Below are 56,814 nucleotides of genomic sequence, written 5' to 3'. Positions count from 1 at the left end.
GCACCTCCGGATCGGAGAGCCGGTGGGGGTCGACGGATTCGCCGGAGGAGATCAGCGCGCGGATGTCGTCACCCGCGTCCCAGATGTTGACGTTCATCCCGGCGCAGACCCGCCCGGCCGCGTCGAGCCAGAACGCGAGGAACTGCCGGGAGTCGACGTCGCCGCGCGTGATCACCCGCGCGTCGCCGGGTGCGTGCCCGACGTACTCCATGCCGAGGTCGTACTGGTCGGTGAAGAAGTACGGCAGACGGTCGTAGGAGGCGGGCCGGCCCAGCATGGTGGCGGCCGCGACGTCGGGCTGGTGGAGCGCGTTCGCCCAGTGCTCGACCCGGATCCGGGTCCGGAGCAGCGGATGCTCGGCGGCGGCGATGTCACCGACCGCGACGATGTCCGGATCGCTGGTGGCCAGGGACGCATCGACCAGCACTCCGCCGTCCTCCGTCGCCAGTCCGGCGTCGCGGGCCAGTTCGACGTTGGGCGCTGCGCCCACCGCGAGGAGGACCGCGTCGGCCCGGATCTCGGTGCCGTCGCCGAGACGAAGCCCGCTCGCGCGGTTCTCGGCGGTGAGGATCTCCGACACCGTCGTCGAGGTGCGCAGGTCCACGCCGTGATCGCGGTGCAGCTTCGCGAAGACGGCTCCCATCTGCTCACCGAGCGCGGCGGACAGGGGCTGGGGGGCTGCCTCGACGACGGTGACGTCCGCGCCGTGCCCGCGCGCGCCGGCGGCGATCTCGAGACCGATCCAGCCGGCACCGACGATCGCCAGGTGCGCCGCCGGCCCCGCCTCGCGGCGGACGGCGGCAAGCAGCGCGTCGGACTGCTCGACGGTGCGCAACATGTGCACGCCCGCGGCGTCGACGCCCGGCAGCGGGATGCGCCGCGAGCGCGAACCGGTCGCGAGGGCGAGCTTGTCGTAGCGCACGGTGGAACCGTCGGGCAGCGTGACCGTGTGGGCGGCAGGATCGAGCGCGGTGACGGTGACGCCGAGTTCGACCTCGACCCGGTGGTCGCGGTACCAGTCACCGTGCTGCACGGTGAACTCCGCAAGCTGCTTCTTGCCGGCGAAGTAGTCCTTCGACAGCGGTGGTCGCTCGTAGGGAAGGTGTTCCTCCTCGCACAGGAGGAGGATCCGGCCGGGGAAGTCGCGGGCGCGCAACTGCTCGGCCGTCTTGGCCCCGGCGAGCCCGCCGCCGACGATGACGAAGAGTTTCTCGTTGGACATCGCGCATCCCCGTTCCGTGCGGCACCGGTTCCTCGACGGTACGTCGGCGACGGCGCGGGAACCGGCGGTTCGGGAAGAATTGGGCGACGGCCGACGTTGAATCGGACCGTAGTCCGATTTTCTGCAGCGAGGAGACCCCGTGAGCGACCCGATTTCGAAGGACACCGCCGACTTCTGGTTCGACCCGTTGTGCCCGTGGTGCTGGATCACCTCGCGCTGGATTCTGGAGGTGGCGCAGGTCCGCGACATCGAGGCGAAGTTCCACGTCATGAGCCTGGCCGTGCTCAACGAGGGCAAGGACGACCTGCCCGAGGTCTACCGCGAACTGATGACGCGGGCGTGGGGTCCGGTGCGGGTGGCGATCGCCGCGGCGCAGAAGTACGGCGACGAGATCCTCGAGCCGCTGTACACGGCAATGGGCACCCAGATCCACAACGAGGGCAACAAGGACTTCCCGGCGGTGATCGCCAAGTCCCTCGCGGACCTGGGCCTGGATCCGCACCTGGCGCAGGCCGCCGACACCGACGCCTACGACGAGGCGCTGCGCGCCAGCCACGCCGCCGGCATGGATGCGGTCGGCCCGGACGTCGGCACGCCGACCATCCACGTCAACGGCGTGGCGTTCTTCGGTCCGGTGCTCTCACGGATCCCGCGCGGCGAGGACGCCGGCCGGATCTGGGACGGGGTGGTGGCCATGGCGTCCTATCCCCACTTCTTCGAACTCAAGCGCACGCGCACCGAGGACCCGAGCTTCGAGTAGGCGCCTGCGGCGCCGGTGCGTCCTTTGGGCGGTTGCTGCCGCCCAAAGGACGCACCGGCAGCAGCGCTGCCTACTATCTGACGCATGCGCGTTTACCTGGGTGCCGACCACGCCGGCTTCGAACGTAAGAACCAGATCATCGAACATCTCACTGCCAACGGCCACGAGGCCGTCGACTGCGGCGCGTACGAGTACGACGCCCTCGACGACTACCCGGCATTCTGCATCGAGGCCGCTCGCCGCGTCGTCGCGGACGAGGGCAGTCTCGGCATCGTCCTCGGCGGCAGCGGCAACGGTGAGCAGATCGCCGCGAACAAGGTGCCGGGCGCCCGCTGTGCCCTCGCCTGGAGCGTGGAGACCGCCAAGCTGGCCCGTGAGCACAACAACGCGCAGCTCATCGGCATCGGTGGTCGCATGCACAGCCTGGAGGAGGCCCTCGCCATCGTCGATGCGTTCGTCGCCACCCCGTGGTCGGGGGAGGAACGGCATCAGCGGCGCATCGACATCCTGAGCGAGTACGAGAAGACCGGCGTGGCCCCGGAAGTTCCCGGCGCGCCGGCCTGACGAACGGAGCCTGATCCACCGTGCCGGAGGGACCAGCCCTGCACCGGCTCGCCCGGCTGCACCAGCGACGTTTCGCGGGTGCCTCGGTGCGGGTGTCGAGCCCGCAGGGCCGCTTCGCCGACGACGCGGCGCTCGTCGACGGCCGGGTGCTGCTCCGCGCCGAGGCGCTGGGCAAGCACCTGTGGCACCACTACGACAACGGCCTGACGGTGCACGTGCACCTGGGTCTGTACGGCTCGTTCACCGAGGCGCCGGTTCCGCTGACGGATCCGGTCGGTCAGGTACGGATGCGCATGGTCGGCGCCGAGTTCGGCACCGACCTGCGCGGTCCGACCGCGTGCGAGGTCCTCACCCCGGGCGAGGTGCAGGCGATCGCCGCGCGGATCGGTCCCGACCCGCTGCGGCGGGACGCCGAACCCGAACGGGCGTGGACGCGAATCACCAAGTCCCGCAGCGCCATCGGCTCGTTGCTCATGGACCAGTCCGTGATCTCGGGGGTGGGCAACATCTACCGCGCGGAGGTCCTGTTCCGGCACGGCATCCATCCGCAGCGCCCCGGCCGTGATCTCACCAGAGCCGAGTTCGACGCCGTCTGGGACGATCTCGTCGTTCTGATGCGGACGGGGGTGCGACGCGGCGCGATCCACGTCGTGCGGCGCGAACATGACCACGGCGCACCGGCTTACGCCAAGGGCCGTCCCCGGACCTACGTCTACCGGCGTGCGGGTGAGCCGTGCCGGTTGTGCACCACGCCGGTGCTGCACTCGGTCATGCAGGGCCGCAACCTGTTCTGGTGCCCCGCCTGCCAGGTGGGCTAGAAGTCGAACCCGCCGAAGTCCCCGCCGGCCCCGAAATCGCTCCCGCCGTAGTCACCACCGCCGTAGTCACCACCGCCGTAATCGCCGCCGGCGTCGCCGTAGTCCCCGCCGTCCTGGCCGGCCTCGAGACCCTGGTCGTATCCGGAGTCGAAGCCCTGCTCGAAGGCCTGCGCGTCGTACGGCACCCCGGCCATGCCGGAGAACATAGCCGAGAACAGCAGCATCGATCCGACGCCCCACGCCCCGGCGACGAGGGCGGGCTTCCACCACGGCTCCGAGTACCAGCCCGCCGGCACGGGCCGGCCCGCGACGCGCCCGCCCGGGAAGTAGTTCGGGGTGCGCGACGAGGGGGCCGGTGAGGCTGCCACCGTGCGTCCCTCGAAGTCGATCTCGCGGTTCTCGGTCACGCGGCCGGCCGTCTGCTGGCCCTCGAGCGTGGGGATATCGGGACCGGGGTCCATGCCCATCGCGAGGCGGGCCGCCCGGATGTAGTACAGCCCCTCGAGAGCGGTCTGCTTGGCCAGCCGTGCCTGCACCGGTGTGCGGGCCTGCTCGATCTGTGACCCGGCGGCGTTGTAGCGCTCGGACGCATCGGCGAGGGCCTGCTTGGAGGCGGTGTCGGTGCCGGTGAGGTTGTAGATCTGGCCGCCGAGCCGCTCGATGGCCTGCCGGGCGTCGGCCTTCGCGTCGTCGAGTTCGTGGGCGCCACGCCCCGACTTCTTCCGCTGCGCCGCGGACACCAGGAACACGACGGCGACGAGGACGGCGACGATCAGCAGGAGTTCCACGGCGGTCCCTTCCGGCGGACTGGACGGTCACCGTCCAGCCTACCGGCGGGTCAGGCTTCGAGGACGGCGTGGAATCCGTCGCGCATGCAGTCGTCGAACACCTCGAGGTCGGGGATCGCCCCCGTGTCGAGGGTGAACCCGACGCAGCACGTGTGCAGATACGACATCAGGGTGACGTTGAACGCCGAGCCGAGGGTGGGGCCGAAGGCGTAGTACCGTTCCACCTTCGCGCCGGCGACGTACAGCGCCACCGGGGAACCCGGCACGTTGGAGGCGAGGAAGTCGACGTGCTTGAGCATCTCGCCGACGACGGCCGGGGGGAGCAGATTGAGGGGGGTGGCGAGGGTCTGCGCCATCGGCACCGCCGGCTCGTGGCGCCAGCCTTCGACGATCCTGTTCACCTCCTGCATGAGCGTGAGGGGGTCGTCGGAGCGCACGGGAAGCGGGAAACGCGCGAGGTTGATCCGGTTGCCGCCGAGGGTGTCCTGATCGGTGCGGATGCTCAGCGGCATCGTGACCCGCAGCTCGTCGACGTCGGATCCGTGGCGGTGGTGGTATTCGGCCAGGCCGACGAGGACGGCGGTCAGGAAGGCGCTGTTGAGGGTGGCGCCGCCGCGGTGGGCGGCGTCGCGCAGCCGGTCGAGCGGGACGTCGATCACGTGGAGCCGGCGGCTGAGGGTGCGTTCCGTCATGACCGGGGATTCGAGCCGCAGGATCGGGCGCAGGTAGCGGGCGACGGACGCCGCAACCCCCGCGGCGTTGCGGGCGGAACCGATCGGGTTGGTGACCACCGCCCGGGTGGTCGGCCAGATCGAGGCCAGCCCGCGGCCCGCGAGTCCGCGGAGCTGGGACCAGTCCCAGCCGATCGCCTCGGCGGCCAGGTCGAGGCTGTCCGGTGATTCCGGGGCGGGCGGTTCCGGGGCCGGATCGCGGGGCGTGCCGTCGCGGTCGAAGTCGACCAGCCGCGCGGTGATCTGCATACCGCCGATTCCGTCGGTGAGGGCGTGGTGCACTTTGATCAGCAGCGCGGCCTGGCCGCCGGCGAGTCCGTCGACCACCGTCATCTCCCACAGCGGCCGGTCCTTGTCGAACGCGGCCATGGCCGTGGTCCGGGCGAACTCGAGGACGTCGTCGAAGTTCGCCGGCCCGGGAAGGGAGACCCGGCGCATGTGCCAGGACAGGTCGAAGTTCGCATCCGCGACCCATCGCGGCGGCGCGAGACCGAACGGCACCTCGACCACGCGATGCCGGAAGCTGGGCACCTCCCGGGTGCCGCGGTCCATCATCTCGCACAGACGGTCCCAGTCGGGTGAGGCGTCGAGCAGGACGACGGCCACGATCGTCGACCGGAGCGCGGGATCCTTCTCCATGCTCCAGGTGAGGTAGTCCGTCTGCTGCATGTGGCGGTCGGATGCGTTGCTCATCTCGGTAACTTCTCACACGGGCCGCCGCGACAGTCGGGTTTCGCTCCGGCCGCACCTCGAACCGGGACGGCATCACGGCCCGGTGCGGGAATCCGGAGCGGATACTCCGAACTCTAGGCGCCGGGCCGTGATGCCGATAGTGACTTTCGTCCGGGTTGTGAGTCCGTCAGGCGGCCGAGGTGGCGGCTTCCGTCCGTCGTCCGAGCCGCTGCAGGGGGCAGCGGTCGCTGCGGCTGCAGGTGTAGGTGGTGCCGGCGGCGAGGAGGGTGAGTGCCGCCGCGGTGATGCCGACGAGGGGGTGGATCTCCTGGGCGAGGATGACCGAGGACATGATCAGGACGAACCAGCCGAAGCCCTTGCGCAGCGCGTCCGGGTCGACCATGGCGGTCAGGCGGCCCCCGATGAGGCTGCCGACGACGGCGGCGCCGGTGACCATTGCCGCCAGGCGCCAGTCGATCTGCACCGTGGACAGGTAGCCGCCGAGGCCGGCGAACGACTTCATGGCGATCACGATCAGCGAGGTGCCGACGGCGATGGGCATGGGCAGGCCGCCGAGCAGGGCCAGGGCCGGCACGACCAGGAAGCCGCCCCCGGCGCCGACGAGGCCGGTGACCAGGCCGACGACCACGCCGTCGAGCAGGATCTTGCCGACCGGCATGGAGTGGGTGCCGTCCGGGCCCGTGGTCTTGTTCTTGCGGCCGCGGAGCATGGCGATGGCGGTGGCGATCATCATCGCGGCGAAGGCGAGCAGCAGGATGCTGCCGGGGATGAAACGCGAGAGCAGGCCGCCGGCGTAGGCACCGGCCATGCCGGCCAGGCCGAACAGGATGCCGGTGCGCCACTGGACGCGGCCTGCCCGCGCGTGGGAGATCGCGCCGACCGCGCTGGTGACGCCGACGACGAGCAGCGAGGTGGCGATGGCTTCCTTGGCATCCATGCCCGCGACGTACGCCAGCAGCGGGACGGTGAGGATCGAACCTCCGCCGCCGAGCAATCCGAGGGTGACGCCGACGAGGACCGCCAGCGCAACGGTCAGCGCGATCATGATCAGTTCCTTTCGGCCGTAGCGGTCTTCGAGTCGACCAGCTGGGCGACGATGGTCTGCGGATCACACGAGGCGCCGCGGTTGTAGGGCAGCTTGGAGAGCACCATGCCCATCGCGCAGGTGTTGGAGAGCGCGGCGAAGCTCAGGCCGCCGCCGACGCCGGCGGCGAGCCACTTGAGCTTGGGTACCGCGATGCTGCCGAGGACGGAGGTCAGCACGATGGAGCCGGCGACGAGGCGGACCTGGCGTTCGAGGTCCCAGCGCTCGGTGCCGCGGTTGACGGTGAAGCCCTTGGCTTCCCAGCCCATCATGCCGCCCTCGAGGATGTGCACGTTGAACAGCCCGGCGGTGCGGAGAGTCTCCTCGGCCTGGGTGGCGCGCTGGCCCGACCGGCACACGAGGACGACGTTCTCGTCGAGGTGGGCGAGGAACTCGTCGCGGTGCTCGCGCAGCAGGTCCAGGGGGACGTTGTAGGCGCCGGGAATGTGCACGGACTCGAACTCGCCGGGCGTGCGGACGTCCACGACGCGGACGTTCTTGCCGGAGTCGAGGAGCTCGCGCAGGGCGGTGGGATCGAGGGTGGCGGGACTCGGCTCGGTCATGGGGGCCTTTCGGATCGGTGGTCGTGATCGCGGGGTGTGCGATCGGGCTTCGTGCATAAACCCCGGGGGGTATGTCCGCAGCAATGATAAGCATACGGGAGGGGGTATGTGCAAGGCGTGCCGGCGGGGTCGTGGCGGCGGTGCGACGTGCTTCGCCGGTATACCCCAGGGGGTACTTGACATACCCAGGGGGGTATATGTCAGGATGGGTCAACGCAGAACGCCACCGGTCTTGGTGACCGAGGAGAGGGAGATCCGAATGATTCTCGAGCAGTACTACATCGAGTGCCTGTCGCACGCGTCGTACCTGATCGGTGACGAGGGCACCGGCCGGGCGGTGGTGGTCGATCCGCGCCGCGATGTCACCGAGTACCTCGACGACGCCGCGCGGCACGGGCTGCGCATCGAGGGTGTGATCAACACGCATTTCCACGCGGATTTCGTCTCCGGGCATCTGGAGCTGCTCGAGGCGACCGGGGCGTGGATCGGGTTCGGGGAGGCCGCCGAGGCGGACTACCCGATCCGGCGGCTGCGCGACGGTGAGCACCTGTCCCTCGGGGAGGTGGACCTCGAGATCCTGGCCACCCCGGGGCACACCTGGGAGTCGATCTCGGTGCTGGTGCGCGAGCATCCGGGGGCGACCCCGGCCGCGGTGCTGACCGGGGATTCGTTGTTCATCGGTGATGTGGGCCGTCCGGACCTGGTGAATCTGGGGGATTCGTCGACCGAGGATCTGGCGCGGGCGATGTACCACACGGTGCACGAGAAGCTGCTGACCCTGCCCGATGCGGTCACGGTGCTGCCCGCGCACGGTGCCGGCTCGTCGTGCGGGAAGAACCTGTCGACGGAGCTGACCTCGACGATCGGGGAGCAGCGGGTGAGCAATCCGTCGGTGCAGCCGATGAGCGAGGAGGCGTTCGTGGCGTTGGTCACCGAGGGGCAGCCGGCCGCGCCGGCCTACTTCTCGGTCGATGCCGGGTTGAACAAGAGCGTGCATCCGCTGCTCGATCGGGGGCGCACCATCCCGGAGCTGAGCCCGGCGCGGGTGCGGGCCGAGCTGGCCGCCGGGACCCGGGTGCTCGATGCGCGCGGTGTGGACGATTTCGCGGCGGGGCATCTGCGCGGGTCGGTCAACGTCGGGTTCGACGGCCGGTTCGCCGAGACCGGCGGGATGGTCGCCGAGGTGGGGGAGAAGATCGTGTTGATCACCTATCCGGGGGAGGAGCAGGACGCGGCGGTGCGGCTGGCCCGGATCGGGTCGGACAACGCGGCCGGTTATCTCACCGTCGATCACGACGGGGTGTTCCCGGCGGAGCTGGCGGATCTGGTGCAGACCGCGCCGCGGACCACCGTCGCGCAGCTCGACGAGTTGCTCGCCGCCGATGCGGTGACGCTGGTCGACATCCGTAATCCCGGTGAACGCGAGTTCGGGGTGATTCCGGGGGCGGTGCCGATCCCGTTGGCGCAGCTGCGGACCCGGCTCGGGCAGGTGCCGACCGGCAAGCCGATCGTGGTGCACTGCGCCGGTGGGTGGCGTTCGAGTGTGGCCGCGTCGCTGCTGCGGGCGCAGGGCTTCGACAACGTCTCGGACCTGCTCGGCGGTTACAACGCCTGGGCCGAGGCCCACGTCCCCGCCTGATCCCGCACCCGAGGAAAACGAAAGGAACCCCCGATGGCAACGACGAATCTCACCCTCGCGGACTTCGAGTCCACGATCACCGACAACGACATCGTCCTGGTCGACTTCTGGGCCTCGTGGTGCGGTCCGTGCCGGGCGTTCGCCCCCGTGTTCGACAAGTCCTCGGCCGCGCACCCGGACGTCGTGCACGCCAAGGTCGACACCGAGGCCGAGCAGCAGCTCGCCGCCATGGCCGACATCCGCTCGATCCCCACGATCATGGCGTTCCGCGAGGGCGTGCTGGTCTACGCCCAGCCCGGCGCCCTGCCGGCGGCCGCCCTCGAAGACCTCATCGGGCAGATCAAGGCCCTGAACATGGCCGAGGTCCACGCCCAGGTCGCCGAACACAAGGCCGCCGCCGGCGCCTGACCCGCCACCCCCGTTACCCGTCCCGAGGAGGACCCCTATGTGTTACCCCGTCACCTGCCCGAACTGCGGAAAGACCGGCTGGGGCGGCTGCGGCCAGCACGTCGACGCCGTCATGCGCTCCGTGCCCGCACCCGACCGCTGCGCGTGCGGCCAGGACACCGCCGCGGGGGCGCAGGCACGCACCCTCGGCGCGCTCTTCCGACGCTGACCGCACCTCGAGGAGACTGCGCCTCCACCGCACTCTCCGCCGCGGCAACACCCCGCCCTGCTCGAGCAGGGCGGGGTGTTCGCGTAGCAGGCCGAGGGCCAATTACCCTTCCGCGGTCGGCCGACCGGTGAAAAACTCGTAAACGCCCACTCGAGAAGGGACGGCCACGGTGAACAGAGCGATGGGGCCGGTGGACACCATCTGGCTCAACATGGACCGACCCGAGAACCTCATGATCATCGACTCGCTGATGTTCTTCGAGGGCCCCGTCGACTGGTCGCGCGTGGTGTCCCTCGTGCAGCGACGATTCGTCGACACCTACCCGTCGTTCCGGCAGCGGCCGGTGCAACCGCGCACGCATGTCGGGTCGCCGCATTGGGAGGACGACCCGGAGTTCGACCTCGACGACCACCTGATCCGGACGACCCTGCCCCGCAGCGACGACGCGACGCTGCAGCGGTACATCGAACGGCGGATGCCGGTGCCGTTCGATCGTCGCCGCCCGCTGTGGGAGATGCACCTCATCGACGGATACCGGCACGGAGCCGTGATCTACACCCGGCTCCACCACTGCATCGGTGACGGCATCGCCCTCAACCAGGTGATGCTCTCGATGACGGGGGAGACCCCGGACAGCGACCTCGACGACGCCCCGACCGCCGTGCCCGAGCACCATGCCGGTCTCCTCGAGGGGGCCGCCAAGTTCGCGGGGGCCGCGGTGTCGAACACCGCCAGTGCGGCGTCCGGCGCTGCGCACATGCTGCTCGACCTGCCCAAGCTGCTCGATCCGCATGTCCTCGGCGACGCCTTCACCCAGGCCGAACGCACCGGCGAGATCGCGAACAAGCTCGTGCTCGGCCCCAAACCGCACACTCCGCTCAGTGGCGAACCAGGAACGGCCAAACGGGCGGTGTGGTGTGAGCCCTTTCCGCTCGACGACATCAAGCACATCGGTCACCGGACCGGCACCACCGTCAACGACGTGCTCATGGGAGCCGTCGCCGGGGCGCTCGCGACGTACATCCGCGAGCACGGCGGCAAGCCGCAGGACGTGCCCACGATGGTGCCGGTCAACGTTCGCCCCCTCGACAAGCCCCTGCCGAAGGAACTCGGGAATCAGTTCGCTCTGGTGCTCTTCAAGTACCCGTCGGCACTGGAGACCCCGCTCGAACGCATCGTCGAGACCCACCGGCGGATGGAGGTCATCAAGCACTCTCCCGAGGTGACGCTCACGTTCGGCCTGATCAAGGCGATCGGACGGACCGGTCCGGAGCTGGAACGGTTCTTCGTGGACTTCTTCTCCGGCAAGGCGATCGGGGTGACCACCAATGTTCCCGGTCCCACGAGCGACCGGTACATGGCGGGGGCGAAGATCCGCGGTGTGCTCGCCTGGGTGCCGGGCGCCGGCGATCAGACCCTCGGCGTCTCGATCTTCAGCTACAGCGGCAAGGTCCGGGTGGGGTTCAAGGCGGACGCGGACCGGGTGCCCGATCCCGAGAATCTCGTCCGCGCCTTCACCGAGGAGATCGACGGGCTGCTCCGCCTCTCGCACGCCGTGTGACGGCGACGTGAATCCGCCGATTCGGTGTCCGTTCCGGGTGAGGATGTCTACGGTCGGCTCATGAGCGAGCACGGGCACTACCAGGAAGTCCTGAACGCACTGAATCCGCAGCACCGGGCGCTGCGCGCGGCGATTCCCGAGGTGTATCAGGGTTTCAATGCCCTCAGCAAGGCCGCCTTCGCCCCCGGGGCCCTGGATACCAGGACCAAGGAACTGATCGCGCTCGCGATCGGCGTCGTCGACGAATGCGACGGCTGCATCGCCTCCCATGCGCGCAGCGCCGTCCGGGCCGGGGCGAGCAGGCAGGAGGCGGCCGAGGCGATCGGGGTCGCATTTCTGATGCAGGGCGGCCCGGCGACGATCTACGGGTCGCGGGCCTACACCGCGTTCTGCGAATTCGCCGACGCCGAGGAACAGCGGGACCGGTGACGGTCCGGTGGAGGGGATGACGGGAATCGAACCCGCGTAGCCAGTTTGGAAGACTGGGGCTCTACCATTGAGCTACATCCCCATGCATGCGATCGACCCGGGATCGCCGGGTCTGCCGCGTGCAGGAACAGACTGTACCGAACCTCGCTTTGGATTTCATAATCGGGGGGCCGTAGGATTCTCCCTCGGGTCCCCGGAAGGTTCCGGGTGCCGGTGTTGACGGGATGTGGCGCAGCTTGGTAGCGCATCCGCTTTGGGAGCGGAGGGTCGCAGGTTCAAATCCTGTCATCCCGACCAGGAAGAACCGGGTGGACGACCGAGCACCCGGTGACAGCTTGATCGAACGACCAACGAGCACGACAGAAGGAGCATGTCCGTGAAGAGCACCGTCGAGCAGCTCAGCCCGACGCGAGTCCGTATCAACGTTGAGGTGCCCTTCGAGGAGCTCCAGCCTGATTTCGACCGCGCGTTCAAGGCCCTCGCCAGCCAGATCCGCCTTCCCGGCTTCCGGCCCGGCAAGGCCCCGCGCAAGCTGCTCGAGGCCCGCGTCGGACGTGGCGCCGTGCTCGAGCAGGTCGTCAACGACGCCATCCCGGCCCGCTACAGCGAGGCCGTGACCGCCAACGAGGTCAAGGTCATCGGCCAGCCCGAGGTCGACATCACCAAGCTCGAGGACAACGTCGAGCTCGTCTTCACCGCCGAGGTCGACGTCCGGCCGGAGATCACCCTCCCCGACTTCTCCGCCATCGCGGTCACCGTCGATCCCGTCGAGGTCACCGACGAGGCGGTCGAGGAGCAGCTGCTGTCGCTGCGTCAGCGCTTCGGCACCCTCACCGGTGTCGAGCGGCCGGTGCAGGACGGCGACTTCGTGTCCATCGACCTGTCCGCCACCGTCGGCGGCGAGGAGGTCCCCGAGGCCTCCACCACCGGTCTGTCCCACGAGGTCGGTTCGGGCCAGCTCATCGACGGCCTCGACGAGGCGCTCGTCGGCCTGTCCGCGGGCGAGTCGAAGGAGTTCACCACCACGCTCGTCGCCGGTGAGCATGCCGGCGAGGAGGCCGTGGTCACCGTCACGGTGAACAGCGTCAAGGAGCGCGAGCTGCCCGCCGAGGACGACGAATTCGCGCAGCTCGCGAGCGAGTTCGACACCCTCGAGGAGCTCAAGGCCGACCTGCGCGAGCGGGTCTCCCGCGTCAAGAAGGTCGAGCAGGCCGGTCAGATCCGCGACAAGGTTCTCGACGCCCTGCTCGAGGCCGTGGAGGTGCCGCTGCCCGAGGCCGTCGTCCAGGCCGAGATCGACGGCGCCCTGCACGATGCCATCCACGCGCTCGACCACGACGAGACCAAGCTCAACCAGCTCCTCGAGGAGCAGGGCTCGAGCCGCGAGGAATTCGACAACGACACCCGCGAGTCGGCCGAGCGCGCCGTGAAGGTGCAGCTGCTGCTCGACGCGATCGCCGAGGCCGAGGGCACCACCGTCGAGCAGGAGGAGCTCACCGAGCGCATCTTCTTCCAGGCGCAGCGCTACGGCATCCCGCCGGAGCAGTTCATCCAGCAGATCGGCCAGGCGAACCAGCTCGGCGCCGTCTACGCGGACGTCCGGCGCGGCAAGGCCCTCGGCAACGTCGTGGACCGGGCCACGGTCACCGACACCAGTGGCGCCACGATCGACACCTCCGAGCTGTTCGGCACGAAGAGCGACGCCGAGTCCGAGGACGCCGAGGCTCCGGCCGGCGAGGGCGACTCCGAGTAGTAGAGCGAGACCCGTTGCCGCGCCGCGCGATTGCATGTGCGACGTCGCAACGGTTCTGCGCAGGGAACGCAGAGCGGAAATTTCCGCTTTGAGCGAAGTGGGGCGGCACCGGGCATCCGGTGCCGCCCCACTTCGTTACTGTCAGTGTCAGCAATCCACGATTGACGAGAAGGCAGGTACCGTGACTCCTCAGAATCCGGCGACATCCATCGGTCCCACGATGACCTCGGCCACCGCTGGGCTCAACCTCAGCGACTCGGTCTACGAGCGGCTGCTGCGCGAGCGGATCATCTTCCTCGGTACCCAGGTCGACGACGACATCGCGAACAAGCTCTGCGCGCAGATCCTGCTGCTGTCCGCGGAGGACCCGACGCGCGACATCTCCCTCTACATCAACTCCCCGGGTGGATCCGTCACCGCCGGTATGGCGATCTACGACACCATGAAGTTCGTCGAGTGCGACGTGGCGACCTTCGCGATGGGCCTGGCCGCCTCCATGGGGCAGTTCCTGCTCTCGGCCGGCACGCGGGGCAAGCGGTACGCCCTGCCGCACGCGCGGATCATGATGCACCAGCCGTCCGCCGGTATCGGCGGCACGGCCAGCGACATCGCGATCATGGCGGAACAGTTCGCGCACACCAAGCGGGAGATGGCGGAACTGATCGCCGAGCACACCGGCCAGACCGTCGAGCAGATCACGAAGGACTCGGACCGCGACCGCTGGTTCACCGCCAAGGAAGCACTCGAGTACGGCTTCGTCGACCATGTCGTCTCGCGGGCGCAGCAGGCCGGCGGCACCGGCAACTAGTTCCGAGCCCTCCGATCCGCTCTACGCCCCACGAATTCCTGGAGAAGCGATGACCAACCTGTTCGATCCGCGCCAGCTCGGCGGCCAAGCTCCGGCTTCCCCCGCGAGCCGCTACATCCTGCCCTCGTTCATCGAGCACTCGAGCTACGGGGTCAAGGAGTCCAACCCGTACAACAAGCTGTTCGAGGAACGCATCATCTTCCTCGGCGTGCAAGTGGACGACGCCTCGGCCAACGACGTCATGGCGCAGCTGCTGGTGCTCGAGTCGCTGGACCCGGACCGCGACATCACGATGTACATCAACTCGCCCGGCGGCTCGTTCACGTCGCTGATGGCGATCTACGACACCATGCAGTACGTGCGTGCCGACATCACGACCGTGTGCCTCGGCCAGGCCGCCTCGGCCGCGGCGGTGCTGCTCGCCGCCGGTACCCCCGGCAAGCGGCTCGCCCTGCCCAATGCGCGCGTGCTCATCCACCAGCCCGCCACCGGCGGCATCCAGGGCCAGGTGTCCGACCTCGAGATCCAGGCCGCGGAGATCGAGCGCATGCGCCGCCTGATGGAGACGACCCTGGCCAAGCACACCGGCAAGGACCCCGAGCAGATCCGCAAGGACACCGACCGCGACAAGATCCTCACCGCCGCGGAGGCCGTCGACTACGGTCTGATCGACAACGTGCTCGAGTACCGCAAGCTCTCGGCTCAGAAGTAACCGCCTCGGCCCGGCCCGGAGCGCGCCTCGCGCGCCTTCGCGGCCGGGCCGGTGTGCTCGAGCGGCATTACCGCCGCCCCGCACAAAATATGGCCCGAATCGCCCGGAACCGGTCGACCGCCGTCGCAGTCTCCGGGTACGGTCGTTCCAAGGGCCCGCTCCCCGGACCGGCGCTGTCGGCGGTCGCGGGATCGGTTGCACGCTTACGAGGAAGTAGGGACCTGACAGATGGCACGTATCGGTGACGGGGGCGACCTGTTGAAATGCTCTTTCTGCGGAAAGAGCCAGAAGCAGGTCAAGAAGCTCATTGCGGGCCCAGGGGTCTACATCTGCGACGAGTGCATCGACCTGTGCAACGAGATCATCGAGGAAGAACTGGCCGAGTCCAACGAGGTCAAGCTCGACGAGTTGCCCAAGCCGGCCGAGATCCGCGAGTTCCTCGACAACTACGTCATCGGGCAGGACTCCGCGAAGCGGACCCTGGCGGTGGCGGTCTACAACCACTACAAGCGGATCCAGGCGGGGGAGAAGGCCCGCGACACCCGGGGTGAGTCGGTCGAGCTGGCCAAGTCGAACATCCTGCTGCTCGGGCCCACCGGCTGCGGGAAGACGTACCTGGCGCAGACGCTGGCGAAGATGCTGAACGTGCCGTTCGCGATCGCCGACGCCACCGCCCTGACCGAGGCCGGGTACGTCGGTGAGGACGTCGAGAACATCCTCCTCAAGCTCATCCAGGCGGCCGACTACGACGTCAAGCGCGCCGAGACCGGGATCATCTACATCGACGAGGTCGACAAGATCGCCCGCAAGAGCGAGAACCCGTCGATCACCCGCGACGTGTCCGGTGAGGGCGTCCAGCAGGCGCTGCTGAAGATCCTCGAGGGCACCCAGGCGTCGGTGCCGCCGCAGGGCGGACGCAAGCATCCGCACCAGGAATTCATCCAGATCGACACCACCAACGTGCTGTTCATCGTCGCCGGTGCGTTCGCCGGGCTCGAGAGGATCGTCTCGGACCGGGTCGGCAAGCGCGGAATCGGCTTCGGCGCCGAGGTGAAGTCCAAGGCCGAGATCGACACCACCGACCACTTCGCCGAGGTCATGCCCGAGGATCTGATCAAGTTCGGTCTCATTCCCGAGTTCATCGGCCGCCTGCCGGTCGTCGCCTCGGTGACGAACCTGGACAAGGATTCGCTGGTGCAGATCCTGTCGGAGCCGAAGAACGCGCTCGTCAAGCAGTACGTCCGGCTCTTCGAGATGGACGGGGTGGAGCTCGAGTTCACCCAGGACGGGCTGGAAGCTGTCGCCGATCAGGCGATCCTGCGTGGTACCGGTGCCCGCGGCCTGCGCGCCATCATGGAAGAGGTCCTGCTGCCGGTGATGTACGACATCCCGAGCCGCGACGACGTCGCCAAGGTGGTCGTCACCGCCGAAACCGTCAACGACAACGTGCTGCCGACTATCGTGCCGCGCAAACCCGAACGGGAGCGTCGCGACAAGACCGCCTGATCCGACCGCGTGAAAGGCCCCGGCATCCGTGCCGGGGCCTTCGCCGTAGGTGGGGTGCTTCCGCCGGAGCCTGCGACGCCGCGGTGGCCGCGACGCCACAGTGCCCGCGACGCCGCGGTGGCCGCGACGCCACAGTGCCCGCGACGCCACAGTGGCCGAATGTCACATCACGTCACTCGAAGCGACGTGATGTGACATTCGGCCACGTAAGCGGAGGTCAGATGCGGTTGCCGAGTTCGCGCAGCGGGGTGCGGAAGGTTTCCTTCGCCGACAGGGCGGACACGGCGCACACCAGGCAGGCGCCGGACGTCAGGAGGGCGACGGGCAGCCAGTTCGTCGGATCGCCGCCCATGAGCGCGGTGCCGATGGCGGGGGCGAAGCCGGCGATGGCGAAGCCGAGCTGGGTGCCGATCGCCATGCCGGAGTAGCGGACCTTGGTGTTGAACATCTCGGCGTAGAACGCCGGCCAGATCGCGTTGGGCGCGGCGTAGAGCAGGCCCATCAGGGCGATGCCGGCGGCGAAGATCAGCGCGACGTTGCCCGTGGAGATGGCCTGGAAGTACACGAAGATGAACACCGCCGAGCCGAGGACGCCGGTGACGAAGACGGGCTTACGGCCGACGCGATCCGACAAGGCGGCGAGGGCGGGCTGGCTGAACAAGGCGACGGCGTTGGCGGCGATCGCGACCCCCAGCATCGTCGACTTGGCGATGCCCACCTCGGCGCTGGTCGCGAACGCCAGGCCGAACACGGAGAAGATGGTGCTCACCACGGCGACGAAGGCGCAGAAGATCACCCGGGTCAGGTTGGCCGGATGGGTGCGCAGCAGGTCGGCGACCGGCAGCTTGGCGACCTCGTGGGACTTCTTGGTCTCCGCGAACTCCTCGGGCTCCTCGAGCTTGAGCCGCATGACGTACGCGGCGGCCAGCACGAACAGGCTGCCCCAGAACGGTACGCGCCAGCCCCAGCTGTAGAGGATGTCGTCGGGCATGGCCGCGACGGGCAGGAACACCAGGCTGGCGAGGATGAAGCCGGCCTGGGTGCCGTTGAGCGTCCAGCTCGCGAAGAATGCTCGCCGGTTCTGCGGGGCGTGCTCGAGAGTCAGCGAGCTGGCGCCGGACTGCTCGCCGGCGGCGGAGATGCCCTGGAAGATTCGCATCAACACGAGCAGCGCGGGGGCGAGTACGCCGATCGACTCGGCGCTGGGGATCAGGCCGATGCCGAAGGTGGCGACGCCCATGAGGATGAGCGTGAACAGCATGACGTTCTTGCGTCCGACCCGGTCACCGAAGTGGCCGAGCACCACGGCGCCGAGCGGCCGCGCGACGTAGGCGACACCGAAGGTCGACAGGGACAGCAGCGCCGCGTGGCCGCTGTCGGGGAAGAACACGGTCGGGAAGATCAGGGCGGCGGCGGATGCGTAGATGTAGAAGTCGTAGTACTCGAGCATGCTGCCGAGGAAGGCCGACGACGCTGCGCGCTTGACCTTGGTGGTGTCGTGCGGGCGGGTTTCGGTCGTCATACCGGAATTCTCCGGCGTGTCGAGGGTGTGCGCGGTCATCGCGTCTCCTGTGCGGAAAAGGGGAGGGGATGTTCGAGATACGAACCCGGGTTCGTACTGCGTTGTCTCGAATGTAGGCGCCATCACACGGTGAACGCAAGATGTATGAACTAGATAGTTCATAAAATTTCGGAACGCGTCCCCGTGCGCATTCCCCCGAGGTCCCTCAGTCGGGCAGGGTCGTCAGGAACGCGACGAGGAGGTCGCCCAGCATCCTCCGATGCCTGGTCCGCAGCTCGTCCGCGGCGAGGTTCTGGTCGAACAGGGCCTGCCAGGTGTACCGGTTGGCGGTGCGGAAGACGCAGAAACTGCTGATCACCAGGTGGACGTCGAGGGCGTCGACGTCGTCGCGGAAGAGGCCGTCGGCCCGGCCGCGTTCGAGGATGCCGGTGAGCACGTCGACGGCGGGGGCGCCCAGGCCGGCGAGATGGGGAGACTGCCGGATGTGCTCGCCCCGGAGCATGTTCTCGTTGGCGACGATGCGGATGAAGTCGGGATGCTGGTCGTGGTGGTCGAACGTGGCCTCGGCCAGCACGCGGATGGCGTCGACGGGGCCGAGGTCTTCGAGGTCCAGCTCGCGCTCCTGGGCGCGGATCGTCCCGTAGGAACTCTCGAGGACGGCCCGGTAGAGGCCCTCCTTGTCGCCGAAGTAGTAATAGATCATCCGCTTGGTGGTCTGCGTGCGCTCGGCGATCTCGTCGACCCGGGCTCCTGACAGTCCCTTGTCCGCGAACTCCGCGGTGGCCACCTCGAGGATGTTCTCCCTGGTGAGGTCGCTGTTGCGGCGTCGTCGGCCGGTCGTCTGCTCGGGTGCCATGGCGCCACCCTATCGACCGGGGTCTTGTCTCCGTGCCGCCCGTGGCCGTACGCTATGGCTTGTAACTCACTAGTTCGTACATTGTGACGTGAAAGGCCCGCCATGACCGACTCGATTCTCTGCGGCCTCATCGGAACCGGCATCGGTGCCTCGCTGACACCCCCGATGCACGAGGAGGAGGGCGCGCGGCAGGGTCTGCGCTACGTCTACAAGATCATCGACCTCGACGAGCTGGGCCTCTCGGTCGCCGACCTGCCGCGGCTGCTGCGCACCGCGCGCGAGCTGGGCTTCCGGGGCCTGAACATCACCCATCCCTGCAAGCAGGCCGTCCTCGACCATCTCGACGACCTGTCGCCCGAGGCGAGCCGCCTCGGCGCCGTCAACACCGTGCTGTTCGACGGCGGGCGCGCGATCGGTCACAACACCGACTGGTCGGGCTTCGGCCGCAACTTCGACCGCGGACTCCCCAGCGTCGCGCTCGACGCGGTCGTCCAGCTCGGGGCCGGTGGGGCCGGGGCGGCGGTCGCGTACGCCGCGCTCACCCGCGGGGTGCGCGCGTTCACCGTCGTCGATCCCGACCTCGCGCGCGCCACCGCGCTGCGCGACACGCTCACCGTGCTGTTCCCGGACGTTGCCGTCTCGTCCGCGACGCCGGCCGAGCTGCCGCGGCTGCTGGCCGCCGCGGACGGCCTGATCCACGCGACGCCCGTCGGCATGGCCGCACATCCCGGAACGGCCTTCGACCCGGCACTGCTGCGCCCCGACCTGTGGGTCGCCGAGGTCGTCTACCGGCCCATCGAGACCGAACTCGTCCTGCGTGCCCGCGCACTCGGCGCCCCGACCCTCACCGGCGCGGGCATGGCCGTCTTCCAGGCCGTCGACGCATTCCGCATCTTCACCGGGGTGGAGCCCGACGCCGACCGCATGCTTGCCCACATGACGGCCCTGATCGAGGCGGAGCGGGTGCCGGCCTGATCTGTCCGTGGGGACGACGGCGCCGCCTCACCGCGGTCGGGACGACGGCGCCGTGTCACCGCGGTCGGGACGACGGCGCCGTGTCACCGCGGTCGGGACGACGGCGCCGAATCACCGCCCGGCACGCGCAACATCGCGCAGGCGAGCTCGACGATCTCCGACTCGAAGGTGGACAGGTCGGTCGCGTCCCCGGCCTCGTGGGCGCGCTCCCACGAGGCGAACGAGCCGATGACGAAGCGCACCGTCAGCCCCACACGCCGACGGGCGTCGGCTTCGGGGAGGTCGAGACACTGCGCGATCGTCTCCAGGAGGGAGGCGAGGACGGTGAGCGACTCGTCGGACGGGTAGTAGTCGGCCTGGACGGCCCCCGGCTGGGGGACCGCCAGGAACACCAGGGGGGCGGTGGCGAGCCACTGCTCGTTGAAGCGAGCCCAGTAGCTGGGCCTTCCGCGGGCGATCTCGGTGACGAGCGGATGGACGTAGGCATAGACGAGCCGTTCGAGTGCCGGGGAGCCGTCGAGGTGGGCTGCGTCCGTCAGTGCCGCCCGCTGGGCGTTGACGTGCGGCGCGTGCCGGCTCCAGACCGCGTCGAGCAGTCCGTGCCACGAGCCGAAGTGATAGGCGATCGCCGAATTGTTGCGCTGACCGGCGGCTGTGACCACCTCGCGCGCCGAGACGCCGTGGATGCCGCGACGGGCGACGAGTTCCTCCGCGGCATCCAGCAGAGCGAGACGACCTGTTGACACTGCCATGCGTCCACTGTACTAAGAAGTTCGACTTTCCAATTAATAAGAACTTCTTAACGGAGGATTCCATGGGTCATCTCTCCTCCCGGAGCGTCCTCGTGGCGCTCGCGGTCACCTCGGTGCTGGCCGCCACGGCCTGCGCGGATTCCGAACCGGCCCCCGCTGCCGAGCGTTCCCCCGGCTCGCTGATCAGCACCCGGCCGCTGACGAGCGCGGCGGCGCTGCCCAGCGCGGCGCGCACGGAACTGATCACCTACCTCTCGGAGGACGCCACGGGACGCCCGATCCTCGTGTCGGGCACCGTCGCGATCCCGCGCGGCGACGCCCCCGGCGGAGGATGGCCGGTGATCAGCTGGGCGCACGGCACGACGGGTGTCGGAGATGCCTGCGCGCCCTCGGCCGACACGGTCGGCGGACCCGCCCACAGCTACCTCTCGCGGACCACCGCGATGCTCGATCGGTGGGTCGCCGACGGCTACGCCGTGGTCCAGACCGACTACGAGGGCCTCGGAACGCCGGGCGGACATCCCTACATGAACGGCGACAGCGCCGCGAACACGGTCGTCGACATCGTGCGTGCCGCACGCGAGGCCGAGCCCGGCATCGGAAACCGGTGGACGGTGATGGGGCACAGCCAGGGCGGGCATGCGGCCCTGTTCACCGCCGCCCAGGGCGCGGAGCGCGCCCCCGAACTGGAACTGCAGGGCGCGGTCGCGTTCGCGCCGGGAAGCCGGACGAGCGAGACCGCCGCCTACTTCGCAACCGGGGGCCCGGGGATCGCGCAGGCCCTGACCTTCCTGCCCGTCCTGTTGCTCGGCGCCGAGGCCGCCGACCCCGAGGTGTCCGCCGACGCGATGCTCACGGACGCGTCCCGTCCGCTGCTCGCGGCGGCGCGCACCGGGTGCATGGACGACGTGCGCAAGGTGGCCGCGACCGTTCCCGTGGACCAGGTGTTCGCGCCCGGTGCGGACGTCGGGCGCCTGACCGAGTACTTCGCCACGCAGGAACTCGAGCAGCTCGCCCTCTCGGTGCCGACCCTCGTCGTGCAGGGCACCGCGGATGTGCTCGTGGCCCGGCAGGTCACCGACGAGGTGACGAAGACCCTGTGCGGCAACGGTTCCCCCCTTGCCTACCGGGTCTACGACGGTGCCGACCACCGCGGCGTGCTCGAGGCCTCCCACGACGACGTGCGGGCCTTCGTCGACGGGGTCCGCTCGGGCGACGCGCCCGAACAGGCCTGCAGCTGAGCCGCTCCCGGGCCCCCGCTCATACGACGGATCCGGTGTAGACGTTCATCGAGTCGCCGCGGAGGAAACCGACCAGGGTCAGGCCGGACTCCGCGGCGAGATCGACCGCCAGCGACGAGGGGGCCGACACCGCTCCGAGCGCCGGGACGCCGGCCATCACGGCCTTCTGCACCAGCTCGAAGGAGGCCCGCCCGCTGACGACGAGGACGGTGTCCGGCAACGGGACCCGGTTCTCGGTCAGTGCCCAGCCGAGCACCTTGTCGACCGCGTTGTGCCGGCCCACGTCCTCCCGCAACGCCAGCAGGGTGCCGTCGGGGGTGAACAGCGCGGCGGCGTGCAACCCACCCGTGCTCTGGAAAACCTTCTGCCGCTGCCGCATTCGTGGTGGCATCGAGGCCAGCGCGCGGGCGGAGACCACGAAGCCGTCGGTCAGCGGGAACCGGGTGCGCCCGCGGATCCGGTCGAGGGACTCCTTCCCGCACACCCCGCACGCGGAGCTGGTGAGGAAGTTGCGGGCGCCCGCACCGTCGGGAACGGAGATCCCCGGCGCGAGGTGGACGTCGAGCACGTTGTAGGTGTTGGCGCCGCTGTCGTCGACGCCGTCGCAGTAGCGCACCACGGAGACGTCCTCGCGGCCGCCGATGATCCCCTCGGCGAGCAGGAATCCGTGGGCGAGTTCCACGTCGTGGCCCGGCGTGCGCATCGTGACCGTCAGGGCGCGGCCGTTGAGGCGGATCTCCAGCGGTTCCTCTACCGCGAGGCTGTCCGGTCGGCGTGCTTGCCCGTCCGCGGTGATCCGCAGGACGGGCCGGCGCGCGGTGACCCGCCCCATCAGTCGGCCCCGGCCCGCTCGAGTCGGACGACGATCGCCTTGGAGACCGGGGTGTTCGACTTCGTCGCGACGTGGTCGAGGGGGACCAGCGGATTGGTCTCCGGGTAGTAGGCGGCCGCGTTGCCGCGCGGGGTGCTGTACGCGACGATCCGGAAGTCGCGGACGCGACGCTCCTGCACCGCGCCGTCGGCGGGCCACTCGGACACGATGTCGACGAGGTCGCCGTCGGCGAATCCGAGTTCGGCGATGTCGTCCGTGTGGACGAACACGACCTTGCGGCCGTTCTTCACGCCGCGGTAGCGGTCGTCGAGCCCGTAGATGGTGGTGTTGTACTGATCGTGGCTGCGCAGCGTCTGCAGCACGAGCCGGCCCGGGGGAGTGGGCACCCACACCAGGTCGTTGACGCTGAAATTGGCCTTGCCGGTGTGCGTGCGGAATTCGCGGTTGTCGCGGGGCGGGTGCGGCAACTGGAACCCGTCGCGCCGGCGGACCTTGGTGTTGTAGTCCTCGCAGCCGGGCACGACCCGCCCGATCGAGTCGCGGATCAGGTCGTAGTTGCCCTCGAACGCCGACCAGCGGACCGGATGGTCGGGGCCGAACAGCTCGCGGGCGAGCCGGCAGACGATCGCGACCTCGCTGTGCAGCTGGTCGCCGACCGGCTGCAACCGGCCCCGTGACAGGTGCACCATGGACATCGAATCCTCCACGGAAACAAGCTGTTTGCCGCTCTCCTGGATGTCGAGGTCGGTGCGTCCGAGGGTGGGCAGGATCAGCGCTGTGCGCCCGTGCACGAGATGGCTGCGGTTGAGCTTGGTCGAGATCTGCACGGTCAGCTCGCAGCGGCGCAACGCCTCCTCGGTGGCGTGGGTGTCCGGGGTCGCGGCGACGAAGTTGCCGCCCATCGCCATGAAGAAGCTCGCCCGGCCGTCGCGCATCGCGCGGATCGCCTCGACGGTGTCGTACCCGTGCCTGCGCGGGCTCGTGATCCCGAACTCGAGGTCCAGCGCGGCGAGGAAGGACTCGGGCATCTTCTCCCAGATGCCCATCGTCCGGTCACCCTGCACGTTCGAATGCCCCCGCACCGGGCAGACCCCGGCCCCGGGCTTGCCGATCATCCCGCGCAGCAGCAGCAGGTTGACCGCCTCGGCGATGGTGGCGACGGCATGGGTGTGCTGAGTCAGGCCCATCGCCCAGCACGCCACGGTGCGTTGGGAGGTGGCCAGGTCCCGGGCGGTGGACCGCAGCTGCGCCTCGCTCAGCCCGGTGGCCTCGAGGACGGTGCCGAGGTCGACCGCGCGGACGTGCCGCTCGTAGTCGTCGAAGCCGGCGCAGTGGGCCTCGACGAAGGCCCGGTCGATCACGGTGCCGGGCGCGGCGTCCTCCGCCTCGAACAGCAGCCTGCCGAGCCCCTGGAACAGCGCCATGTCGCCACCGAGGCGGATCTGCAGGAACTCGTCGGCGATGTCCGTGCCGTGGCCGAGCACGCCGTCGACGCGCTGCGGGTCCTTGAACCGGAGCAGCCCCGCCTCGGGGAGCGGGTTGATCGCGATGATCTTGGCCCCGTTCTCCTTGGCCTTCACCAGGGTGGAGAGCATGCGCGGATGGTTGGTGCCCGGGTTCTGACCGGCGACGAGGATGAGGTCCGCGTGCTCGAGGTCCGGCACCGACACCGAGCCCTTGCCGATTCCGATGGTCTCGACGAGTGCGCTGCCGGAGGACTCATGGCACATGTTGGAGCAGTCCGGCATGTTGTTGGTGCCGTAGCTGCGGATCAGCAGCTGGTAGAGGAACGCGGCCTCGTTGCTGGTGCGGCCCGACGTGTAGAAGACGGCGTGGTCCGGGGTGGGGAGCGCACGCAGGTGGTCGGCGATCAGCCGGTACGCGTCGTCCCAGTCGACGGGGGTGTAGTGGGTCGCGCCGGGGCGGAGGACCATCGGATGGGTCAGGCGGCCCTGCTGCCCGAGCCAGTAGCCGGTCTTCTCCGACAGTTCCGCGACGGAGTGACGGGCGAAGAACTCGGGCGTGACCGTCCGCAGGGTGGCTTCCTCGGCGACGGCCTTGGCGCCGTTCTCGCAGAACTCCGCGGGCTTGCGGTGGCCGGGCGTCTCGGGCCAGGCGCACCCCGGGCAGTCGAAACCGTGCCGCTGGTTGAGCCGCGGCAGCGTGGCCGCCGTGCGGGCCACGCCCATCTGCTCGTAGGCGCGTTTCAGCGACACCAGGACCGCCGGGACACCGGCGGCGTGGTCCTTGCGTCCGGTGACCTCGAGGTCGGATTCCACGATGTCGTGCAGCGGACCGTGTCGAGTCATGTGTCCATCCTCACCCGCGAGCGATGCGCATACCAGTTCGAACGCTACCGGTCGCCCCCGAGCGAGCGCTCGGCGGTGGGCAGTGCCGGGGGCGAGCCGCCGTTACACGAAGTTCACCGGCGGCTCCCACGCAGATTACACACTGGGTTCACTCTCAGATGACGGTGATTAACAACATAAGACAGTCACCGCGACACGTACGAGGGGCGATCCCTCGGGACTGAACAAGGTGGACACCTATGGAAGAGGCAATCGCTGCCGCCGACACCGCCTGGATTCTCGCGGCCTTCACGGCGGTCTCGCTGATGGTTCCCGGGCTGGCGCTGTTCTACGGCGGCATGGTGAGCGTCCGCAGCACGCTCAACATGATCATGATGACGTTCGCGGGCTTCGCGCTCGTCGGAGTTCTGTGGGTCCTGTTCGGCTACTCGGCGGTGCTCGGAAACTCGCTCGGCGGTGCCGGACTGCTCGGCAACCCCCTCGAGTATCTCGGGCTCGGCCAGCTGCTCGAGGCGCCGGCCGAACCGGGACTCCCGCCGGCGCTGATAGCCGGATTCCAGCTCTTGTTCGCGGGCATCACGGTCGCCCTCGTGTGCGGCGCCCTTGCCGACCGCATGAAGTTCTCGGCCTGGATGGTGTTCGCCGGGCTGTGGGCTGTGCTGGTGTACTTCCCCGTCGCGCACTGGGTCTTCGCGTTCGATTCCGAGGACGGGTCCGTCGTCGGCGGCTGGATCGCCAACACCCTCGGTGCGGTCGACTTCGCCGGCGGCACCGCCGTGCACATCAACGCCGGCATCGCGGCCCTCGCGGTCATCATCGTCCTGGGCAAGCGGCGCTCGTTCCTGAATCCGCCCCGCCCGCACAGCCTTCCGCTGACCGTTCTCGGTGCCGGCATCCTGTTCTTCGGCTGGTTCGGGTTCAACGGCGGTTCCGCGCTCGCCGCGGACAACAACGCCTCGGTCGTCGTGCTCAACACCATCGCCGCGTCGTGCGCCGGCATCTGTGGCTGGCTGATCGTCGAGAAGCTGCGGGAGGGTCACGCCACGACCCTCGGCGCCGCGTCCGGCCTCATCGCCGCGCTCGTCGCGATCACCCCGGCCTGCGGTGCCGTCTCGCCGCTCGGCGCACTGGTCGTCGGTGCCCTGGCCGGTGCGCTGTGCTGCTTCGCGATCTCGCTGAAGTTCCGCCTGGGCTACGACGACGCTCTCGACGTCGTCGGCATCCACCTCGTCGGCGGTGTTCTCGGCACGCTGCTCATCGGTTTACTGGCGGTGCCGGAGGCTCCCAGCGGCGCGGCCGGGCTGTTCTACGGCGGCGGAATCGGCCTGCTCGGCACCCAGACCGTCGCGGTGCTCGCGGTGCTGGCCTACTCCTTCGTCGTCACCTGGATCATCGCCAAGGGTCTCGACCTGGTGATGGGCCTGCGCGTCGATCCGGAGGCCGAGTACGAGGGTCTCGACGTCGTCGTGCACGGCGAGACCGCCTACGTGCTCGACGCGGTGGGCTTCACCGGCACGTCCCGTACGGAGGCGGCGTCGGTCGCGGAGGCGGCGACGGCACTCACGTCCAAGGCGGCAGCCGAGAAGCTCTGACCGAGGACCGACAACGGGTGAGGCCCCCGCTACGGCGGGGGCCTCGTTCGTCGTCGAGCGGGAGATTCTCGCGACGAGGGGGCGGTTACCGCTGCCTGCACCCGCGATGCACCGCGGCGGTGTCCCTCTCGACGCGGAAACCCCCCCGCTCGTGGTGGAGAGCGGGATCAGTCCTGGTGTTTGTCCGGGTACGCGGTGACCGCGAGGAACCGGATGGGCAGGGTGACGAGCTCGTTCGGCCCGTGGATGCCCTCGCCGTCGAGCAGCAGGGCGTCGCCGGGTTGGAGCCGGTACTCGGATTCGCCGTGCCCGTAGACCATCTCGCCCTCGAGCATGTAGAGCAGCTCGGTCCCCGGATGCTGGAACAGCGGGAAGACCTCGCTCGCGTCGGTGAGCGTCACCAGCACGGGCTCGAGCCGCTTGTGCTGGCCCCGCAGCGTGCCGAGCAACTCGTAGTGGTGTCCGACGCGGGTGCCGCGGCCGACGATCTCCGCGCCCTGGCCGGCCTTGACGAACACCGCCTCGCGCTGCGCGTCGGCGCCGCGGAACAGCGACGTCACCGGTACGTCGAGACCTGCGGCCAGGCGGGCGAGGGTCGAGAGGCTGCACGACGTCTGGGCGTTCTCGATCTTCGACAGCATCGCCTTGGAGATGCCCACCTTCGCGGCCATGTCGCCCACGGAGAGCCCGCTGGCGATCCGCAACTTGCGGACCTCCTGTGCGATGGCGCGTTCCAGGTCCACCCCGGTCGGGGTGTCCCGCGGGACCTCCCGGCCCGGCGCGTCGTGCAGTACGGGGCGCTCGGGGCTGCTCATGTCCTCACTGTACGTGCTGTTTCCCGACAGTGGACGATCGTGCGAGGGGCAGGCACACGGAACGAGCGAATGTGCCTTACCGTCGGACAGGCCGACAGTAAGGCACATTCGCTCGGTGGAAGGCGGGCAGCGGCTCAGAAGCCCTGGCCGGGCACCCAGTTGGTGCCGGCCAGTGGCACCCGCGCCATGGCGGCCGACTCGATGGTCAGGGCCACGAGGTCCTGCGGCTCGAGGTTGCGCAGGTGCGACTTGCCGCAGGCGCGTGCGATGGTCTGGGCCTCCATGGTGAGCACGCGCAGGTAGTTCGCGAGGCGGCGGCCGCCCTCGACCGGATCGAACCGGGCCTGCAGGTCCGGATCCTGCGTGGTGATGCCGGCGGGGTCCTTGCCGTCCTGGAAGTCGTCGTAGAACCCGGCGGCCGAGCCGAGCTTCTCGTACTCCGCCTGGTACCGGGGGTTGTTGTCGCCCAACGCGATCAGCGCCGCGGTGCCGATGGCGACGGCGTCCGCGCCGAGGGCCATGGCCTTGGCGACGTCGGCGCCGGACCGGATGCCGCCGGAGACGACGAGCTGCACGCCACCGGGGGTGCGGTGCATTCCCATCTCCTGCAGCGCCTGCACGGCCTGGGGGATCGCGGCGAGGGTGGGAATGCCGACGTGCTCGATGAACACGTCCTGCGTGGCGGCCGTGCCACCCTGCATGCCGTCGACCACGACGACGTCGGCCCCGGCCTTCACGGCGAGCTTGACGTCGTAGTAGGTGCGGGTTGCGCCGACCTTGACGTAGATCGGCTTCTCCCACCCGGTGATCTCGCGCAGTTCGATGATCTTGACGGCGAGGTCGTCCGGGCCGGTCCAGTCGGGGTGCCGGCACGCGCTGCGCTGGTCGATACCGACGGGCAGGGTGCGCATTCCGGCGACGCGCTCGGTGATCTTCTGCCCGAGCAGCATGCCGCCGCCGCCGGGCTTGGCGCCCTGGCCGAGGACGACCTCGATCGCGTCGGCCTTGCGCAGGTCGTCGGGGTTCATCCCGTAGCGCGACGGCAGGTACTGGTAGACGAGGTGCTTGGACTGACCGCGTTCCTCCGGCGTCATGCCGCCGTCGCCGGTGGTGGTGGACGTGCCGACCTCGCTGGCGCCGCGCCCGAGAGCCTCCTTCGCCCGCCCGGACAGCGCCCCGAAGCTCATGCCGGCGATGGTGACCGGGATGTCGAGGTGCAGCGGGTACTTCGCGTGCCGGTCGCCGAGGACCACGTCGGTCTCGCACTTCTCGCGGTAACCCTCGAGCGGGTACCGCGACATCGACGCGCCGAGGAACAGCAGGTCGTCGAAGTGCGGAAGCTTGCGCTTGGCGCCCCATCCGCGGATGTCGTAGATGCCGGTCTCGGCGGCACGCTGGATCTCGTGGATGACGTTGCGGTCGAAGGTGGCCGACTCACGAAGTCCGGGCTGGAAGGTCATGGGAGTCTCCTGGGATGCGGTGCGGGCGGTGCGATCAGTACGCCGAGGCGTTGTCGACGTGGAAGTGGTAGAGCCCGCGGGCGGAGCCGTAGCGGGTGAACTCGGCGGGGTCGGCGTCGAAGCCGGCCGCCCGGAGGAGTTCGCGCAGTTCCTCGAGGTGCTCGGGCCGCATCTCCTTCTTGACGCAGTCCGCACCGAGGGAGGCGACGGTGCCGCGGATGTAGATGCGCGCCTCGTACAACGAATCTCCGAGGGCCTCGCCGGCGTCGCCGAGGACGACGAGCCGTCCGGCCTGTCCCATGAAGGCGCTCATGTGGCCGATGCTGCCGCCGACGACGATGTCGACGCCCTTCATGGAGATGCCGCAGCGGGCGGCGGCATTGCCCTCGATCACCAGCAGCCCGCCGTGGGCCGTGGCGCCGGCGGACTGGGAGGCGTCCCCGGTGACGCGCACGGTGCCCGACATCATGTTCTCGGCGACCCCGACCCCGGCGTTGCCCGCGACGGTGACGGTCGCATGCTTGTTCATCCCGGCGGCGTAGTAGCCGACGTGGCCTTCGATGCGCACGTCGATCGGCCGGTCGAGCCCGCACGCGAGGGCGTGCTTGCCCTGGGGATTGGTCACGGTCACCGCGGCCGGGGCCTCGGTGGCCTGCAGTGCGGCGTTCAGTTCGCGCGTGGTGGTGACGTCCAGGTCGTACGTCGCCGTGGTGGGGAGCGTGTCGGTGGGCAGTGTGTCGGTGCGCAGCGTCTCGGTGGTCATGGGCGTCTCCGGCGTCGAAGAGATGGGGGAAGCGTCGGTGCTGGTCAGCGGTGCCATACGTAGACCCGCTCCGGCTCGGGCTCGAAGATGTGAGCGTCCGCGATGCCGGGCAGGCCGGCGAGGGCCCGGAACTCGGAGGCCATCGCGACGTACGCGTCGGTCTCGGCGACGATCGCCGGCTTGCAGGCGATCGGGTCGCGTACGACGGCGAACGAGTCGGACGTCGACACGAGGAGGGTGTAGAACCCGTCGAAGCGCTCCCCGAGCAGGCGCAGGGCCTTCTCCAGGTCGGCGCCCTCGGCGAGGTGCTTGGCGACGAACCGTGCCCCGACCTCGGTGTCGTTCTCGCTGTCGAATGCCACACCCTCGGCCTCGAGTTCGCGCTTGACCGACAGGTGGTTGGAGAACGAGCCGTTGTGCACCAGGCACTGGTCCGGGCCGACGGCGAACGGGTGCGAGCCGGCGGCGGTGACGGCCGATTCGGTGGCCATGCGGGTGTGGCCGACGCCCTGCCAGCCGGAGGCGGCCGGGATCCCGAAGCGCTCGGCCAGCGCCACCGGATCGCCCATGCCCTTGAGGACGGTCACGTCGTCGCCGAAGCCGATGATCGTTGCACCGGGGTCGACGGCGCGGACGGTGTCGGCGAGCAACTGGGCCGGGACCGGCGCGTGGAGCACGGTGGTGGGGGCCAGGTCGATCGCGGTCACGGTCACGCCGAGTGCGGCACCGGCGGTGGCGGCGACGTCCGGGGCGGCGCCGAGCAGGGACACCGACGCGTGGCCGGCGGGGGAGAAGGTGGGGTCGCCGTAGAGGGCGACTCCGGCCGAATCCGGTCCCCGGTCGACCATCTGGCCGAGCATGCCGGTCAGCAGGCCACCCAGCCGGGGGGCGAGGGAGGCGTCACGCAGGTGAAGCCCGACGATTCCGCACATGGGTCGTCTCTCCTTTACAGGTCGTCGTTCGCGGTGGCCCGTTCGGACCGAACGGGTCAGAAGGCGGTCAGGTAGCTGTCGATCTCCCACGAGGTCACGGTGTTGTGCCAGTGGAAGAACTCCTCCCGCTTGAGGGAGGCGAAGTACTCGGCGACGCCCGGGCCGGCGGCGTCGAGGGCGCCGGTGACGACGGGGTCGGCGGTGAGCGCGTCCATCGCGTGCAGCAGGGTCATCGGCAGCGTCTCCGAGTTCGGGGTGCCGCCGGGTGCGCCGGGATCGAGCTTGCGGTCGATGCCGTCGAGGCCCGCCGCGACGGTCGCGGCGGCAGCGAGGTACGGGTTGGCGGAGCCGTCCCCGCCGCGCAGCTCGACGCGGTTGCCGTCCGGAACGCGGAGGTAGTGGGTGCGGTCGTTGCCGCCGTAGGTGGCGTGCCGCGGCGACCACGTCGCGCCGGAGCTGGTCGCGGTGGCGCCGGTCCGCTTGTAGGAGTTGACGGTCGGGGCGATCACGCCCTGCAGGGCGCAGGCATGGTCGAGGATGCCGGCGATGAACGCGTAGGCGGTCTCGGACAGGCCGAGACCGCGCGGGTCCTCGGCGTCGGGGAAGGCGGAGCCGTCCTCCCGCCACAGCGACAGGTGCATGTGCATGCCCGAGCCGGTGCGGTCGGCGAACGGCTTGGGCATGAAGGTCGCGGTCATGCCGCGCTGCTCGGCGAGCACCGAGATCAGGTAGCGCAGGGTGACGACGCGGTCGGCGGTGGTCATCGCGTCGGCGTACTGGAAGTTCTGCTCGAACTGCCCGTTGCCGTCCTCGTGGTCGTTGGCGTAGTTGCCCCAGCCGAGGGAGTTCATCGCCGCGGAGATCGAGGTCAGGTGCTCGTACATGCGGGTGACGTCACGGGCGTCGTAGCAGGGCTGCCGGGAGGTGTCGAGCACGTCGGCGGTGCGCAGCGTCCCGTCCTCGTCGCGCTGGACGAGGAAGTACTCGATCTCGGCGCCGACCTTGACGGACAGGCCCCGTTCGGCCGCCTTGCCGAGAACCTCCTTCAGGATCACCCGCGGGGCGTAGGGCCAGGGCTTGCCCTCGACGTGGGGATCGCAGTGCACCAGCGCAAGGCCCGGGCGCACGAACGGGATCGGCGTGAAGGAGGTGGGATCCGGGATGGCGACGAGGTCGGGATCCCTGGGGACCTGACCCATGGCTCCGGCGGCGTAGCCCGCGAAGCCGACCCCGTCGGACTGCAGCTCGTCGACCGCCTCGACCGGGACGAGCTTGGCGCAGGGCTTGCCGGCGAGGTTGGTGAACACCGCGAGGATGAAGCGGGTGTCGGTGGCGCGGGCGAGTGCGGCGAGATCGGCGGAGCCGGCGGCATCGGCGGGGGCGTCCGTGGAGGGCAGACGCATCACGGGGAGGTCGGTGGCTTCGAGCGTCATGGGGACTCCTGGGGTTCGGCTGCGAAGTTTCATAAGGTGAATCGCTGTCGAATGCAATGAAACATAGCATGCATGACGGGCGTGTTACGCCGCCGTGAGTTTGTGGTGACGGTCCGGCTCGGCCCGCGCCGCTCGGGGGAGAAACGAATGTTCCTGACGCTGAGAGGATTCGGTTACACGCGTTAACGCGTCGGCAACCGTCGGTGCGTTTCATCTCATTACTGTCTGTTTCACGTCAGCGATCGACGTTCCGTCCTCCCGCCCACGGCCGGTGCAGCCGGCCTCGTTCCTAGGAGCACTCATGGCAGAAACCACCACGGTTCCCGCATTCCGCGTCACCGCCGACTTCTGGAAGACCCTGCCCCAGATGTCCACCGAGGAATTCCCGGGCACCGAGGGCTTCATCGACGACGTCTATCCCAACCCCGAGGGGTCGGAGATGGCCGCGGGCTACTTCAAGCTCGCGCACACCGACGCCCCGCTGGACTACCTGTACGAGTACGACGAGATGAAGGTCGTCCTCGAAGGGGAGTTCCGCCTGGAGAACCTGGATACCGGCCAGGTGGAGATCGCCCGCGCCAAGGACGCGATCTTCTTCCCCAAGGGCTCGCGGATCCGCTTCACCACCCCCGACGGCGCCCTGGCGTTCTACGTCGGCCAGCGCACGTTCGCGCCGTAAGGATCCGGCCATGAGCGTCTGTATGGAGACCACCAGCGTGCCGCGCTGGGACGAGGAGCGGACCGTGGCCGACGGCGGCAGGACGGTCACCGTCCTGTCGTTCGGCGACGCCGCCACCGACCACGCTCGCCGCCTGGTGACCTCCTTCGAAGGCCGGCGAGTGAGCTGGCTACGGGCGCCCGCCACCTGGGGCGACGCGGCCGCGGAGGTGCTGCAGCGTCAGCTCTCCGCGGCCCGCGTCGGCTGGCGGCTCGTGCTGGTGGGCGACGAGGCCGCCGTCCTCGCCGCCCGGGCCGTGGCCGTCGCCGCGGGGGCGCTCGACGACGAGATTTTGCCCGAGGTGCTGACCACGGACACGCGCACGGTGTACTGCGCCCACTGCCGACACACCCACGACGCCACCGCCGCGATCGGGCAGGCCAGCACGTGCCCCGCGTGTTCGGCGGAACTCGTCGTGTACCACCACGTTTCGCGCCACCACGGCGCATATCTCGGCTACCAGCTCGACGCGGAGGAAAGCTGATGACCCTCGTATCCGATGCCGGAGCGGCCGTCCGGCGCAGCGACGCGACCCTCGCCCTCACCGTCGCCGAGGTGGCCACCGTCGCCACCGGAGTGCGGCACGTGCGGTTCGTCGACCCCACCGGTGCGCCGCTGCCGTCGTTCACCCCGGGCAGCCACGTCGTGCTCTCCTGCGGCGCCCACGACGACGGCCGGCCCCGCCGCAACTCCTACTCCCTGACCGGTCCGGAGCTCGAACCGCAGAGCTACTCGATCTCCGTGCGGCTCGACGAGACCGGCCGGGGCGGCTCCCGCTGGATCCACGCCCTCGAGGTCGGGGACGTCGTGGAGGTCAGCAGGCCCCGAAGTGCCTTCGCGCCGATCCTCACCGCGCGTCACCACATGCTCGTGGCCGGCGGTATCGGCGTCACACCCATCCTCTCGCACGCCCGCGCCGCCGCTCAGTGGGGCCGCTCCTTCGAGGTCCACTACACCTTCCGCGAGGGCGACGGCCCGCACCTCGGCGAGTTGCGCGAACTGTGCGGCGACCGCCTGCACACCTACCACACCCCCGAGGAGTTCTGGGCCGCACTCGGCCCGGCCCTGCTCGATCAACCGCTCGGCACCCACCTGTACGTGTGCGGGCCCTCCGGTCTCATCGACGAACTCACCCGTCGCGCCCGCGGCGCGGGCTGGCCGGATGCCCGCATCCACTACGAGCACTTCGGTGTCGGCGACCTCGAGCCCGGAACCCCGTTCACCGCGCATCTGCGCCGCACAGGGGTCGACATCGCCGTGAACTCCGGCGTGAGCCTGCTCGAAGCGCTCGAGGCGCGCGGGGTACCGGTGCCCAACCTGTGCCGGCAGGGGGTGTGCGGCGAGTGCCGGATCCCGGTGGCGGACGGCGCGATCGAGCACCGCGACCTGTACCTGACCGACGCGGAGAAGCACGCCGGCGACTGCATGATGCCGTGCGTCTCCCGCGCCGGCGGCGAGCGATTGGAGCTGGACCTGTGACTGCCGCAACCGAATTCGAGGTGCTCCCGGAACGCGTCGCGCGGTTCCCGTTCCCCTTCCCGCGGGACACCTACCGGTACAGCACCAACGTCGAGCCGGCCGGGACCCGCGCGGACACGGCGGCCGGCGGCTGGGGCGAGCACCCGGTCGACATGGACGGCTTCCTTCTCGACGAACTCGCCGAACGACGGCGCGTGCTCGACGCCGACCCGAGCCGCTTCCAGGCGCTCGGGCACATGGAGGTCGCGCAGTGGGACGCGATGCTCACCCTCATGAAGATGCTGGCCGAGGCATACCCGCAGACGTTCGCGCTCGACCGTGACGGCACCGTCCGGCGGTGGAGCAACCGCGCCCTCGACCTCGAGCAGACGTTCGTCTACGGGCAGTCCGCCACCCTGCCCGAGCCGCCGCTGCTGTACATCGGCCGGCAGATCCAGGAGGACGTCGTGCTGCTCGATCAGCGCGACGGCGCCCTGTGGGGTGACGCGGGCCTGGTGACGTTCGCCGCGGACTGGTCGCTGCGCTTCGACGTCGGGATGAGCTTCCTGCAGATCCACGGTCCCGTGCCCCGCATCCACACCGAAGGGGTGATCACCCGCGCCCAGTCCTTCCTCATGGGACTGCACGCCGGGCAACGGTATCGGCGCACCAACTGGACCCTCACCGTGGACCGCCGGCTCGACACGGCCACCGAGACGTATCCCGAATGGGGACGCGATCGGCGCCTGCTCGCCGAGGGCCCACTCGACGACGTCGGCCGTCGCCTGCACCTGCGGGTCGAGGTGCAGCACCTGATCCGGCTCGGCGCGTCCGGCGCGATCATGTTCCTCATCCGCACCTACCTGCTGCCCTTCGAGGAGATCGCGCTGGTGCCGGAATGGGCCGACCGGCTCTACCGGGTGCTCGAGGAACTGCCCGAGGACATGGCCGACTACAAGGGCATCACGCGCACCCGCGAACCCGGTCTGAAGTGGTTGCGCGAGTTCGGAGGTGTGCGGCCGTGAAGAACTCGGGATTCGTCACCGGTGCGGTGCCCCCGATCGATCCGGGCGGGCGCATCCACCTGCTGTTCAGCCTCGGCGACTGCGCCGACGCGCGGGCCGCGGTGACGGCCTGGGCGGCGCAGGCACTCGCCCTCGGCCGCGTCGCGACCACGGTGCCGAACGCGAGCGCGGACGAGGTGTCGCGGCTCGTGCGTGAGGCCCGCGCCGGTGCCCGCGTGCTGATCGCCGGCCCGCGGCGTGAGGCGATGGCCGCGACGGCTGCGGCGCGTACCGCCGGCGTGCTGCCGTGCGAGATGACCACCTACGTCACCGCCGCCGACGGAGTGTCGCTGTTCTGCCCGCACTGCGCCACCACCCAGTCCGTCGACGCCGCTCCCGGGGCGGTCGTCGCCTGCGGTTCGTGCGGCCTGGACCTCGAGATCCGTCCTCATCTGTCGGGACATCACGGCACCTACCTCGGCGCCGTGGCCTGACCCGCCATCCGGAAAGGAACCTTCGTGACCACCTCCGTCGCCAGCGACCTGTCCTGCCTGCCGTGGCCTTTCCCCGAGGGCGACAGGACGTTCCGTTACGCCGTGAACGTCGAACCGGCGCCGCGCCGCACCGAGACCGCCGCCGGGGCCTGGGGCGAGCACATCGTCGACCTGGGCAAGAGCCACGACGAGTACGTCGAGATGATGCGGTTGCGTCGCTCGATCGTCGAGGCCGACCCCGGGCGCGTGCAGATGCTGCCGCACATGACGCCGGCGTGCTGGGACCTGATGCTCTACTACATGCGCGACATGGCGGCCTCGTTTCCCGACGTCATGCATCTCGACGTCGAGAACGGCGGATACCGCTGGCGCAACGACCTTCTCGGAATCGATCAATGGTTCGTGCCGGGGGATTCGGGCACCCTGCCGGAGCATCCGCTGGTGTTCATCGGGTGTCAGCTGCCCGACGACGTGCTGCTGGTGACCGAGCGCGACGGGCACCTGTGGTTCGACGCGGCGCTGGTCACGTCGTCCGCCGACTGGTCCGTCAAGTTCGACATCGGCATGAGCCTGCACGAGATCCACCGGCCCGTTCCCGGCCTGACCCCGAACGGGGTGACCGACCGCGCCGAGCAGTTCATGCGGCGCCTCACCACCGAGCGGCCGTACCGGCGGGTGAACTGGACCTTCTCCGCGGTCGGTTCGCGGCGCCGGGACACCAGCCTCGAGACGATGCCCGAGTGGATGGACGACATGCCGCGGCTGATCGCCGAACGCGACTGGGGCCGCATCCAGTTGCGCATCGAACTCGAGCACCTGATCCGCCTGCCGATGACGGGGGCGCTGGTGTTCAACATCCGCACCTACATGGCACCGCTCGAGGAGATCGCGCAGGTCCCGGCGTGGGCCGAGCAACTCGCCGACATCGTCGAGGAACTGCCCGCCGAGATCGCCGCGTACAAGGGCATCGACTCCTACCGCATGCCGGCGATGGCCTGGCTGCGCGAGCGGACGCGCGCCCGGGCCGCGTAGTGGCGCACCGGATTCACCGGCGGCCGGTACGGTGACGGAGGGAGGGTCTCCGGCGAGGGGAGAAGCGAGCGTGCGAGCGTGGAGCGGACCGGTCGACGGCGGCATCGCCGTCCTGGGTGCGGGCCTGAGCGGACTGTCGCTGGCGGCCCATCTCGCCGCCGTCTCGGCGCGACCCGGCCCGGTGGTGCTCGTCGACGACGGCGCCCGCGACATCCGTGACGCCGGCTGGGCGTTCTGGTCCCGCCGGTCCGGGCTGCTCGACGCGGCCGTCTCCGCGCGGTTCGCCCGGATCCGGGTCCATGCGGGCGGACGGGCCCGCACGCTCGGCCTCGGCCGGTACCGGTACGGCGTCGTCCGCGGAGCCGACCTGGCGTCGGTGGTCGGCGAGGTTACGGACCGAGTCGACGACATCGGGCTCCGCACCGGCCGGGTGACGCAGGTGCACGACGGGGCCCGCCCGCGTGTCGCCCTGTCCGACGGCACGGAGCTGCACCCCGAGTGGGTCTTCGACGGCCGGGGCCCCGACGCCGACGACCGGGGGACGAGCCCCGATGCGTGGCTGGACTTCCGCGGGTGGCGGATCCGCACCGAAGCTCCCCTGTTCGATCCCGACGTCCCCACCCTGTTCGACTTCCGCACCGATCAGCGCCGGGCGGCGTCCTTCGTGTACGTGCTGCCCACCGATACCCGGCACGCCCTCGTCGAGCACACGAGTTTCGCGCACCCCGACGGCGGGCCCGTCGGCACCGCCGCTCACGACGAGGCGCTCCGGGAGTACCTGGCGGCCGTGCTCGGCGCGGACGAGGACACCTACATCGTGGAGGCGGACGAGTCCGCACGGCTTCCGTTGGCGTCGCGGCCGCCCGCGCGGCGCAGCGGCAACATCGTGCGCATCGGCGCCGCGGGCGGAATGCTCAAGGGCAGCAGCGGATATGCGTACCAGCGGATCCAGTGCGACAGTGCGGCGATCGCGCAGTCGCTCGCCCGGCACGGGCATCCCTTCGACGTGCAGCCTGCTCCGTCCCGGTTCGCCCGGTACGACCAGGGGCTGCTGCGGGCCGTCGTCGAGCGGCCCGCGGTGCTCGAGCGCGCCTTCGCGGGGCTGTTCGACCGGTCCTCCGCGGAGCCGATCCTGCGGTTCCTCGACGAGGAGTCGACGTGGCGCGACGAGGCGGCGCTGTTCGCGTCGCTGCCCGCAGCCCCGCTGCTCAGGGCGATGGCCGGCCGCTGACCGTCCCCGGGTGGTACCGCGCGACCGGCCGCGGGCGACCCGGTCGGGCCCGGCTCGTTCGATCGGCGAGGTACCGCGCTTCGCCCTAGGGTTGGGCGCGTGTCGGACTCGGTGGGCGCAGCGCTGCTGGCGATCGCCGCGGCCTTGTGCATCGCGGTGGGTACGGTCGTGCGTCAACGCACGGCAGCCGGTGTGCCGGACGACGCCGTGGGCACGCTGGGCCCGATCACCGCTCTCGTCCGCAACCCCGTGTGGTGGCTGGGCACCGTCGCCGGCGTCGGGGGATACGCCTTCCAGGCCGCGGCGCTCGGCCGGGGCTCTCTGCTGCTCGTGCAGCCGCTGCTGGTGCTGTCACTCCTGTTCGCGCTGCCACTGGGTGCCCGCCTCGCCGATCGCAGCGTCGGCCGGAGTGAGTGGCTGTGGGCGGCGGCGCTCACGGGGTCGGTCGCCGTGCTCGTGGTGCTGGGGAATCCCCGGCCGGGACTCGCCCGGGCCGAGCCGCTGCACTGGGTGCTCACCTGTCTCGTCGGTGCCCCGCTGGTGGCGGCCGGTCTGATCGCCGCCCGGCGGGTGCGCGGCGCGCGCAAGGCGCTGCTGCTCGGCGCCGTGGGCGGCGCCCTGTTCGGGGTCTCGGCCGTACTGACCAAGGGAGTGGTCGACATCGCGTCCCGCGGTGTGCTGCCGCTCGCCACCGCTCCCGAACTGTGGGCGCTCCTGCTCCTCGCCGCGGGGGCGGTGACGGTTCAGCAGGCGGCGTTCCAGGCCGGTGATCTGCGGGCGTCGTTGCCCGCCACCACCGTCCTGGAACCGGTCGTGGCGTCGCTGCTCGGTTTCGTGGTCCTGGGGGAATACCTCGACGCGGACCGCGCCATGAGTGTGGTTCTGGTCACCGCGGCGGCGGTGATGGTGGCCGCGACGGTCGCCCTCGCGCGGGGCGACGCGGCCGCGTCGTCCCCCGACCAGGCGGTATGTCCTCCGGGGGAATAGCCCGGCCGGCGGCGCCGCCTACGGTCTCGCGAACCTTCGACAAATCTCGCTCTTTGTTGGCATGAATTTCGGTGGCGCGGGGTACTCCCCGGTCCATGAGATCGACGAACCGAGAATCGGCCCTTCGGGGCGGTCCCGGCGCGTGGATCGAAGTGAGCGAAAGGTCGCAGACTTTCGTCCGGTCCGCTCGCACTGCGTGCGAGCCTGCTGTCAAGGAGAGCCCCGTGCCATTGTCACCTCACCCGCTCCGGCCGACCGTCGATGTCTGGAACTGGCAGATGCAGGGCTTGTGCCGCGGCGTCGACTCGTCGGTGTTCTTCTCGCCCGACGGCGAACGGGGCCGCGCGCGGTACCAGCGAGAGTCGAAGGCCAAGGAGATGTGCCATCGGTGCCCGGTCATCGAGCAGTGCCGCGAGCACGCGCTCACCATGGGCGAACCCTACGGAGTGTGGGGCGGGATGTCGGTCTCCGAGCGGGAGAAGTACGTGCAGTCCCGGAGACGGAAGATCGCGAGCTGAGCCGGATTTCGCCCGGCACCGACCCCCGGTCGGTGCCGGGTTCACGTCTCCGGATCCCCTGACGGCTCCGGGATGTCGCCGCCGCCGGGGTCGGCCCGGCCGTGGAGTCCGACCAGGCTGAGCACGTGGTGGGCGGTGCTGCCGGGTGGCGCCACCAACGTGACGGTGGAGTGCTGCTTGGCCGCGCGGTCGCGGGCCGTCGAGAGCAAGGAGACCCCGGCGGAGCCGAGGTTGGTGACCTCGCTCAGATCGACTGTCACCGACAGCGTTCCGCTGTGGGATACGGCGTCGAGGCACCCCTTGAGGATGGGCGCGGTGTCGATGTCGATGTCCCCCCGCACCGCGAGACGACCGGGTTCGGTTTCGGCGACGGCGAATTCGGGCGAGACCTCGGGACGGCCGACGATCGCGCCTTCCGTGAACTCGGTGACGACGCGGGCGCTGCGGGTGAGCCGGAACGTGACCGTCGCGGTCGTGCCCGTGTCGTCGCTGTCGACGACGAGGTCGTCGGCGAAGATCCGGACCATCGTGAGCCCGCGGCCGCGGCTGGTCGGTAACCGATGTGGCTCCGGGGTTTTCGCGGGGGTCTTCCAGCGGCCCCGGTCCCGCACGCGGACCCGGAGGCAGCCGTCGCCGTCGAGCGTCCCGTCGATGTCGACCGGGGCATGCCCGGCGTCGCCGCCGGAATAGGCGTGCTCGACGACGTTGGACACGAGTTCGGAGACCGCGTGCTCGACGGCCACAGTTCCGGCATGGTCGGCACCGATGCGCACGAGCCATCGCCGCAACGACGTCCGTGCCGACCTCGGTGCCTCCCGGTCGGCGTGGAGCCGAAGCTGCAGGGGATCCGGCATGGCCGTGCGCTGAGCGGCCACGATGGTCACGTCGTCGCTGTATCCGGTTTCCCGGAGCAGGAATTCGAGGATCTCCGCGCACACCCGATCCACCGTCCGGGCGCGCGTGTCCGGGATCGGGAACGACCGGCCGGCCACGCTCAGGGCCGCCCGCTCCGCGAGTTCGGCGGTGCTCGCCGGCGGGGGCCGGCCGGGGCGCTCGATCAGTCCGTCGGTGTAGAGCAGCACGACGTCGCCGGCGGCGAGGGCGTCGGTGGCGACGGGGAACGTCGAGCCGGTACCGATCGGCGTTCCGCCCGAGGGTGGGAGGTATCGGACCGCCCCGGCCGGGCTCGCCACCAGCGGCGGGGGATGCCCGCTCGTGCAGTAGCGGACCCGGCCGGTGGCGGTGTCGAGGACGACGACACAGACCGTCGCGGTGCGGGCGCCGGGGACGTGCGCCGAGAAGGCGTCGAGGGTGGACAGGGCGGCGGCGACGTCCGCGCCCGCGAGGATCTGCTGGCGCAGCACCGCGCGGAGCTGCCCCATCACGGCGGCGGCCTCGACGCCGTGCCCGACGACGTCCCCGGTGATGAGCACGAGTTCGCCGTTCGCAAGGGCCAACGCGTCGAACCAGTCGCCGCCGGCGGCCGTGTCCTCGGCGGCGACCAGGTAGGCGGCCGCCACCTCGGCCCCCGGCACGACCGGGACGGACGGCGCCAGCAACGCCTGCTGCATCACCGTCACCGCGTCGCGGGCCTGCTCGTACTTCTCCGACATCAGCTGGGCCCGTGCCTCGGCGCCGCGCCGGGCCAGGACACTGTCGGTCACGTCGGAGGCGAAGAAGAGCAGCCCGGCGACGCCGCGGTCGGGGTCGCGACGGGGGGCGATGGTGAAGTCGAAGTAGCGCTCCCGGACCACGCCGCTACCGTCGGTATCGATCTGCAGGCGCCACTCCTTGGCGGTCTCGGCGACGCCGGTCGCCGCCACCCGGTCGAGCAGCTCGAAGAACTGCTGGCCCTCGAGTTCCGGTACGACCTCGCGCACCGGCCGGCCGAGGAGGTCGTCGCGCCCCAGCAGCGCCCGGTAGGCGGCGTTGGTCGCGACGTACACGTGATCGGGTCCCTGCCACGCGCCGAGGGCGAACGGCAGTGCTTCGAACACGCGGAGAACCGTGTCCGGCTCTCCCGTGGCCGAGAACAGGTCCTCGCCTTCCGGCATGCCGTGTACCTTCTCCGGTTTCCGCGGTGAAGCGTCACCTTCAGTTCTATACCCCTCCGGGGCTTCGGTACAGCGGCGTGCCGGCCGGCCCGGTTCGTCAGCGCATCTCTCCGGCCCCGACGTACGGATTGAGGCTGGCGAGCGGTTTGCCCTCGGCGAAACGGGAGTAGCGGAAGTCGGCGCCGTCGACGGCGGCGTCGCTGCTGATGCCGTCGAGCAGGAGGTCGGCGGCGAGGCGGCCCACGGCCGGGGAGATCTTGTAGCCGTGGCCGCTGAAGCCCACGAGCAGGAACAGCCCCGGGGCGGGGGACGGCCCGATGACCGGGTTGTAGTCGGGGGTGGTGTCGTAGCACCCCGCGTACGACGAGGCGAGCCGCGGATCGGGCATGGCCGGCAGCAGCCGGTCCAGCTTCGCGATGGCGGTTTCCACGAACGGGTCGTCGGCGCGATTGACGTAGTCGTCCGGGTCGGCCCACTCCGGGGTGGAGTGGTCGCTGTTGCCCACCAGCAGGTCCCCGTTGGGCTCGCGCCGGATGTACTGCAGGTTCACCAGGTCGGAGAAGGTGGGGATGTCCGGGGTGGGTTCGCCCTGGTCGACCAGCAGGAGTTGTTCCCGCTGGGCCCGGATCGGGATGTCCACCCCGGCGGTCGCGCCGAGCGCCGGCGACCACACGCCGGTCGCGAGCACGACGGTGCCCGCGTGGATCTCGGAGCCGTCCGCGAGCCGCACACCGTAGACCTCGCCGCCGTCGCGCTGCAGGAGCGAGGTGACGGTGGTGCTCTGACGCACTCGCACGCCGAGGGCACGGGCGCGGGTGCCGTAGGCCATTCCGGTCATGTAGGCGTCGCCGTGGCCGCCGAGTGGTTCGTACGCGAAGGCCGCGAAGGGATCGAGGGCGATTCCGGGCAGCAGTCGGCGGACCTCGTCGGCGTCGATCGTCTCGACGGGCACACCGAGGGAGCGGTGCATCTCGACGTTGGCGGCGAGCGGGGCGGTGTTGTCGGGCCCGACGCCGACGACGTATCCGGTCTGCCGGAAGCCGATGTCGGTGCCGAAGATCTGCTCGGCCTCGGAGAAGACCTGCACGCCGTGCCAGGCCATCGCCGCCAGCGACGGAACGCCGTAGTGGCAGCGGACGATGCCGCTCGACTTGCCGGTCATGCCGGAACACAGAGTTCCGCGTTCCAGGACGAGAACGTCGGTTTCGCCGCGCTCGGCGAGGCACCAGGCCGCAGCCAGGCCCTCGAGTCCGCCGCCGACGATGACGATGTTCGCGGTTTCGGTCATCGTGCTTCCTCACAACTCGCAACAGGGGGTGGTTTCGTGTTGAGAAACAGTGTTGCACGAAATGAAACAGTTGTGTCCGCCCCCGTGTGACAACGACGTAAAACCTGCTGGGCGGCAACGTTCCATCGTTGACGCCGGTAGCCTCGTCCGCATGACCCCCGCCGTCCGCCCGGTCACCAGACGGGACATACCGGTCTTCGCCCGCACCCTCGCCGATGCGTTCTTCGACGATCCGGTGATGATGTGGATGTGGCCCGACGACGAGCGCCGGCGCCGAGGTCTGCCACGCATGTTCGCCGCGGAGGCGCGCCACCACCTGCTGGCGCACGGCGGACTCGAGATCGCCGAGGGTCCGGACGGTGCCACCGGGGGTGCGACCATGTGGGCGCCACCGGGCCGATGGAAGGTCACCGGCTGGCGGTCGGTCCTGGTCACCGCGGGAATGATTCACGCGCTCGGCGGCCGCGCCCGCGTCGGCGCCGAGGTCAACGGCGCGCTCGAGGATGCGCATCCGGCCGAGCCGCACTGGTACCTCTCCGCCATCGGGACCGGAAACGCCACGCGTGGAGGGGGATTCGGGAAGGCGCTGTTGCGGTCCCGGCTGGACCGCTGTGACGCCGAAGGCGTGCCCGCCTATCTCGAATCGAGCAAGGAGAAGAACATCTCCTACTACGAGCGGTTCGGCTTCCGGGTCACCGGCGAGATCGCCGTCCCGAACGGCGGCCCCACCCTGTGGAAGATGTGGCGCGCGCCCGTGACGCGGTGACTCGGCGCGCGTCCCGCCGAGCTGTTGATATGCAAGCAATCGCTTGCATATACTCGTCGCTCGTGGGAGATCTCTCGACGGTCACCGCCGGGCCCAACGGCGCGCGCAGCGCCCTGGGCCGGTTCGGGACTTCCGGATGAGCACGCCGGCCGAGAGTCCGAACGCCGTGGACGGTCACGGCCGCAAGACCGGCGAGTGGGCGGAGCCCGACCCGCACGGCGGGGTGATGATGGGCAACTACGTCGACGGTGAGCGCCACGGCACGTGGCGGCACTACTTCGCCGGCGGGGCGTTGCGTTCCGAGGGCGGTTACGACCGCGGCGTCCTGCACGGCCCCTGGACCTGGTACCGCGCCACCGGCGGCCTGCTGCAGCGCGGCGGGTTCGCCCGCGGTGAGAAGCACGGCCACTGGGAGCGCTGGACCACGGCGGGAACGCTCGTCGACAGCGGAAACTGGGAGCACGGCAGGAAGACCGGCGAGTGGACCTACTACGACACCGACGGGAGCATCAGGAAAACGACCACCCACCGGCCGAGGCTGCCGCGCGGGTGACCGAACGAGGGGGAGTGCGGTGACATCGACCTTCGACCGGGATCGAGCCCTGCTGATACGGCTGTGGCGCTCGTGGGCCGAACGGGCACGGGAATTGAGCGACGAGCAGTGGACGGCCCCGACCCGGCTGCCGGGCTGGACCGTTCGGGACCTCTACGTCCACGTCACACCGGACGCCCTGATCGCGCTGCTCGCCGACCCCGCGTCCGACGGCACGGCGAAGGTCACCAGCGCCGCGGAGATGCTCCGCGTCTTCAACGCCGACCCGGTCGCCGCCGAACCGATGCACCGACGGATCGCCGAGATGGTTCGCCGCGCCGCCACCGACGTCGGCCGGGGGACGCTCGTCGAGCGATTCGCCGTCGAACTGCCGCAGGCGTTCGATCGCCTGACCGGCCTCGGCCGTGAGACCGTCGTCCCACATCCTCTGCTGGGCTCGGTGACGCTCGGCGCGCTCCTCGACCTGGCCATCCTCGAAACGACCGTTCACCTGCTCGACGTCGTCGACGCGGTCGGCGGACCGCCGCCCGAACCGGAGGCACTCGAACGCACCCGCAACGTGCTCGCCGCCGTCCCGGATGCGCGGGCCTTCATCGAGGCGGCATCGGGCCGGTCGGGCGCGCGGATACTGCCGGTGATGCGATGAGGCAACCGCGCATGTGACGCGGCACGGCTCCCGCGATCTCGTCCGCGTGCTCGGACTGCAGAGCAGCAACGTCAGCGCGACGGTGCGCAGCCTGGTCCAGCTGGGACTGGTGGCCCGCACGTCCAACCCCCGCGACGGACGGTCCCACCCCCTGCACCGGACGCCCCCGCCCCTGGCGGAACGCAACGGCCACCTGATCCGCCGGATGTGGATCACCGGTGTGGCGCGCCTGCTGTCCGAGATGGAGCCGGACGACGCGGCCGCCCTCGTCGCCGTCGCCCCGCTGCTCGAGCGCCTGGCCGCGCTGTCCGCAGACCACCCGCTGGCGGGTTGACCGCTCGTTCCCGCGCGGCGCGCCGGCGGCGTATCCCGACCGGGCCGTGTCGGCTCCCCGGTGACGCCTCCGGCGAGCACTACCCTCGGGCACCATGACCGCATTCGACGACCTCGACGACTATCTCGCGCTCCCTCGCGTCACCGCGCTCGCGCTGTCGCCGGACGGGACCCGCGTCGTGATCGCCCAGTCCACCCTGGACGAGGAGGGGACCGGGTACGTCGGGGCGCTGTGGGAGGTCGACCCGCAGGGGCATGCGCCCGCCCGGCGGCTCACATGGGGTGCGAAGGGCGAGTCGAATCCCGTCTTCACCGCCGCCGGCGACCTGCTGTTCACCGCCGCCCGGGCCGACGGGACGGACGGCGACGACGCCCCCGCCGCGCTGTGGCGGCTGCCCGCCGCCGGCGGCGAAGCACAGCGCGTGGTCTCCCGCAAGGGTGGGGTGCGCGGCGTGTGGGCGGCCGAGGCGGCGGACCGGATCGTGGTGACGGCGGACGTACTCGGCCGCACCGACGGCGACGACGAGCGGATCCGGGACGCCCGCAAGAAGCGCAAGGTCTCCGCCGTGCTGCACACCGGATACCCGGTGCGCCACTGGGATCACGACCTCGGACCGGCCGAACCGCACCTGCTCGCCCTCGCGGACGGCCCACACGCGCCCCTGTCGGACCTGACCCCCGGGCCCGGAGGCGCCCTGCGTGAGGCGTCCCTCGACCTCGCCGCCGACGGCAGCTTCGTCGTCACCACCTGGTCGGTGCCCGGGCCGCTCGCGTCCCGCCGCACCACCCTGGTGCGCATCGACACCGACACCGGACTGCGCACCGTCCTCGTCGACGACGAGGCCGCCGACGTGTTCGCCCCCGCGATCGCGCCGGACGGCACCCGGGTGGCGTTCCTGCACGAGACGCACTCCGACCCCGAGACGGCGCCGCGAATCACTCTGCGGCTGTTCGACCTTCGATCGGGTGAGACGACCCAGCTGGTGCCCGGGTGGGACCGGTGGCCGACGTCGGTCGTCTGGCGGCCCGACTCCGGGGCCCTGCTCGTGACCGCCGACGAACACGGCCGCGCCCCGATCTTCCAGGTGGCGCTGTGGGCCGACGTCCCCACGCCGTTGACCACCGACGCCGCCGCCTACACCGACCTGCGCGTCGCGCCCGACGGAACGTGCGTCTACGCCCTGCGCGCCGCCTACGACACACCGCCGCACCCGGTGCGGATCGCGCTCGACGCCCCCGGCACCGTCACCGCGCTGCGCGCCCCCGCGGAGCAGCCCGAACTGCCCGGCCGCCTCACGGAGATCACGACCGCGGCCGCCGACGGCACCCCGCTGCGGGCCTGGCTGGCCCTGCCGGCCACCGCCGATCCCGACGCGCCCGCGCCACTGCTGCTGTGGATCCACGGCGGCCCGCTCGGCTCCTGGAACACCTGGTCGTGGCGGTGGAACCCGTGGCTGCTCGTCGCCCGCGGCCACGCCGTGCTGCTCCCGGACCCCGCGCTGTCCTCCGGTTACGGGCAGGACTTCGTCCAACGCGGGTGGGGCCGCTGGGGCAAGGAGCCCTACACCGATCTGATGGCCCTGACCGATGCGGCGATCGAACTACCCGAGATCGACGCCGAGCGCACCGCCGCGATGGGGGGATCCTTCGGCGGCTACATGGCCAACTGGATCGCCGGGCACACCGACCGATTCCACGCGATCGTCACCCACGCGAGCCTGTGGGCCCTGGACCAGTTCGGGCCCACCACGGACTCGGCCTGGTACTGGGCCCGGGAGATGACTCCCGAGATGGCGGTGGAGAACTCGCCGCACCTGTACGTCGCCGACATCGTCACCCCCATGCTGGTGATCCACGGCGACAAGGACTATCGCGTGCCGATCGGGGAGGGACTGCGGCTGTGGTACGAGCTGCTGTCCGAGTCGGGGGTACCCGCCGCCGCCGACGGCTCCACCGTGCACCGCTTCCTCTACTTTCCCGACGAGAACCACTGGGTGCTCAGCCCCCAGCACGCGAAGATCTGGTACGAGGTGGTCGAGGCGTTCCTCTCGGAGCACGTGCTCGCGCGCCCCCGGGAACTGCCCGAGGTGCTCGGCTGACGCGGATCGCGCCGGTGCGCGGCTGACGACGCGGATCGCGCCGGTGCGCGGCTGACGACGCGGATCGCACCGGTGCGCGGCTCGGGATTCGAGCAGCATCTCCGCCGGGGGGCGACGCTCACCCGCCCAGCATCCGCACCCGCTCCAGCACCGGGGCGAAGGCCTCGAGATACGGCCCGTGGACGGTGTAGTAGGTGAAGCCGTAGCGGTCGCGGTTGCGCAGGACCTGATCGGCCATCCGTTCCACCGTGCCGATCAGTGCGAACGGCGTGTCCAGCAGCTCCTCGACGCTCATCATCGGACCGTAGCGCTCGAGCAGTGCCCGCGCCGCGCCCTCTCGGTCGTCGGTCACCACGACCGCCTGGACCAGCACCTGCCACTCGAGGCGGTCCGCGCGGGCGCCGGCGCGCTCACGGGCGAACCGCACGCGCTCGTCGGCCTCGGTGGCCGTCGCGATGCGCAGCACCCCGGGCGCCTGCCCCGGCACCTGCACGGCACCGGCCACCCCCACGATGTCGGCGCGCTCGGCCGCCAGCTGCAGCACCCGGTCCCCGGTGCCGCCGATCAGCAGCGGGGGACCGGTGCCGCCGAACCCGCGCCGCTGGACCGGCTGCAGCGGTGCCAGGCCCATGCCGGCGCGCAGCTCGGCGTGTTGCGGGTACCCACCCTCCGCGAAGCGGCGCCCCAGACCGTCGATCAGGGCCTCGAGCCGATCGACGCGGCGGCCGATCGGCTCCCAGCCGATGCCGGCCTCGTCGAATTCCCACTTCATGTGCCCGGCGCCGAGGCCGAGCTCGAGCCGGCCGCCGGTGAGGACGTCGGTGGTCGCGACGTCGCGGGCCAGCAGCTCCGAATTCCAGAACGGGGCGTTGAGGACGAGCGTGCCCACCCGCAGCCGCTCGGTCGCCTGCGCCGCGGCGACGAGCGTGGGAAACGGCGCGGCGACCCCCAGGTGGTCCGCGGCGAACAGCGTGTCGTACCCGAGGGCCTCGATGCGGCGGCACCGGCCGGCGAACGCGCCGGCCGACTCCAGGGCGAAGACGTTCGTGGCGAAGCGGAACTCGTTCACATCTGTCACGGTGCCGTACCCGTGATCCGCAGTCCAGCAGGCCCGCTCCGGGTCCGTGGGGCGTGTGCAGGCGGTTTGCCTCCGCTGACTACGATTGCGGGGTGACCAGTGCGCCAGAGAACCACCAGAACCCCGCCGACGCCCTCCCCAAGAGCTGGGACCCCAGCACCGTAGAGGACGAGCTGTACCAGGGCTGGGTGGACGCCGGTTACTTCGTCGCCGATCCGTCCAGCGACAAGCCCGGCTACTCGATCGTGCTGCCGCCGCCGAACGTCACCGGCAGCCTGCACATGGGCCACGCCCTCGACCACACCCTGATGGACGCGCTGTCGCGCCGCAAACGCATGCAGGGCTACGAGGTGCTCTGGCTGCCCGGCATGGACCACGCCGGCATCGCCACCCAGACCGTCGTCGAGAAGCAGCTCGCGGTGGACGGGAAGGCCAAGGAGGACTTCGGCCGCGAACTGTTCGTCGACAAGGTCTGGGACTGGAAGCGCGAGTCGGGCGGCACCATCCAGGGCCAGATGCGCCGCATCGGCGACGGCGTCGACTGGTCCCGCGACCGGTTCACCATGGACGAGGGCCTCTCGCGGGCCGTGCAGACGATGTTCAAGCGGCTCTACGACGACGGGCTGATCTACCGGGCCGAGCGACTGGTGAACTGGTCGCCCGTGCTGCAGACCGCGATCTCCGACATCGAGGTCAAGTTCGAGGAGGTCGAGGGCGAACTCGTGTCGCTGCGCTACGGCTCCCTCAACGACGACGAGCCGCACGTGATCGTCGCCACCACCCGGGTGGAGACGATGCTGGGCGACACGGCCGTCGCGGTGCACCCGGACGACGAGCGCTACAAGCACCTGGTCGGCACCACCCTCGAGCACCCCCTCACCGGCCGGCGGATCCCCGTGATCGCCGACGAGTACGTCGACCCCGAATTCGGCACCGGCGCCGTGAAGATCACGCCCGCGCACGACCCCAACGACTTCGAGATGGGCCTGCGGCACAACCTGCCGATGCCCACCATCATGGACAAGGCCGGCAAGATCGCCGACACCGGAACGCAATTCGACGGCATGGACCGGTTCGAGGCGCGGGTCAAGGTGCGCGAGGCGCTGGCCGAGCAGGGGCGGGTCGTCGCCGAGAAGCGTCCCTACCTGCACAGCGTCGGTCACTCCGAGCGCAGCGGCGAGACCATCGAGCCCCGGCTGTCGATGCAGTGGTGGGTCAAGGTCGATGCGCTCGCCGAGGCGGCGGGCGACGCGGTCCGCAACGGCCACACCGTGATTCACCCGGCCAGCCAGGAACCGCGCTGGTTCGCCTGGGTCGACAACATGCACGACTGGTGCATCTCGCGGCAGTTGTGGTGGGGGCACCGCATCCCGATCTGGTACGGCCCCGACGGCGAGGTCGAGTGCTTCGGTCCGGACCAGACCGCCCCCGAGGGGTGGGAGCAGGACCCCGACGTGCTCGACACCTGGTTCTCCTCGGGCCTGTGGCCGTTCTCCACGATGGGCTGGCCCGACACGACGCCGGAGCTCGAAAAGTTCTATCCCACAAGCGTGCTCGTCACCGGTTACGACATCCTGTTCTTCTGGGTGGCCCGGATGATGATGTTCGGCCTGTACGTCGCGAACGACGAGGCGATCACCGCCGGCGGGAAGTCCGGCGTCCAGGTGCCGTTCAAGGACCTGTTCCTGCACGGCCTCGTGCGCGACCAGTACGGCAAGAAGATGTCCAAGTCGCGCGGCAACGGCATCGATCCGCTGGACTGGGTGGAGCGGTACGGCGCCGACGCACTGCGCTTCACCCTGGCCCGCGGCGCCAACCCCGGGAGCGACCTCGCCGTGGGCGAGGACCACGCGCAGTCCTCCCGCAACTTCGCCAACAAGCTGTTCAACGCGACCAAGTTCGCCCTGATGAACGGCGCCGTCGTCACCGAGCTGCCGGCGCGCGCTGCGCTCACCGACGCGGACCGGTGGATCCTCGACCGGCTCGAGCAGGTCCGCGCCGAGGTCGACGAGGCGTTCGAACGGTTCGAGTTCTCCAAGGCGTGCGAGGCGCTCTACCACTTCGCGTGGGACGAGGTGTGTGACTGGTACCTCGAGCTCGCCAAGGTGCAGCTCGCCGACGGCAGCGAGTACGCGGAGGGGACCAAGGCGGTCCTCGGCAACGTCCTCGACCAGCTGCTGCGCCTGCTGCACCCGGTGATCCCGTTCGTCACCGAAACCCTCTGGAAGGTGCTCACCGGCGGCGAGTCCGTGGTCGTCGCGTCGTGGCCGGGCACCAGCGGGGTCGCGGCCGACGCCGACTCCGCGCGCCGCGTCGAGGATCTGCAGAAGCTCGTCACCGAGGTCCGCCGCTTCCGCAGCGACCAGGGCCTCAAGCCGTCGCAGAAGGTCGCCGCGCGGCTCACCGAGATCGACGCCGCCGACCTGGCCGCCCAGGTGCCGGCCGTGCGGTCGCTGGCGCGACTGACCGAGCCGGCGGACGGGTTCTCCGCCACCGCCTCCATCGAGGTGCGCCTGTCCCGCGCCACCGTCACCGTCGAGCTGGACACCTCCGGCACCGTCGACGTGGCGGCCGAGCGTGCCCGGCTGGGCAAGGACCTCGCGGTCGCCGAGAAGGAGCTCGCGGGCACGTCCGCCAAGCTCGGCAACGAGGCGTTCCTCGCCAAGGCGCCCGCGGCGGTCGTCGAGAAGATCACCGCCCGCAAGCAGATCGCGGAGGAGGAGATCGCCCGGATCACCTCCCGACTCCAGGAGCTGGGGTCGGCGTGAGCGAGGACCGGTCCGCGGCGACGCCGGCGCAGCCTTCGCCGGTCGACCTGGCCGAGCTGACCCTCGTCGAGGCCGAACTCGACAAGCGCTGGCCCGAAACGAAGATCGAGCCGTCTCTCACCCGGATCGCGGCGCTGATGGATCTGCTCGGATCCCCGCAGCGCAGCTATCCGGCCATCCAGATCGCCGGCACCAACGGCAAGACGTCGGTGAGCCGGATGATCGACGCCCTGCTGACCCGGTTGCACCGGCGGACCGGCCGCACCACGAGCCCGCACCTGCAGCTGGCCACCGAGCGGATCAGCATCGACGGGGCGCCGGTCTCGCCGCGCACCTACGTCGACATCTATCGCGAACTCGAGCCGTACGTCGCGATGATCGACGCCCAGTCGCAGGCTGCGGGCGGCCCGGCGATGAGCAAGTTCGAGGTGACCACGGCGATGGCCTTCGCCGCGTTCGCCGAGGCTCCCGTCGACGTCGCCGTCGTCGAGGTGGGGCTCGGTGGCACCTGGGACGCCACCAACGTCGTGGACGCGCAGGTCGCGGTGATCACCCCGATCGGGCTCGACCACACCGAGTACCTCGGTCCCGACCTCCCGACGATCGCGGGGGAGAAGGCCGGGATCATCAAGAAGGCTGCCGACGACGGGCTGGTTCCCCGCGACACCGTCGCCGTCCTGGCCCAGCAGGAGCCCGAGGTGATGGAGGTGCTGCTGCGACGGGCCGTCGAGGCGGATGCCGCCGTGGCGCGCGAGGGCTCCGAGTTCAAGGTCCTGGCCCGGCGCATCGCCGTGGGGGGTCAGCAGCTCGAGCTGCAGGGCCTGGGCGGGGTGTACACCGACATCTTCCTGCCGCTGCACGGCGAGCACCAGGCCCGCAACGCCTCGCTCGCGCTCGCCGCCGTGGAGGCGTTCTTCGGCGCCGGCGCCGACCGGCAGCTCGACGGCGACGCGGTGCGCGCGGCGTTCGCGTCGGTGCTCAACCCGGGCCGGCTCGAACGGGTGCGCAGCGCCCCGACGGTCTTCCTCGACGCCGCCCACAACCCCCACGGGGCGAAGGCGCTCGCCGCGGCCCTGGCCGACGAGTTCGACTTCCGCAAGCTGGTCGGAGTGGTGTCGGTGATGGCCGACAAGGATGTGCCCGGCCTGCTCGACGCGCTCGAGCCGGTGTTCGACGAGATCGTCGTCACCCACAACGGTTCGCCGCGGGCCATGGACGTCGACGAGCTCGCCGACCTGGCCGTGGCCCGGTTCGGCGACGAACGCGTGGTGGTCGCGCAGACACTGCCCGACGCCCTCGAGACGGCCATCGCCATCGCCGAGGAGGTCGCCGAGCCGGGTGAGGCAGTATCGGGGGCGGGCGTCGTGGTCACCGGTTCGGTGGTGACCGCCGGCGCCGCCCGCACTCTCTTCGGAAAGGACCCCGCGTGAGCGAGGCAGCTGACAACCCCGGCGAATCGCCGGATCGGGACTCCGCCGTCCGGCCCCCGGCGAAGGACCCGTGGAAGGGACTGCGCGGCGTCATGGCCGGCACGCTCGTCCTCGAGGCCATCGTGGTCCTGCTCGTGCTGCCGGTCGTCGCGGTCATCGGTGGGGGGCTGACGTGGTTCTCGGGCGGCTACATCGTGCTCCTCGCCGTCGCGATGATCGCGGGCGCCGGGCTGCAGGGCCGGCCGTGGGCGCTCTGGTACAACCTCGCGCTGCAGGTGCTGACCCTGCTGGGCTTCGTGGTGGACCTGTCGCTCGGCATCGTCGGCGTGCTCTTCAGCGTGGTCTGGGGCTACATCCTGTACCTGCGCAAGGACATGAAGGACCGCGAGGCGCGGGGTCTGCTGCCGGGGCAGCGGGGCTGACCACTACGCTGTGCGCGTGACTGAGCGGACCCTGGTACTGATCAAGCCCGACGGCGTGGCCCGTCGTCATGTCGGAGAGATCCTCTCGCGCATCGAGCGCAAGGGACTCGACATCGTGGCACTCGAGCTGCGCACCGCCACCGAGGAGGTGGCCGCCGCCCACTACGCCGAGCACGAGGGCAAACCCTTCTACCCCGGCCTGATCGAGTTCATCACCTCGCGCCCGCTGGTCGCGGCCGTGCTCGAGGGCCCCCGGGCCATCGCCGCGTTCCGTCAGCTCGCGGGCGGCACCGATCCGGTGGAGAAGGCCGTTCCCGGCTCCATCCGCGGTGATCTCGGGCTCGACGCCGGGGAGAACCTGGTGCACGGCTCCGACTCGGTGGAGTCCGCCGAGCGCGAGATCGCCCTCTGGTTCCCCGCCCTCGCCGGGTCCTGATCCGTATCGACTGCCCCGCCACGGCGCCCTCCGGGGCGCCGTTGGCGTATCCACGGACCTCTGTGTGGGATACTGAGGTAGGTCGCCCCGCTTCGAGTGTTGCGGAACGACCGAACGACATCACGGATCGATGCCCGACATCGCTGTGACCGGGGACGCAGGAGACACCTCGCTCGGTTGCACGCTGGATGCACCGGCGCTCGATCCGCGATCCAGCCAGGCACCGCTCGGCCGTGCAGTGAAAACGGGCACCGGACGACCGCGCGATGCGAGACCGCACATCTCGCGCCTCCCGGTGCGAGCACACACAGACAGCGCCCTCGCGTGGCCGCGTCACATCGCTCGAGACGAGGATGGACGCGCCCGGGGGCCCGAGGAGACCTACGTGGCCGAACAAGCGCCGCCGAACGACAATTCCAACGAAGAGGGCACCGTGGTGCTGCCGCCGAAGATGCGCGTGCACGCCCTTGCCAAACTGCTCGGCCTGACCAGCAAACAGGTCATGGCCAAGGCCGCCGACCTCGGCACCGAGCTGCGCAGTGCCCACTCGAGCCTGCAGCGCGACCTCGCCGAACAGATCCGCGCCGCGCTCGGCGCACCGGCCGAGGCCGAACCGGTGCCCACCGCGGAAGCCGCACCGGAACCGGTGGGTGAGGCGCCCGAGGTGCCCGCCGGAGAGGCCGCCGTCGCGGTGCCCGCCGAGGTCCCCGTGGAGGAGCCGGCGGCCGCGGTCCAGGACACTACCGCTCAGGAACCCGCCGCGGAGTCCGTCGAGGCACCCGCGGCCCCGGCCCTGTTCACCGGCGTGGAGCAGGAGACCCCGGTGTTCGCCGCGCCGGAACCGAGCACCGCCGAGCCCGTCGTCAGCGCACCGCTGTTCCTGCAGCCGGAGGTCACCACTCCCGTCGAGGCCCCGCCCCGTCGACGCCGTTCCCGGCGAGCGGCCGAGGCACCCGAGCCCGCCGTCGCCGAGGAGGTCACCGAGGAGACCGCCGCGGTGGAGGAACCGGCCGAGGAGACCGCCGAGGAGGAGGAGCCGCGTCGGCGCCGTCGTGGCCGCCGTGGCCGTGGCCGTGGCCGCGGCGAACAGCCCGAGACGCAGGACGAGACCACCGCCGAGGAGGGGACAGCTGCGGCGGAGGCCGAGGAAGCGGAGGCCGAGGAGCCGACGGAGGCCGAGGAGCCGACGACGGAGGAAGCCGCGACCGCCGGGCCGGAGGCCGGGGAGGCCGAAGGCGGGGAGGCCGAGCAGGCCGAGGCCGAGCAGGCCGAGGCCGAGGAGGAGTCCGCGGAAGGTCCCTCGCGCCGTCGTCGCCGTCGTCGTCGCCGCAAGGGCAGCGCGGACGGCGCCGAGACCGTCGCCGAGGACGACTCGGTCCCCACCGTCGTCCACGAGCGCGAGCCGCGGCCCAAGGCCCGCGCCGCCAAGGACGAGGTGCAGGGCATCACCGGTTCCACCCGGCTCGAGGCCAAGCGCCAGCGCCGCCGCGACGGCCGGGACGCGGGCCGCCGTCGGCCCCCGATCCTCACCGAGTCGGAGTTCCTCGCCCGTCGCGAGTCCGTCGACCGCGTCATGGTGGTGCGGGAGAAGACCGGTGACGGTGCGCACCCCGGGAACATCACGCAGGTCGCGGTCCTCGAGGACGGCGTCCTGGTCGAGCACTTCGTGACCAGCGCCGGATCCGGTTCGATGGTCGGCAACATCTTCCTCGGCCGTGTCCAGAACGTGCTTCCCTCGATGGAGGCGGCGTTCATCGACATCGGCAGGGGCCGCAACGGCGTCCTCTACGCCGGCGAGGTCAACTGGGAGGCCGCCGGGCTCGGCGGCAACTCCCGCAAGATCGAGCAGGCCCTCAAGCCGGGTGACCGGGTGCTCGTGCAGGTCAGCAAGGACCCGGTCGGGCACAAGGGCGCCCGCCTGACCACGCAGATCAGCCTCGCCGGCCGATTCCTGGTGTACGTGCCGGGCGGCTCGTCCACCGGCATCAGCCGCAAGCTGCCCGACACCGAGCGCAAGCGGCTCAAGGAGATCCTGCGCGAGATCGTCCCGGCCGAGGCCGGCGTGATCATCCGCACCGCGGCGGAGGGCGTGAGCGAAGACGAGCTCGCCCGCGACGTGCAGCGCCTGCAGACGCAGTGGGCTTCCATCGAGGAGCAGGCCGCCAAGCTCGAGTCCGACGGCTCGGGGCAGCCGAAGACCCTCTACGAAGAGCCCGACCTGCTGGTCAAGGTGATTCGCGACCTGTTCAACGAGGACTTCTCCAAACTCGTCATCGAGGGCGAGAACGCCTGGACCACCGTCGAGAGCTACATCCGCACCGTCGCACCGGACATGGTGCCCCGCGTGGAGCGGCACGATCCCGACTCGGGTGGACGCGACGTGTTCGCCGCCCACCGCATCGACGAGCAGCTCGCCAAGGCGCTCGACCGCAAGGTGTGGCTGCCGTCCGGTGGCACGCTCGTCATCGATCGCACCGAGGCGATGACCGTCGTCGACGTCAACACCGGCAAGTTCACCGGGGCCGGCGGCAATCTCGAAGAGACCGTCACCCGCAACAATCTCGAGGCGGCCGAGGAGATCGTGCGGCAGATGCGGCTGCGCGACATCGGCGGCATGATCGTCGTCGACTTCATCGACATGGTGCTCGAGTCGAACCGCGACCTGGTGCTGCGACGCCTCACCGAGGCGCTCGGCCGGGACCGCACCCGCCACCAGGTCTCCGAGGTGACCTCGCTGGGGCTCGTGCAGATGACGCGCAAGCGGCTCGGCACGGGTCTGGTGGAGGCGTTCTCCACCACGTGCGAGCACTGCCACGGCCGCGGCATCGTCGTGCACAGCGAACCCGTCGAGGCCGGCGCGGCCGAGGACGGTGGGCGGCCCGCCCGTGCCGAGAGCGGCTCCCGGCGCCGCCGGGGCCGTGACCGCGGCGCCCAGCCGGAGGCGGCGACGACCGAGACGGCCGCGCCCGCGCCGGTACCCGAGGTGGCGACAGTGGACGCGACCGTCAAGCGTGCCCACCCGGTGGCCCTGGCGATGGCTGCGCACCACGGGAACCACGACGAGAACCCGGCGGAATCCGGCGCCGAGCAGGCGCAGGCAGCGCCGGCCGCGCCGGCCCAGCCGGCCGAAACACGCGAGGCCCAGCCGGCCGAAACACGCGAGGCTGAGCCGGCCGAATCACGCAAGGCTGGGCCCGCCGACACGCGCGAGGCGCGGCCGGCCGAAGCACCGGAGGCCGAAAAGCAGGCAGCGGAGCCGGCGGCCCGTCGCCGTCGCCGGGTCTCACGGGCCGCCGCGGCCCCGACGGGCGACGGCACCGGCGCCGGCACCGTCTTCGTGGTGCCCACACCGGCCCCCGCACCGGAGCCTGCGGCGGTGGCCGCCGCGCCGGTCCCGGACGGGGAGAACGCCGAGCCGGTGGTCGTTCGACGGCCGCGTCGTCGCCGGGCCGCGGGCCGGCCCGCCGGCCCGCCGGTCGAAGCACAGGCATGAGGTCCGACCGGGCCCGACACCGCGCGGGCCCGGTTTGACCCTGGCAGTCACCTTCCCGTAATCTTGGTCAGTCGCTACTCGGCGATACGGCCCTGCTGCGCCCGATGCGGGAAGGTGGCGGGCCCCGAGTCAGCAACCACACCAGACCAGTCGCGTTGCACACCGTGGCGCGAGCACGTTCGAACTAGCAAGGGGTAGCCGTCCGATGGCAACGTACGCGATCGTCAAGACCGGCGGTAAGCAGTACAAGGTCGCTGAGGGCGATCTCGTCAAGGTC

Annotated in this window: 53 protein-coding genes and 2 tRNA genes (2 of these 55 only partly in view); 36 read left to right on the top strand and 19 right to left on the bottom strand. The window is 70.5% G+C overall.

What is annotated here, in order from left to right; genetic code table 11:
- Positions 1-1,222: the 5' portion of an FAD-dependent oxidoreductase gene (locus tag JYA75_RS20990; RefSeq protein WP_006930554.1), read on the bottom strand. Its footprint begins 23 nt before the window's first position; only the first 1,222 of its 1,245 coding nucleotides appear in the window; it begins with the start codon at positions 1,220-1,222; its stop codon lies off the left edge, out of view.
- 139 nt (positions 1,223-1,361) lie between these two features.
- On the opposite strand from JYA75_RS20990, the gene JYA75_RS20985 reads away from it, so the two are divergent.
- The 3 genes from JYA75_RS20985 to JYA75_RS20975 all read left to right on the top strand — a co-directional run bounded on the left by JYA75_RS20985 (position 1,362) and on the right by JYA75_RS20975 (position 3,364).
- The gene (locus JYA75_RS20985; RefSeq protein WP_006930555.1) at positions 1,362-1,982 is read left to right on the top strand and encodes a DsbA family protein; all 621 of its coding nucleotides are present in this window, start codon (positions 1,362-1,364) and stop codon (positions 1,980-1,982) included.
- Positions 1,983-2,066: 84 nt separating this feature from the next.
- Positions 2,067-2,546, top strand: a complete 480-nt coding sequence (locus tag JYA75_RS20980; protein ID WP_029543077.1) for a ribose-5-phosphate isomerase — start codon at positions 2,067-2,069, stop codon at positions 2,544-2,546.
- Positions 2,547-2,566: 20 nt separating this feature from the next.
- Complete coding sequence (locus JYA75_RS20975; protein WP_006930558.1) at positions 2,567-3,364, top strand: DNA-formamidopyrimidine glycosylase family protein; 798 nt, start codon at positions 2,567-2,569, stop codon at positions 3,362-3,364.
- Here JYA75_RS20975 and JYA75_RS20970 read toward each other — a convergent pair.
- The 4 genes from JYA75_RS20970 to JYA75_RS20955 all read right to left on the bottom strand — a co-directional run bounded on the left by JYA75_RS20970 (position 3,361) and on the right by JYA75_RS20955 (position 7,223).
- Complete coding sequence (locus JYA75_RS20970; protein WP_065922672.1) at positions 3,361-4,152, bottom strand: GA module-containing protein; 792 nt, start codon at positions 4,150-4,152, stop codon at positions 3,361-3,363. The genes JYA75_RS20975 and JYA75_RS20970 overlap by 4 nt on opposite strands.
- A 50-nt stretch (positions 4,153-4,202) precedes the next feature.
- The gene (locus JYA75_RS20965) at positions 4,203-5,576 is read right to left on the bottom strand and encodes a wax ester/triacylglycerol synthase domain-containing protein (protein ID WP_029543084.1); all 1,374 of its coding nucleotides are present in this window, start codon (positions 5,574-5,576) and stop codon (positions 4,203-4,205) included.
- A gap of 166 nt (positions 5,577-5,742) precedes the next feature.
- Positions 5,743-6,621, bottom strand: a complete 879-nt coding sequence (locus tag JYA75_RS20960; protein WP_065922671.1) for a sulfite exporter TauE/SafE family protein — start codon at positions 6,619-6,621, stop codon at positions 5,743-5,745.
- Between the two features lie 2 nt (positions 6,622-6,623).
- Entirely contained in the window at positions 6,624-7,223 is a 600-nt protein-coding gene (locus JYA75_RS20955) for a rhodanese-like domain-containing protein (protein WP_006930562.1), read from the bottom strand.
- Positions 7,224-7,482: 259 nt separating this feature from the next.
- Here JYA75_RS20955 and JYA75_RS20950 point away from each other — a divergent pair, with 259 nt between their 5' ends.
- From JYA75_RS20950 to JYA75_RS20930, 5 genes are all read left to right on the top strand, one after another.
- On the top strand, positions 7,483-8,862 hold the full coding sequence (locus JYA75_RS20950; RefSeq protein WP_006942079.1) for an MBL fold metallo-hydrolase: 1,380 nt from the start codon (positions 7,483-7,485) through the stop codon (positions 8,860-8,862).
- 33 nt (positions 8,863-8,895) lie between these two features.
- A complete protein-coding gene (gene trxA, locus JYA75_RS20945) occupies positions 8,896-9,270 on the top strand; it encodes a thioredoxin (protein WP_043796566.1) in 375 nt (124 codons plus the stop codon).
- A 37-nt stretch (positions 9,271-9,307) separates the two neighbouring features.
- On the top strand, positions 9,308-9,478 hold the full coding sequence (locus JYA75_RS20940; RefSeq protein WP_164528111.1) for a hypothetical protein: 171 nt from the start codon (positions 9,308-9,310) through the stop codon (positions 9,476-9,478).
- 169 nt (positions 9,479-9,647) lie between these two features.
- Positions 9,648-11,039, top strand: coding sequence for a wax ester/triacylglycerol synthase family O-acyltransferase (locus JYA75_RS20935; RefSeq protein WP_232334079.1), 1,392 nt, complete (start codon positions 9,648-9,650; stop codon positions 11,037-11,039).
- 60 nt (positions 11,040-11,099) lie between these two features.
- Positions 11,100-11,468, top strand: coding sequence for a carboxymuconolactone decarboxylase family protein (locus JYA75_RS20930; RefSeq protein ID WP_029543093.1), 369 nt, complete (start codon positions 11,100-11,102; stop codon positions 11,466-11,468).
- Positions 11,469-11,476: 8 nt separating this feature from the next.
- Here JYA75_RS20930 and JYA75_RS20925 read toward each other — a convergent pair.
- Positions 11,477-11,550 (bottom strand) — tRNA-Gly (locus tag JYA75_RS20925).
- Between the two features lie 138 nt (positions 11,551-11,688).
- Between JYA75_RS20925 and JYA75_RS20920 the strand changes: the two genes are divergently transcribed.
- The 5 genes from JYA75_RS20920 to clpX all read left to right on the top strand — a co-directional run bounded on the left by JYA75_RS20920 (position 11,689) and on the right by clpX (position 16,247).
- Positions 11,689-11,765, top strand: a tRNA-Pro gene (locus JYA75_RS20920).
- A 79-nt stretch (positions 11,766-11,844) separates the two neighbouring features.
- Positions 11,845-13,221, top strand: a complete 1,377-nt coding sequence (tig, locus tag JYA75_RS20915) for a trigger factor (protein WP_065923492.1) — start codon at positions 11,845-11,847, stop codon at positions 13,219-13,221.
- A gap of 181 nt (positions 13,222-13,402) precedes the next feature.
- Entirely contained in the window at positions 13,403-14,029 is a 627-nt protein-coding gene (locus JYA75_RS20910) for an ATP-dependent Clp protease proteolytic subunit (RefSeq protein ID WP_003938127.1), read from the top strand.
- Positions 14,030-14,078: 49 nt separating this feature from the next.
- Positions 14,079-14,741, top strand: coding sequence for an ATP-dependent Clp protease proteolytic subunit (locus tag JYA75_RS20905; RefSeq protein WP_006937299.1), 663 nt, complete (start codon positions 14,079-14,081; stop codon positions 14,739-14,741).
- Between the two features lie 228 nt (positions 14,742-14,969).
- Entirely contained in the window at positions 14,970-16,247 is a 1,278-nt protein-coding gene (gene clpX / locus JYA75_RS20900; RefSeq protein ID WP_003938129.1) for an ATP-dependent Clp protease ATP-binding subunit ClpX, read from the top strand.
- A 217-nt stretch (positions 16,248-16,464) separates the two neighbouring features.
- Here the strand turns inward: clpX and JYA75_RS20895 are convergent, their stop codons facing one another.
- Together JYA75_RS20895 and JYA75_RS20890 are read right to left on the bottom strand one after the other, a co-directional pair.
- Complete coding sequence (locus JYA75_RS20895) at positions 16,465-17,808, bottom strand: MFS transporter (RefSeq protein ID WP_029543097.1); 1,344 nt, start codon at positions 17,806-17,808, stop codon at positions 16,465-16,467.
- Between the two features lie 166 nt (positions 17,809-17,974).
- On the bottom strand, positions 17,975-18,625 hold the full coding sequence (locus JYA75_RS20890) for a TetR family transcriptional regulator (protein WP_029543099.1): 651 nt from the start codon (positions 18,623-18,625) through the stop codon (positions 17,975-17,977).
- 102 nt (positions 18,626-18,727) lie between these two features.
- On the opposite strand from JYA75_RS20890, the gene JYA75_RS20885 reads away from it, so the two are divergent.
- Positions 18,728-19,600, top strand: coding sequence for a shikimate dehydrogenase (locus JYA75_RS20885; RefSeq protein ID WP_050035064.1), 873 nt, complete (start codon positions 18,728-18,730; stop codon positions 19,598-19,600).
- Between the two features lie 83 nt (positions 19,601-19,683).
- Here JYA75_RS20885 and JYA75_RS20880 read toward each other — a convergent pair whose 3' ends face one another.
- Positions 19,684-20,352, bottom strand: a complete 669-nt coding sequence (locus JYA75_RS20880; protein ID WP_029543103.1) for a TetR/AcrR family transcriptional regulator — start codon at positions 20,350-20,352, stop codon at positions 19,684-19,686.
- A 62-nt stretch (positions 20,353-20,414) separates the two neighbouring features.
- On the opposite strand from JYA75_RS20880, the gene JYA75_RS20875 reads away from it, so the two are divergent.
- Positions 20,415-21,593 carry a lipase family protein gene (locus tag JYA75_RS20875; RefSeq protein ID WP_102800220.1) on the top strand — a complete coding sequence of 393 codons (1,179 nt, stop codon included), beginning with the start codon at positions 20,415-20,417 and terminating at the stop codon, positions 21,591-21,593.
- A gap of 19 nt (positions 21,594-21,612) precedes the next feature.
- Here the strand turns inward: JYA75_RS20875 and fdhD are convergent, their stop codons facing one another.
- The gene (fdhD, locus tag JYA75_RS20870; protein WP_006937291.1) at positions 21,613-22,425 is read right to left on the bottom strand and encodes a formate dehydrogenase accessory sulfurtransferase FdhD; all 813 of its coding nucleotides are present in this window, start codon (positions 22,423-22,425) and stop codon (positions 21,613-21,615) included.
- Complete coding sequence (locus JYA75_RS20865) at positions 22,425-24,734, bottom strand: FdhF/YdeP family oxidoreductase (RefSeq protein ID WP_203329294.1); 2,310 nt, start codon at positions 24,732-24,734, stop codon at positions 22,425-22,427. Before JYA75_RS20865 ends, fdhD begins: the two co-directional genes overlap by 1 nt.
- Before the next feature lie 239 nt (positions 24,735-24,973).
- Between JYA75_RS20865 and JYA75_RS20860 the strand changes: the two genes are divergently transcribed.
- Positions 24,974-26,326 (top strand): ammonium transporter, encoded by a 1,353-nt coding sequence (locus JYA75_RS20860; protein WP_043796576.1) that lies wholly within the window; start codon positions 24,974-24,976, stop codon positions 26,324-26,326.
- A 167-nt stretch (positions 26,327-26,493) separates the two neighbouring features.
- Here the strand turns inward: JYA75_RS20860 and JYA75_RS20855 are convergent, their stop codons facing one another.
- The 5 genes from JYA75_RS20855 to glnT all read right to left on the bottom strand — a co-directional run bounded on the left by JYA75_RS20855 (position 26,494) and on the right by glnT (position 31,729).
- Complete coding sequence (locus tag JYA75_RS20855) at positions 26,494-27,141, bottom strand: XRE family transcriptional regulator (RefSeq protein WP_029543111.1); 648 nt, start codon at positions 27,139-27,141, stop codon at positions 26,494-26,496.
- 134 nt (positions 27,142-27,275) lie between these two features.
- Entirely contained in the window at positions 27,276-28,601 is a 1,326-nt protein-coding gene (locus JYA75_RS20850) for an FMN-binding glutamate synthase family protein (RefSeq protein WP_006937284.1), read from the bottom strand.
- Positions 28,602-28,635: 34 nt separating this feature from the next.
- A complete protein-coding gene (locus JYA75_RS20845) occupies positions 28,636-29,364 on the bottom strand; it encodes a protein glxC (protein ID WP_231771673.1) in 729 nt (242 codons plus the stop codon).
- A 44-nt stretch (positions 29,365-29,408) separates the two neighbouring features.
- Positions 29,409-30,296: a glutamine amidotransferase gene (locus JYA75_RS20840; protein ID WP_006937281.1), complete on the bottom strand. Its 888-nt coding sequence runs from the start codon at positions 30,294-30,296 to the stop codon at positions 29,409-29,411.
- 56 nt (positions 30,297-30,352) lie between these two features.
- Positions 30,353-31,729 carry a type III glutamate--ammonia ligase gene (gene glnT, locus JYA75_RS20835; protein WP_010592825.1) on the bottom strand — a complete coding sequence of 459 codons (1,377 nt, stop codon included), beginning with the start codon at positions 31,727-31,729 and terminating at the stop codon, positions 30,353-30,355.
- Positions 31,730-32,030: 301 nt separating this feature from the next.
- On the opposite strand from glnT, the gene JYA75_RS20830 reads away from it, so the two are divergent.
- The 9 genes from JYA75_RS20830 to JYA75_RS20790 all read left to right on the top strand — a co-directional run bounded on the left by JYA75_RS20830 (position 32,031) and on the right by JYA75_RS20790 (position 39,171).
- On the top strand, positions 32,031-32,408 hold the full coding sequence (locus JYA75_RS20830; RefSeq protein WP_029543116.1) for an ethanolamine utilization protein: 378 nt from the start codon (positions 32,031-32,033) through the stop codon (positions 32,406-32,408).
- A 10-nt stretch (positions 32,409-32,418) separates the two neighbouring features.
- Complete coding sequence (locus JYA75_RS20825) at positions 32,419-32,931, top strand: 50S ribosomal protein L32 (protein WP_231771672.1); 513 nt, start codon at positions 32,419-32,421, stop codon at positions 32,929-32,931.
- The gene (locus JYA75_RS20820; RefSeq protein WP_029543120.1) at positions 32,931-33,926 is read left to right on the top strand and encodes a PDR/VanB family oxidoreductase; all 996 of its coding nucleotides are present in this window, start codon (positions 32,931-32,933) and stop codon (positions 33,924-33,926) included. The genes JYA75_RS20825 and JYA75_RS20820 overlap by 1 nt, the downstream gene beginning before the upstream one ends.
- A complete protein-coding gene (locus JYA75_RS20815; RefSeq protein WP_065922668.1) occupies positions 33,923-34,930 on the top strand; it encodes a DUF3445 domain-containing protein in 1,008 nt (335 codons plus the stop codon). The genes JYA75_RS20820 and JYA75_RS20815 overlap by 4 nt, the downstream gene beginning before the upstream one ends.
- On the top strand, positions 34,927-35,403 hold the full coding sequence (locus JYA75_RS20810; protein WP_006937269.1) for a dimethylamine monooxygenase subunit DmmA family protein: 477 nt from the start codon (positions 34,927-34,929) through the stop codon (positions 35,401-35,403). Before JYA75_RS20815 ends, JYA75_RS20810 begins: the two co-directional genes overlap by 4 nt.
- 24 nt (positions 35,404-35,427) lie before the next feature.
- A complete protein-coding gene (locus JYA75_RS20805; protein WP_050035069.1) occupies positions 35,428-36,435 on the top strand; it encodes a DUF3445 domain-containing protein in 1,008 nt (335 codons plus the stop codon).
- Positions 36,436-36,505: 70 nt separating this feature from the next.
- A complete protein-coding gene (locus JYA75_RS20800; RefSeq protein WP_050035070.1) occupies positions 36,506-37,666 on the top strand; it encodes a lycopene cyclase family protein in 1,161 nt (386 codons plus the stop codon).
- A gap of 99 nt (positions 37,667-37,765) precedes the next feature.
- Positions 37,766-38,653 carry a DMT family transporter gene (locus tag JYA75_RS20795; protein WP_029543126.1) on the top strand — a complete coding sequence of 296 codons (888 nt, stop codon included), beginning with the start codon at positions 37,766-37,768 and terminating at the stop codon, positions 38,651-38,653.
- A 278-nt stretch (positions 38,654-38,931) separates the two neighbouring features.
- Entirely contained in the window at positions 38,932-39,171 is a 240-nt protein-coding gene (locus JYA75_RS20790) for a WhiB family transcriptional regulator (protein WP_044476011.1), read from the top strand.
- A 41-nt stretch (positions 39,172-39,212) separates the two neighbouring features.
- Here JYA75_RS20790 and JYA75_RS20785 read toward each other — a convergent pair whose 3' ends face one another.
- Together JYA75_RS20785 and JYA75_RS20780 are read right to left on the bottom strand one after the other, a co-directional pair.
- On the bottom strand, positions 39,213-41,225 hold the full coding sequence (locus JYA75_RS20785; RefSeq protein WP_029543130.1) for a SpoIIE family protein phosphatase: 2,013 nt from the start codon (positions 41,223-41,225) through the stop codon (positions 39,213-39,215).
- A gap of 97 nt (positions 41,226-41,322) precedes the next feature.
- On the bottom strand, positions 41,323-42,513 hold the full coding sequence (locus JYA75_RS20780) for an FAD-binding oxidoreductase (RefSeq protein WP_006937253.1): 1,191 nt from the start codon (positions 42,511-42,513) through the stop codon (positions 41,323-41,325).
- Positions 42,514-42,664: 151 nt separating this feature from the next.
- Here JYA75_RS20780 and JYA75_RS20775 point away from each other — a divergent pair, with 151 nt between their 5' ends.
- The 5 genes from JYA75_RS20775 (at position 42,665) to JYA75_RS20755 (ending at position 46,910) form a co-directional block, all read left to right on the top strand.
- Positions 42,665-43,279 carry a GNAT family N-acetyltransferase gene (locus tag JYA75_RS20775; RefSeq protein WP_044476010.1) on the top strand — a complete coding sequence of 205 codons (615 nt, stop codon included), beginning with the start codon at positions 42,665-42,667 and terminating at the stop codon, positions 43,277-43,279.
- A gap of 136 nt (positions 43,280-43,415) precedes the next feature.
- Positions 43,416-43,832 carry a hypothetical protein gene (locus JYA75_RS20770; RefSeq protein ID WP_050035071.1) on the top strand — a complete coding sequence of 139 codons (417 nt, stop codon included), beginning with the start codon at positions 43,416-43,418 and terminating at the stop codon, positions 43,830-43,832.
- A gap of 19 nt (positions 43,833-43,851) precedes the next feature.
- Entirely contained in the window at positions 43,852-44,478 is a 627-nt protein-coding gene (locus tag JYA75_RS20765) for a maleylpyruvate isomerase family mycothiol-dependent enzyme (protein WP_006937247.1), read from the top strand.
- Positions 44,479-44,491: 13 nt separating this feature from the next.
- Positions 44,492-44,812, top strand: coding sequence for a helix-turn-helix domain-containing protein (locus JYA75_RS20760; protein ID WP_029543137.1), 321 nt, complete (start codon positions 44,492-44,494; stop codon positions 44,810-44,812).
- 94 nt (positions 44,813-44,906) lie between these two features.
- Complete coding sequence (locus JYA75_RS20755; protein ID WP_185712694.1) at positions 44,907-46,910, top strand: S9 family peptidase; 2,004 nt, start codon at positions 44,907-44,909, stop codon at positions 46,908-46,910.
- 118 nt (positions 46,911-47,028) lie between these two features.
- Here JYA75_RS20755 and JYA75_RS20750 read toward each other — a convergent pair whose 3' ends face one another.
- The gene (locus JYA75_RS20750) at positions 47,029-47,979 is read right to left on the bottom strand and encodes a TIGR03621 family F420-dependent LLM class oxidoreductase (RefSeq protein ID WP_065922663.1); all 951 of its coding nucleotides are present in this window, start codon (positions 47,977-47,979) and stop codon (positions 47,029-47,031) included.
- Between the two features lie 101 nt (positions 47,980-48,080).
- On the opposite strand from JYA75_RS20750, the gene JYA75_RS20745 reads away from it, so the two are divergent.
- From JYA75_RS20745 to rplU, 6 genes are all read left to right on the top strand, one after another.
- On the top strand, positions 48,081-50,756 hold the full coding sequence (locus JYA75_RS20745) for a valine--tRNA ligase (RefSeq protein ID WP_006937240.1): 2,676 nt from the start codon (positions 48,081-48,083) through the stop codon (positions 50,754-50,756).
- A complete protein-coding gene (locus tag JYA75_RS20740) occupies positions 50,753-52,186 on the top strand; it encodes a folylpolyglutamate synthase/dihydrofolate synthase family protein (protein WP_185712695.1) in 1,434 nt (477 codons plus the stop codon). Before JYA75_RS20745 ends, JYA75_RS20740 begins: the two co-directional genes overlap by 4 nt.
- On the top strand, positions 52,183-52,608 hold the full coding sequence (locus JYA75_RS20735; RefSeq protein WP_006937236.1) for a DUF4233 domain-containing protein: 426 nt from the start codon (positions 52,183-52,185) through the stop codon (positions 52,606-52,608). Before JYA75_RS20740 ends, JYA75_RS20735 begins: the two co-directional genes overlap by 4 nt.
- 16 nt (positions 52,609-52,624) lie before the next feature.
- Complete coding sequence (ndk, locus tag JYA75_RS20730) at positions 52,625-53,044, top strand: nucleoside-diphosphate kinase (RefSeq protein ID WP_006937234.1); 420 nt, start codon at positions 52,625-52,627, stop codon at positions 53,042-53,044.
- Positions 53,045-53,429: 385 nt separating this feature from the next.
- The gene (locus JYA75_RS20725; RefSeq protein WP_072635051.1) at positions 53,430-56,537 is read left to right on the top strand and encodes a translation initiation factor IF-2 N-terminal domain-containing protein; all 3,108 of its coding nucleotides are present in this window, start codon (positions 53,430-53,432) and stop codon (positions 56,535-56,537) included.
- A gap of 205 nt (positions 56,538-56,742) precedes the next feature.
- Positions 56,743-56,814 carry the start of a 50S ribosomal protein L21 gene (gene rplU / locus JYA75_RS20720; RefSeq protein WP_006937230.1) on the top strand. 240 nt of this gene lie beyond the right edge of the window, so only the first 72 of its 312 coding nucleotides appear in the window; it begins with the start codon at positions 56,743-56,745; its stop codon lies off the right edge, out of view.

Origin of the sequence: Rhodococcus sp. PSBB066 (assembly GCF_017068255.1) — a bacterium.
Classification (GTDB): domain Bacteria; phylum Actinomycetota; class Actinomycetes; order Mycobacteriales; family Mycobacteriaceae; genus Rhodococcus; species Rhodococcus aetherivorans.
The sequence above is the reverse complement of the archived record's forward strand: the minus strand, read 5'-3'. Positions and strand labels throughout refer to the sequence as shown.

Excerpts from the sequence above, each read along its gene's own strand:
- JYA75_RS20880 (WP_029543103.1), bottom strand. The coding sequence starts at position 20,352 with ATGGCAGTGTCAACAGGTCGTCTCGCTCTGCTGGATGCCGCGGAGGAA.
- JYA75_RS20855 (WP_029543111.1), bottom strand. The coding sequence starts at position 27,141 with ATGAGCAGCCCCGAGCGCCCCGTACTGCACGACGCGCCGGGCCGGGAG.
- JYA75_RS20980 (WP_029543077.1), top strand. The coding sequence starts at position 2,067 with ATGCGCGTTTACCTGGGTGCCGACCACGCCGGCTTCGAACGTAAGAAC.
- JYA75_RS20960 (WP_065922671.1), bottom strand. The coding sequence starts at position 6,621 with ATGATCGCGCTGACCGTTGCGCTGGCGGTCCTCGTCGGCGTCACCCTC.
- JYA75_RS20775 (WP_044476010.1), top strand. The coding sequence starts at position 42,665 with ATGACCCCCGCCGTCCGCCCGGTCACCAGACGGGACATACCGGTCTTC.
- JYA75_RS20865 (WP_203329294.1), bottom strand. The coding sequence starts at position 24,734 with ATGACTCGACACGGTCCGCTGCACGACATCGTGGAATCCGACCTCGAG.
- JYA75_RS20780 (WP_006937253.1), bottom strand. The coding sequence starts at position 42,513 with ATGACCGAAACCGCGAACATCGTCATCGTCGGCGGCGGACTCGAGGGC.
- JYA75_RS20950 (WP_006942079.1), top strand. The coding sequence starts at position 7,483 with ATGATTCTCGAGCAGTACTACATCGAGTGCCTGTCGCACGCGTCGTAC.
- JYA75_RS20955 (WP_006930562.1), bottom strand. The coding sequence starts at position 7,223 with ATGACCGAGCCGAGTCCCGCCACCCTCGATCCCACCGCCCTGCGCGAG.
- JYA75_RS20965 (WP_029543084.1), bottom strand. The coding sequence starts at position 5,576 with ATGAGCAACGCATCCGACCGCCACATGCAGCAGACGGACTACCTCACC.
- JYA75_RS20905 (WP_006937299.1), top strand. The coding sequence starts at position 14,079 with ATGACCAACCTGTTCGATCCGCGCCAGCTCGGCGGCCAAGCTCCGGCT.
- JYA75_RS20940 (WP_164528111.1), top strand. The coding sequence starts at position 9,308 with ATGTGTTACCCCGTCACCTGCCCGAACTGCGGAAAGACCGGCTGGGGC.
- trxA (WP_043796566.1), top strand. The coding sequence starts at position 8,896 with ATGGCAACGACGAATCTCACCCTCGCGGACTTCGAGTCCACGATCACC.
- JYA75_RS20755 (WP_185712694.1), top strand. The coding sequence starts at position 44,907 with ATGACCGCATTCGACGACCTCGACGACTATCTCGCGCTCCCTCGCGTC.
- JYA75_RS20840 (WP_006937281.1), bottom strand. The coding sequence starts at position 30,296 with ATGTGCGGAATCGTCGGGCTTCACCTGCGTGACGCCTCCCTCGCCCCC.
- JYA75_RS20785 (WP_029543130.1), bottom strand. The coding sequence starts at position 41,225 with ATGCCGGAAGGCGAGGACCTGTTCTCGGCCACGGGAGAGCCGGACACG.
- clpX (WP_003938129.1), top strand. The coding sequence starts at position 14,970 with ATGGCACGTATCGGTGACGGGGGCGACCTGTTGAAATGCTCTTTCTGC.
- JYA75_RS20770 (WP_050035071.1), top strand. The coding sequence starts at position 43,416 with ATGAGCACGCCGGCCGAGAGTCCGAACGCCGTGGACGGTCACGGCCGC.
- JYA75_RS20930 (WP_029543093.1), top strand. The coding sequence starts at position 11,100 with ATGAGCGAGCACGGGCACTACCAGGAAGTCCTGAACGCACTGAATCCG.
- glnT (WP_010592825.1), bottom strand. The coding sequence starts at position 31,729 with ATGACGCTCGAAGCCACCGACCTCCCCGTGATGCGTCTGCCCTCCACG.
- JYA75_RS20845 (WP_231771673.1), bottom strand. The coding sequence starts at position 29,364 with ATGACCACCGAGACGCTGCGCACCGACACACTGCCCACCGACACGCTC.
- JYA75_RS20875 (WP_102800220.1), top strand. The coding sequence starts at position 20,415 with ATGGGTCATCTCTCCTCCCGGAGCGTCCTCGTGGCGCTCGCGGTCACC.
- fdhD (WP_006937291.1), bottom strand. The coding sequence starts at position 22,425 with ATGGGGCGGGTCACCGCGCGCCGGCCCGTCCTGCGGATCACCGCGGAC.
- JYA75_RS20820 (WP_029543120.1), top strand. The coding sequence starts at position 32,931 with ATGACCCTCGTATCCGATGCCGGAGCGGCCGTCCGGCGCAGCGACGCG.
- JYA75_RS20790 (WP_044476011.1), top strand. The coding sequence starts at position 38,932 with ATGCAGGGCTTGTGCCGCGGCGTCGACTCGTCGGTGTTCTTCTCGCCC.
- JYA75_RS20885 (WP_050035064.1), top strand. The coding sequence starts at position 18,728 with ATGACCGACTCGATTCTCTGCGGCCTCATCGGAACCGGCATCGGTGCC.
- JYA75_RS20850 (WP_006937284.1), bottom strand. The coding sequence starts at position 28,601 with ATGACCTTCCAGCCCGGACTTCGTGAGTCGGCCACCTTCGACCGCAAC.
- JYA75_RS20890 (WP_029543099.1), bottom strand. The coding sequence starts at position 18,625 with ATGGCACCCGAGCAGACGACCGGCCGACGACGCCGCAACAGCGACCTC.
- JYA75_RS20860 (WP_043796576.1), top strand. The coding sequence starts at position 24,974 with ATGGAAGAGGCAATCGCTGCCGCCGACACCGCCTGGATTCTCGCGGCC.
- JYA75_RS20830 (WP_029543116.1), top strand. The coding sequence starts at position 32,031 with ATGGCAGAAACCACCACGGTTCCCGCATTCCGCGTCACCGCCGACTTC.
- JYA75_RS20825 (WP_231771672.1), top strand. The coding sequence starts at position 32,419 with ATGAGCGTCTGTATGGAGACCACCAGCGTGCCGCGCTGGGACGAGGAG.
- JYA75_RS20895 (WP_029543097.1), bottom strand. The coding sequence starts at position 17,808 with ATGACCGCGCACACCCTCGACACGCCGGAGAATTCCGGTATGACGACC.